General features: G+C 63.8%; 37 protein-coding genes, 2 pseudogenes and 1 riboswitch. Of the genes and pseudogenes, 24 read left to right on the top strand and 15 right to left on the bottom strand.

The window, feature by feature from the left end; translation table 11 throughout:
• A pseudogene (locus O7A60_RS28550) lies at positions 1-107 on the bottom strand (co-chaperone GroES); the annotation flags it as partial.
• 164 nt (positions 108-271) lie between these two features.
• Positions 272-1,069: a class I SAM-dependent methyltransferase gene (locus O7A60_RS28555; RefSeq protein ID WP_337109057.1), complete on the bottom strand. Its 798-nt coding sequence runs from the start codon at positions 1,067-1,069 to the stop codon at positions 272-274.
• Positions 1,070-1,157: 88 nt separating this feature from the next.
• Between O7A60_RS28555 and O7A60_RS28560 the strand changes: the two genes are divergently transcribed.
• The gene (locus O7A60_RS28560; RefSeq protein WP_337109058.1) at positions 1,158-2,009 is read left to right on the top strand and encodes an ATP-grasp domain-containing protein; all 852 of its coding nucleotides are present in this window, start codon (positions 1,158-1,160) and stop codon (positions 2,007-2,009) included.
• Positions 2,010-2,026: 17 nt separating this feature from the next.
• On the opposite strand, the gene O7A60_RS28565 is transcribed toward O7A60_RS28560, so the two are convergent.
• Positions 2,027-2,653: a TetR/AcrR family transcriptional regulator gene (locus tag O7A60_RS28565; protein WP_140714164.1), complete on the bottom strand. Its 627-nt coding sequence runs from the start codon at positions 2,651-2,653 to the stop codon at positions 2,027-2,029.
• Between the two features lie 123 nt (positions 2,654-2,776).
• Here O7A60_RS28565 and O7A60_RS28570 point away from each other — a divergent pair, with 123 nt between their 5' ends.
• From O7A60_RS28570 to O7A60_RS28585, 4 genes are all read left to right on the top strand, one after another.
• Complete coding sequence (locus O7A60_RS28570) at positions 2,777-3,964, top strand: MFS transporter (protein WP_337109059.1); 1,188 nt, start codon at positions 2,777-2,779, stop codon at positions 3,962-3,964.
• A 5-nt stretch (positions 3,965-3,969) separates the two neighbouring features.
• Positions 3,970-5,265, top strand: coding sequence for a D-arabinono-1,4-lactone oxidase (locus O7A60_RS28575; RefSeq protein ID WP_337109087.1), 1,296 nt, complete (start codon positions 3,970-3,972; stop codon positions 5,263-5,265).
• A gap of 2 nt (positions 5,266-5,267) precedes the next feature.
• The gene (locus O7A60_RS28580) at positions 5,268-6,413 is read left to right on the top strand and encodes an alanine racemase (RefSeq protein ID WP_337109060.1); all 1,146 of its coding nucleotides are present in this window, start codon (positions 5,268-5,270) and stop codon (positions 6,411-6,413) included.
• Between the two features lie 73 nt (positions 6,414-6,486).
• Complete coding sequence (locus O7A60_RS28585; protein WP_337109061.1) at positions 6,487-7,437, top strand: bifunctional helix-turn-helix transcriptional regulator/GNAT family N-acetyltransferase; 951 nt, start codon at positions 6,487-6,489, stop codon at positions 7,435-7,437.
• A gap of 7 nt (positions 7,438-7,444) precedes the next feature.
• Here the strand turns inward: O7A60_RS28585 and O7A60_RS28590 are convergent, their stop codons facing one another.
• From O7A60_RS28590 to O7A60_RS28615, 6 genes are all read right to left on the bottom strand, one after another.
• A complete protein-coding gene (locus O7A60_RS28590) occupies positions 7,445-8,278 on the bottom strand; it encodes an AraC family transcriptional regulator (protein ID WP_337109062.1) in 834 nt (277 codons plus the stop codon).
• A gap of 169 nt (positions 8,279-8,447) precedes the next feature.
• Positions 8,448-9,500 carry an ABC transporter permease gene (locus O7A60_RS28595; protein WP_337109063.1) on the bottom strand — a complete coding sequence of 351 codons (1,053 nt, stop codon included), beginning with the start codon at positions 9,498-9,500 and terminating at the stop codon, positions 8,448-8,450.
• Entirely contained in the window at positions 9,497-10,294 is a 798-nt protein-coding gene (locus tag O7A60_RS28600) for an ATP-binding cassette domain-containing protein (RefSeq protein WP_337109064.1), read from the bottom strand. Before O7A60_RS28600 ends, O7A60_RS28595 begins: the two co-directional genes overlap by 4 nt.
• Positions 10,295-10,380: 86 nt before the next feature.
• Positions 10,381-11,394: a substrate-binding domain-containing protein gene (locus O7A60_RS28605; RefSeq protein WP_337109065.1), complete on the bottom strand. Its 1,014-nt coding sequence runs from the start codon at positions 11,392-11,394 to the stop codon at positions 10,381-10,383.
• Between the two features lie 97 nt (positions 11,395-11,491).
• Positions 11,492-12,400, bottom strand: a complete 909-nt coding sequence (locus O7A60_RS28610; RefSeq protein ID WP_337109066.1) for a sugar phosphate isomerase/epimerase family protein — start codon at positions 12,398-12,400, stop codon at positions 11,492-11,494.
• The gene (locus O7A60_RS28615) at positions 12,397-13,428 is read right to left on the bottom strand and encodes a Gfo/Idh/MocA family protein (protein ID WP_337109067.1); all 1,032 of its coding nucleotides are present in this window, start codon (positions 13,426-13,428) and stop codon (positions 12,397-12,399) included. Before O7A60_RS28615 ends, O7A60_RS28610 begins: the two co-directional genes overlap by 4 nt.
• Before the next feature lie 194 nt (positions 13,429-13,622).
• Here O7A60_RS28615 and O7A60_RS28620 point away from each other — a divergent pair, with 194 nt between their 5' ends.
• From O7A60_RS28620 to O7A60_RS28660, 9 genes and pseudogenes are all read left to right on the top strand, one after another.
• Positions 13,623-14,648, top strand: a complete 1,026-nt coding sequence (locus tag O7A60_RS28620) for a LacI family DNA-binding transcriptional regulator (RefSeq protein ID WP_140507354.1) — start codon at positions 13,623-13,625, stop codon at positions 14,646-14,648.
• Between the two features lie 62 nt (positions 14,649-14,710).
• A riboswitch (cobalamin riboswitch) is annotated at positions 14,711-14,918 on the top strand.
• Positions 14,919-15,044: 126 nt separating this feature from the next.
• Positions 15,045-15,422: a DUF1636 family protein gene (locus tag O7A60_RS28625; RefSeq protein WP_337109068.1), complete on the top strand. Its 378-nt coding sequence runs from the start codon at positions 15,045-15,047 to the stop codon at positions 15,420-15,422.
• The gene (locus O7A60_RS28630) at positions 15,419-16,207 is read left to right on the top strand and encodes an ABC transporter ATP-binding protein (RefSeq protein ID WP_337109069.1); all 789 of its coding nucleotides are present in this window, start codon (positions 15,419-15,421) and stop codon (positions 16,205-16,207) included. Before O7A60_RS28625 ends, O7A60_RS28630 begins: the two co-directional genes overlap by 4 nt.
• Before the next feature lie 46 nt (positions 16,208-16,253).
• A complete protein-coding gene (locus O7A60_RS28635; RefSeq protein WP_337109070.1) occupies positions 16,254-17,201 on the top strand; it encodes an ABC transporter substrate-binding protein in 948 nt (315 codons plus the stop codon).
• Positions 17,201-18,249, top strand: a pseudogene (locus tag O7A60_RS28640) (FecCD family ABC transporter permease). Before O7A60_RS28635 ends, O7A60_RS28640 begins: the two are co-directional and overlap by 1 nt.
• A gap of 155 nt (positions 18,250-18,404) precedes the next feature.
• Positions 18,405-18,884, top strand: a complete 480-nt coding sequence (locus O7A60_RS28645) for a MarR family winged helix-turn-helix transcriptional regulator (RefSeq protein ID WP_337109071.1) — start codon at positions 18,405-18,407, stop codon at positions 18,882-18,884.
• Positions 18,881-20,053 (top strand): HlyD family secretion protein, encoded by a 1,173-nt coding sequence (locus O7A60_RS28650; protein WP_337109072.1) that lies wholly within the window; start codon positions 18,881-18,883, stop codon positions 20,051-20,053. The genes O7A60_RS28645 and O7A60_RS28650 overlap by 4 nt, the downstream gene beginning before the upstream one ends.
• Positions 20,054-20,356: 303 nt before the next feature.
• Positions 20,357-21,892 (top strand): DHA2 family efflux MFS transporter permease subunit, encoded by a 1,536-nt coding sequence (locus O7A60_RS28655; protein ID WP_027143226.1) that lies wholly within the window; start codon positions 20,357-20,359, stop codon positions 21,890-21,892.
• A 119-nt stretch (positions 21,893-22,011) separates the two neighbouring features.
• Positions 22,012-22,989, top strand: coding sequence for an isopenicillin N synthase family dioxygenase (locus O7A60_RS28660; protein ID WP_337109073.1), 978 nt, complete (start codon positions 22,012-22,014; stop codon positions 22,987-22,989).
• Between the two features lie 10 nt (positions 22,990-22,999).
• Here O7A60_RS28660 and O7A60_RS28665 read toward each other — a convergent pair whose 3' ends face one another.
• Positions 23,000-23,515, bottom strand: a complete 516-nt coding sequence (locus tag O7A60_RS28665) for a CAP domain-containing protein (protein ID WP_140507346.1) — start codon at positions 23,513-23,515, stop codon at positions 23,000-23,002.
• A gap of 76 nt (positions 23,516-23,591) precedes the next feature.
• The gene (locus O7A60_RS28670; protein WP_140507344.1) at positions 23,592-24,815 is read right to left on the bottom strand and encodes a TadE/TadG family type IV pilus assembly protein; all 1,224 of its coding nucleotides are present in this window, start codon (positions 24,813-24,815) and stop codon (positions 23,592-23,594) included.
• A 228-nt stretch (positions 24,816-25,043) separates the two neighbouring features.
• Here O7A60_RS28670 and O7A60_RS28675 point away from each other — a divergent pair, with 228 nt between their 5' ends.
• Positions 25,044-25,868: a DUF2189 domain-containing protein gene (locus O7A60_RS28675; protein WP_337109074.1), complete on the top strand. Its 825-nt coding sequence runs from the start codon at positions 25,044-25,046 to the stop codon at positions 25,866-25,868.
• 4 nt (positions 25,869-25,872) lie between these two features.
• On the opposite strand, the gene O7A60_RS28680 is transcribed toward O7A60_RS28675, so the two are convergent.
• A complete protein-coding gene (locus tag O7A60_RS28680; protein ID WP_337109075.1) occupies positions 25,873-26,505 on the bottom strand; it encodes a LysE family translocator in 633 nt (210 codons plus the stop codon).
• A 124-nt stretch (positions 26,506-26,629) separates the two neighbouring features.
• The gene (locus tag O7A60_RS28685) at positions 26,630-28,621 is read right to left on the bottom strand and encodes a TadE/TadG family type IV pilus assembly protein (protein ID WP_337109076.1); all 1,992 of its coding nucleotides are present in this window, start codon (positions 28,619-28,621) and stop codon (positions 26,630-26,632) included.
• A 258-nt stretch (positions 28,622-28,879) separates the two neighbouring features.
• Here O7A60_RS28685 and O7A60_RS28690 point away from each other — a divergent pair, with 258 nt between their 5' ends.
• On the top strand, positions 28,880-29,740 hold the full coding sequence (locus O7A60_RS28690) for a TIGR01459 family HAD-type hydrolase (RefSeq protein WP_337109077.1): 861 nt from the start codon (positions 28,880-28,882) through the stop codon (positions 29,738-29,740).
• A 6-nt stretch (positions 29,741-29,746) separates the two neighbouring features.
• Positions 29,747-30,727, top strand: a complete 981-nt coding sequence (locus O7A60_RS28695) for a bifunctional riboflavin kinase/FAD synthetase (protein ID WP_337109088.1) — start codon at positions 29,747-29,749, stop codon at positions 30,725-30,727.
• 30 nt (positions 30,728-30,757) lie between these two features.
• Here the strand turns inward: O7A60_RS28695 and O7A60_RS28700 are convergent, their stop codons facing one another.
• The gene (locus tag O7A60_RS28700; protein WP_337109078.1) at positions 30,758-31,312 is read right to left on the bottom strand and encodes an HdeD family acid-resistance protein; all 555 of its coding nucleotides are present in this window, start codon (positions 31,310-31,312) and stop codon (positions 30,758-30,760) included.
• A gap of 189 nt (positions 31,313-31,501) precedes the next feature.
• Here O7A60_RS28700 and O7A60_RS28705 point away from each other — a divergent pair, with 189 nt between their 5' ends.
• From O7A60_RS28705 to O7A60_RS28715, 3 genes are all read left to right on the top strand, one after another.
• Positions 31,502-32,314 carry a MipA/OmpV family protein gene (locus O7A60_RS28705; RefSeq protein WP_337109079.1) on the top strand — a complete coding sequence of 271 codons (813 nt, stop codon included), beginning with the start codon at positions 31,502-31,504 and terminating at the stop codon, positions 32,312-32,314.
• Between the two features lie 281 nt (positions 32,315-32,595).
• Positions 32,596-35,580, top strand: coding sequence for an isoleucine--tRNA ligase (gene ileS, locus O7A60_RS28710; RefSeq protein ID WP_337109080.1), 2,985 nt, complete (start codon positions 32,596-32,598; stop codon positions 35,578-35,580).
• A 300-nt stretch (positions 35,581-35,880) separates the two neighbouring features.
• The gene (locus tag O7A60_RS28715; RefSeq protein ID WP_337109081.1) at positions 35,881-36,558 is read left to right on the top strand and encodes a metal ABC transporter substrate-binding protein; all 678 of its coding nucleotides are present in this window, start codon (positions 35,881-35,883) and stop codon (positions 36,556-36,558) included.
• Between the two features lie 36 nt (positions 36,559-36,594).
• Here O7A60_RS28715 and O7A60_RS28720 read toward each other — a convergent pair whose 3' ends face one another.
• Entirely contained in the window at positions 36,595-37,044 is a 450-nt protein-coding gene (locus O7A60_RS28720) for a nucleoside deaminase (RefSeq protein ID WP_337109082.1), read from the bottom strand.
• A 180-nt stretch (positions 37,045-37,224) separates the two neighbouring features.
• On the opposite strand from O7A60_RS28720, the gene O7A60_RS28725 reads away from it, so the two are divergent.
• The 4 genes from O7A60_RS28725 to O7A60_RS28740 all read left to right on the top strand — a co-directional run.
• Positions 37,225-39,204, top strand: coding sequence for a pseudouridine synthase (locus tag O7A60_RS28725; protein WP_337109083.1), 1,980 nt, complete (start codon positions 37,225-37,227; stop codon positions 39,202-39,204).
• Positions 39,201-39,755: a 16S rRNA (guanine(966)-N(2))-methyltransferase RsmD gene (gene rsmD / locus O7A60_RS28730; protein ID WP_337109084.1), complete on the top strand. Its 555-nt coding sequence runs from the start codon at positions 39,201-39,203 to the stop codon at positions 39,753-39,755. The genes O7A60_RS28725 and rsmD overlap by 4 nt, the downstream gene beginning before the upstream one ends.
• A gap of 118 nt (positions 39,756-39,873) precedes the next feature.
• Complete coding sequence (locus O7A60_RS28735) at positions 39,874-41,262, top strand: M16 family metallopeptidase (protein WP_337109085.1); 1,389 nt, start codon at positions 39,874-39,876, stop codon at positions 41,260-41,262.
• Between the two features lie 98 nt (positions 41,263-41,360).
• Positions 41,361-41,935 (top strand): M16 family metallopeptidase (locus tag O7A60_RS28740; RefSeq protein ID WP_337109086.1); only part of this gene is annotated, 575 nt, incomplete at its 3' end.

Below are 41,935 nucleotides of genomic sequence, written 5' to 3' on the forward strand. Positions count from 1 at the left end.
TCCTTTGCCGTATCCGGGATGATGATCCCGCCGGCGGTCTTGGATTCGGATTCGACCCGGCGAACGACCACGCGGTCATGAAGCGGGCGGAACTTCGACTTTGCCATTTTTTCTTCCTCGAATGAGAACGGTGAGAGCAGTTCCTCCGTCCGGCGGCGCCGGACACGTGGTTAGCACTCACCAATGGCGAGTGCTAACGTGGCGCTGAAATAGGCCGCCGACCTGCGAGAGTCAAGGCACGCGGGCGCCTCTTGGCACGATGGCGATGAACTTATCGAAGCCTGGCCGAACCGAGCACCAGAAGCGGGCAACGCTCCGCCAGGGGATAGCTGCCGCTTGGCACGACACGCACCTGGTCGAACCAGGCACCTGCCTCGTCCTCCAGCATGGCCAATGTCGCGAAACTGTACCTCGTTTCGGAGCCCGCATAGACGTCGATCGTGTCGATGGATGCCATGCTCCATCCCGTGCGTGCGGCAAGGGCTTCCCGATCCGGAAACAGCTCGTCGAATGCCGCACGGATTGCCTGCACACTGACGGTGTTGTCGCAGTCGTCGGTCGTGCACGCCATTGCGATCCGCCATTTGAGCGCGTGGAAATTCTCGACCCTGCCAACCAGGACCAGAGCTTCGATGCCGCACAGGTCATCCGCTGCTTCCGGCCGTGCGAAAACGCGGATCGCCGCATGTCTGCCAGGCTTGAGCACCCTTGCGATTTCGCCGAACAGCGAACCGCGCGCGACTTTGGAATCGACGGCCGACAGGCATCCGTCGCCGATGACGGCGTCGAAACTTGCCCGCTCGACGGGCAGGTCAAGCCAGTTGCCGGCCATCGCCCTTCGCGAGATGCTGTCGCCGGCCCATACGCCGGAAATCATGGTTGCCGATTTATCGATCGCCAACATCGACCTGCCCAGGATTGCCAGTTCGGGGGTTACGCCGAGGAGGAGGACATCGGCGTTCCCGAGATCAAGTTCGCGATCGAATATGCCGACGGTTTCCGGAGTTGGCCGCAGCGGGGCGTCCAGAAGCTTCCAGTGCCGATAATAATTGTCCCAATGATTCGTCATTCAAACCCGTCGGAGCTCAGGAAAGTCTGGCATCGCCTGATTAGAGCCGCTTAATAGAAGCGGGCATGGAAGCCAAGGGGGGATAGCCGTGGCGCGGGTCACTGTCATAACGCATGAGCATGACCGGTTTCTTGGCAAGCGCAACCTTATGTTGCGCAGGGGCAGCCCCTATTTGCTTTTCGATGTTCTGGAGAACCTGAAAAGGCGCGGCCATTCGGTGCGGATTCAACAAGGCCTGTCGAAAACATACAATGCCGATATCGCGGTTCTGCATGTCGATGCGACGATAATACCGGCAGACTATCTCTCTTATGCCAGGAGTTTCCCATTCTGCCTCAATGTAGAGGCGGGAGACATATCGAAACGACGGATCAGCGGAGCGCTGATAGGCGAGGGCGACACCTGGCAAGGCCCCGTCATCGTCAAGAGCAACCTCAACAATCGAGGCATTCCGGAGACGCTCCTCAATCGGCGATCAGCGCGTGCCGGCAAGTCGCTGCCTTTTCCGCATCTGCCGGCCCTGCGGTCCTATGAAGTCCATGGAACTCTCGGCGACGTTCCAGATGGCGTCTTCGACTGCGATGATCTCGTCGTGGAAAAGTTCATTCCGGAACCGGAGCCCGACGGCTTTGCCGTTCGTTTCTGGGTGTTTTGCGGAGAGCGCGAACGCTGCACCCGCTACGTCTCGCCCAACAGCCTGGTCAAGGCATCGGAAACGATCCGACGCGAACCTGTCCCGGTTCCCGACGAACTGCGCGAGCGGCGGCGTGAACTCGGCTTCGACTACGGGAAATTCGATTTCGTCATGCATGAAGGCAGGGCCATCCTCCTCGATGCCAACAAGACTCCCGGCCGTCCCCAAAATCTGGTGAAGATGTTCGCGGCCGGCGCTGCCGATCTGGCCGACGGTTTCGAAGGCCTCATCCGCCGGGCGAGATAATCTCCGGTCGGCATTGGTTACAGGAACAACCGCAACTGGGTGTGGATGATCGACCGGTAATCTTCGATGGTCCGGCGGCTTTCGGCTTCGCCCTGCGCAAGCGCCAGGCGCACGACGCCGCCGGCGAGCTGGAAGATCAGCAGGACCATGCGTTCGAACTGCTCGTGCTTCTCCGGCTCGAGCAAGGCGATGACATGGTCGCAGAACATCTTGGCCTGATGCCGGGTTTCGGCGATGTCGAGATTCTTGAGCGCCTTGTCGGCCTGGATGGCGTTCTGCAGATCCTGGATGGCCGGATCGCCGGCGACACGGCTGAGATAGTCGTCAAGCAGCCGGTCGGCAGCGACGATGACGTCCTTCGCTTCACGGACATCGGCGATGATCGCCGCCAGGCGCGCCCGGCTGACCTCGGAAAACCGCTCATAAAGCATCGCCAGGATCGCCGACTTGTTGGGGAAGTAGTGATAGACGGTGGCGATCGGCCCGCCCGCCAGCATGCCGACCTCCTTCATGGTGACGGCATCGATGCCCTTCTCGCCGATGAGCCGCATGGTCGTCGACAGGATGGCGTCGATGCGCTCGCGGCTGCGCTCCTGCTTGGGCCTGCGCCTGGGCTCGGTAGCCGTTCGACTTGCTTCCGTCATGCACCGATCTTTCGCACGGGTTCCCAAATTCCGGTTGACAAGAAATATGATCAAGTATCAGGTTCTGAATGCTGACAGAGTGTCAGCTTTTCTGCCGCGCGGCAAGGACGTTGGGAGGCGCCTTTGACTTCGACAAGCACCGGTCTTCAGGGCGATGGCGACTGGCTGGTTGGCAATCCGACCGGCGGGCAGCTTGCCTCGGCCTTGTGGATCGGGTCGGTCGGCCTGCTCATCCTCGGCCTGCAGCCCGTCCTGCTTGGTGCCCTCTACACCGAGGGCCATGTCAGCGGCGACGAACTCGCACTGGTCGCCACAGCCGAGATGATCGCCATCGCGATTGGCTCGGCGACCGTCGCGATGCTGCTTTCCGCCCGCAATATGCGCTGGAAAAGCGCGGTCCTCCTGCTGCTGCTGGCGGTGGCCAATGTCTGGACGGCCTATGCCGCCGGGGCCAACACGCTGATGGCGGCGCGCGCGCTGGCCGGTCTTGCCGAAGGCGGCCTTGTCGCGGTCGCCACCGAACTGATCGCCCGTTCGCGGCGCGCCGAACGCATCGGCGGCTATTTCGTCACCATGCAGACGCTGGCGCAATGCGCTCTTGCCCTGCTGCTGGCGCTCTATGTCATCCCCGCCGCCGGATCGGCGGGTGGCTTCCTCGTTCTCGCGATCGTCTGCGTCCTGTCGCTCGTCGTCGCCTTTATTGTCCCCGCCGACTATGCCGACCTGCCGAAGGAAGAGAACCTCGCCAATGTGCTGACGGTTCCTTCGGTCACCGCGCTCTTGTCGGTCTTCTGCTACTTCATGTTCTTCGGCGCCGTCTGGGCCTTTCTGGAGCCGCTCGGCGCCCAATTCGGCATCGATGGCCGCACCATCGGCCTGATCGTCTCGGCCAGCCTCGCGGCACAGGTGCTGGGCGCGATGACGGCGACCGTGTTCGAGGCGCGCATCGACTATCGCGTTGCCATCGTGGCGATCGGCATCGTCGCGCTCGTCGCCTCGCTCGTGCTTGCCAGCGGACCTGGCCTCACGACATTCTGGGTCGCCGCCCTGGTCATGGGTTTTATCCTGCTCTTCATCGTGCCCTACCAGATCCGGCTGGCGATCACCGCCGACGAGACACGCACCGCCGTGCTGCTGATACCGGCCGCCCAGCTTTTCGGCCTTGCGATCGGGCCGGTCGCGGCGTCGCTACTCATCGACGGCAAGGATTTTCGCCCGGTTCCGGAATTCGCCGCCGCAAGCGCTGTCGCCAGCGTGGCGCTGCTCGGTCTGTTTGTCCTCGTGGCGCGGCGTCGCCGGGTTGTTGCGTGAGCACCATGTCGAACAGCTGGAGCAACTGGTCGGGCTTTGTCACCGCCGAGCCGCGGCTGCTTGCCAGCCCCGCCGACCCCGGCGAACTCTGCGATCTCATTCGCACCGCACCCGGCCCGGTCCGCGTCGTCGGCGCCGGTCACTCCTTCACGCCGCTGGTGAAATCGCAAGGCACCATCCTGTCGCTGGAGAAGCTGCAAGGGCTGGTCTCGCATAATGCGAAAAAACATCAGGCGCGCGTGCGGGCAGGGACGCGGCTTGATTCGCTCATGCACATCCTGCAAGGCATCGGCCAAGGCCTGCCCAACATGGGCGACATAGACCGCCAGGCCATAGGCGGCGCGCTGGGCACGGCTACCCATGGCTCGGGGCCGACGCTCGGTGCCTATCACACGCAGCTGGAAACGGTGCAGATCGTCGACGGGCTTGGCAAGGTCCGCGAATTCAAGCGGGAAGGGGATCAGGAGACGATCCATGCCATCGGCGTCGCCCTTGGTGCCTTCGGTGTGCTCAGCGAAGTGACGCTGAACAACATCGCGAGCTACCGGCTGCGCCGCCGCAAATGGGTGCTGCCGATCGGCGACATGCTGCGCGATTTCGAGACGATGATGGCCGCGCATCGTTCGGCTGAATTCTATTACATTCCCTTCTCCGGCTACGCCCAGTTCATCGCCAGCGACTTCAGCGCCGAAGCCACGACGGTGCGCCCGACCGACGATGATGAAGGCTCGTTGCGCACGCTGCGTCGCTTGCGCACCGGGCTTGCCTGGCTGCCGGCGCTGCGCCGCCGGCTGATCCTCGGCGCCGTCGCCAAGGTGCCGGCCGAGGATTATGTGCAGGACTGGCTCAACGTCTATGCCAGCGACCGGCAGACCAGGTTCAACGAAATGGAATATCACCTTCCCTTCGAGGAGGGGCCGAAGGCGCTGGCCGAGATCATCGAACTGGCCGAGAAGCATTTTCCGGAAGTCTATTTCCCGATGGAGGTGCGGTCGGTGGCCTCAGACGAATTCTGGCTCTCGCCCTTTCACAAAAGGCTCACCTGTTCCATCGCCATCCATCATGACGCGGCGAACGATCCGCTGCCGTTCATGCGTGCGGTCGAGCCGATCTTCCGCAGACATGGCGGCAGGCCGCACTGGGGCAAGATGCACAGCCTGAAAGCGGCCGACCTGAAAAAGCTCTATCCGCGCTGGGACGATGCGATGGCGGTGCGCCGCGACATCGATCCGCAGAACCGTTTCGTCTCGCCCTACATGGCCGACCTGTTCGGCATCGAACCCAGTCCTCTTGGCATCTAGCGATGAAGGCTTATTTCGCCACGCTTTCGGATGCGCTGAAGCAGGCGGGCATCCTCCAACCCTGCCTGCTGCTCGACCTCGACCGGCTGGATGGCAACATCGCCCTGGTGAAGGAGAGGCTTGATGCCAGCCTTGCCATACGGCTGGTCGACAAGTCGCTCGCTTGCCTGCCGCTGCTCTCCCATGTCGGCAAGGCGCTTGGAACCCAACGGTTCATGACCTTCCATCCGCCGATCAGCAAGGCGGTGCTGAGCGCGTTTCCGGATGCGGATCTGCTGTACGGCAAGCCGATGCCGGTTGGCGCGGCAAAGGCCGCGCTTTCCAGAGGCGATGCAGTCTGGTCGCGAGTATCTTGGCTGATCGACACACAGGAGAGATTGGCTGAGTACGGCGCGCTCGCTGACGAACTCGGCGTCGAGCTGCGCATTGCTTTCGAAATCGATGTCGGACTGCATCGCGGCGGCTTTGCCGAACCGGAGGCTCTGTCGCGGGCGCTGAAGGCGCTGCCGGCCCACAAAGGGCTGCGCTGCGAAGGCGTCATGGCCTATGAGGCGCATGCGCCGCACATACCCGCCCTGTTCGGCGGGCCGGCCAAGGCGTTGGCGCAAGCCTCGCAACGGGCCGCCGCTTTCGTCGCGCGCCTCGGCATGGACCAGCGCCACATCTTGAACATCGGTGGCAGCAAGACCGCGCTGCTTCATCATGGCGGCGCTGCCAATGAAGTGTCGATCGGGTCGGCCTTCGTGCTGCCCGGCGATTTCGACACGCCAGGCCTCGATGGCTTCCGGCCGGCGGCCTTCATCGCGACGCCGATCCTGAAAGTGGTCGAGCCAATGCTGCCCGGCCCGCCGGCGGTCTCGCGTCTGCTTCAGGCGCTCGGCCGGTTTCCGCGCAAGGGCTGCTATCTCTATGGCGGCAAATGGATGGCCGAACCGGTGTTTCCCGAAGGCCTGACGACGAACGGCCTGCTAGGCCTGTCCTCCAACCAGCAATTCATGGGCCTGCCCGCCGGGGCCGTCGTCAGGCCAGGCGACTACGCGTTCCTGCGACCGACGCAGAGCGAAGCCGTGCTGCAGCAGCTGGGGCCGATCGCGGTGCTTTCCGGTGGCAGGATCATCGACCGCTGGCCGGTGCTGCCGATGATGTAAGTGTCCGGGTCATCTCCTGATAGTTGACTTAGTCAAGTAAATGATTGATCCTGTGCCAGCAGGAGATGACTCGATGACAATCCACCATCAACCCGACAAGGCTGCACCCAGCAAAAACCTGATCGATGCGGTGCGGGCCTTCAACCGCTTCTATACCCGTCAGATCGGACTGCTCGACGAAGGGCTGCTGAAGAGCGCCTTCTCGCTGACCGAGGCGCGCGTGCTCTACGAGTTGGCGCATCGTGACGGACTGACCGCGACCGACCTCGGGCGCGATCTCGGCCTCGACACCGGCTATGTCAGCCGTTTGCTGAAGAAGTTCGAGCGCCTTCATCTCATCTCCAGGGTCACCCTGGTTTCGGACGCGCGGCAATCGTCGATCGCGCTGACGCCGGCGGGCAGGAACGCGTTCGCACCGCTGAACAAGGATTCGCACGACCAGGTCGCGGCGCTGCTCGATCGGCTGCCCGCGTCGGAGCAGGACCGGCTGGTCAATTCCATGCGCACGGTGCAGCGTCTGCTGGATGACAGTGCCGAGCCGAAAATCCCTTATCTGCTGCGGCCGTTGCAGGTCGGCGACATTGGCTGGATCACCCGCCGGCAAGGGATGCTCTACGCGCAGGACTATGGCTGGGACGAAACCTATGAGGCGCTGGTCGCCGAAATCCTCGCAAATTTCGTAAAATCCTTCGATCCGAAATGGGAGCGAGGCTGGATCGCCGAGCGGGAAGGCGAGGTCGTCGGCTCGGTCTTCGTCGTGCGCAAGTCGGATCAGGTGGCCAAGCTGCGGCTGCTCTATGTCGAACCTTCGGCGCGCGGCCTCGGCATCGGCAAGCGCCTGGTCGACGAGTGCATCGGCTTTGCCCGCGCCAGGGGATACAAGACGCTGACCCTATGGACCAACGACATTTTGACCGCGGCCCGGCACATCTACCAGGCGGCCGGTTTCAAGCTGATCGAGGAAGAGCCTCACCATTCCTTCGGCAAGGATCTGGTTGGACAGAACTGGGATCTGGAGCTGTAGCGGCGCGTTATGCCTTGACCGGCACCCAGATCTCCAGCCCGCCATTACCTGTGCGTGCATCGAATTCGGGCCCATAGCGCTCGAATTCCGGCGCGTCGGCGATTTCGTGGCCGGAGGCCGGCAGCCAGCTGTTCCAGATCGTGTTGATCGCACGCCGGATGGTCGAGATGTGCTCGCGATGCGTGAAAACGGCGTATTTCCGCGCAGGAACCCGCACCCGGTAGAATTCCTTCGGCAGATCCGCGAAGTCGCGCACTTCGACGCCGACGACATAGTCGAAATTGCCGGCATCGTCGCCATTGAGGCAGACACCATAGAAAACGCCGGCGACTTCGCCGGGTATGTTGCCGATGTAAGGGCTGAAACGCTGCCACTGCATCGGAATGCCGGCGCTCGATTCGCAGCTGTAGCGCTCGCCGAAGCCGGCGATGAGGAAGGGGCGGCTGGTCTCGAAGCGCGGTGGTTCGAGGCTGGCGAGCAGGGTGTGGTCCATCAGGATAGGCTCCACGAGATCAAGGGTCTTGGTCGAACCTTGCGCGCGCACCAGTTCCGGCGTGGTGCCGAACTGGTCGCGGAAGGCACGGGTGAAAGCCTCATGCGAGTTGTAGCCGGCGTCGAGCGCGACGCACAGGATGTCGGGCGCCCCGCCGGCGAGTCTGCGCGCCGCCTCGGTCAGCCGGCGCGAGCGCATATAACCCATGACAGAGCGGCCAGTGGCGGCGCCGAAGGCGCGCGTCACATGAAAGCGCGACACGCCGCTGCTTTGGGCGACGTCGTCCAGCGTAACAGCTTCCGGCAGATGGCTTTCGACAAACCATAGCGCTTTCTCGATCGGGTCCATGTGTTCCTCGCATGTGGCGTCCTCACTCTGGCGCCTCGTTGCCCGGCCAGTTTGATCGAAATTGCGCATGGCGCAAATGGGCGATCGGGCCGCGCGGTCTCGTCCGCGCGGCCTGTCGTCTGTTGGTGGCTCGGATGGGCCGAAAATTGCTGTTAAAGGGCCGACTGGTTCAGCGGTAGCGCGCCTGGTTCCATTTGTGGCCAAGCAGCGAAAGGATGATGATCAACCCGTTGAAGAACTGGACGTAGAAGCCGCTCAGGCCAGCCGCCACGACACCGGTTTGGATAAACGACACCGTGACGGCGCCGATCGCGCCGCCGGCCACGGTGCCGATGCCACCCCAGGTCGGCGTGCCGCCGACGAACACCGAAGCCAGCACCGGCAAGAGATAACCGTCGCCGGCGGTTGGCCACCAGGTGAAGTTGATCATTACGGAGAACGTGCCAGCGATCGCGGCCCCGATGCCGACGAAGACGAACACTTTCACCCGCACGCGCTTGACGTCGATGCCCATCTGCTGGGCACTGTCGGGATTGTCACCGACCACCTTCACCTGCGCGCCGAAGCGGTGGCGGTTGTAGAGCATCGCCGACAGCACGACAAAGGCGATGGCCCAGAAGATCTGCACCGGGATGCCCAGGAACTGGCTGGAGAAGATCCTGTAGGCCCAGCTGTCGGCAAGGCTGGTCAGCGAGGTCGATCTGCCCTCATTGATGATCTGGATCAGTCCGCGCAGCAGGAAATTCATGCCAAGCGTGGCGATCAGCGACGACAGCCCGCCATACACTACCAGCGACCCGACGAGGAAGCCGAGCAGCGTGCCGGTGACCAGCGCTGCCGCAATGCCGAGGAACGGATCGTAGCCGGCCTGCACCACCAGCGCGAAGACCCAGGAGGCAAAACCCATCGTCGCGGGAAACGACAGGTCGATTTCGCCGCAGGTGACGACGAAGACCAGCGGCACGACCACGAACAGCGCCACGGGAAGCGTGGTGAGCACGGCGCTGTAGAGATACCAGGTTGTGAAGACCGTCGGGTTGGCGATCATGAAGACCGCCATCATGACGATGAACACGGCGAGCGTACCAAGCGACGCCCGATTGTCGAGGACGAAGCCGCGCAGCCAATGATCGGATGGGTGCTTCCACTCGTTTTGGGAACTGCCTTGGCGGGAAATGCCGGCCGACGGCTCGTGCAGATCGGGCTCCATGGTCTTGCTCATCGTGCTCTCTGCTCCGCGTCGCCGGTGTCGTGCAGTCCGGCCAACCCGCCCGGATGCGCGACGTCTTCCATGAAGTTGATGAGGTCTTCGGCCGACTTGATTTCGCTGCGGTCGGCGGTGAGCGCAACCTTGCCGCGGTCGAGCACCACGAAACGGTCGGCGATGTCGAAAACGTGGTGGATGTTGTGGCCGATGAACAGGATCGAGCGGCCGCTCGCCCGCACCTGGCGCACGAAGTGGAAGACCTTGGCGGTCTCGGTCAGCGACAGCGCCGTCGTCGGCTCGTCGAGGACGATCAATTCCGCCTGCTTGTAGATGGCGCGCGCGATCGCCACGCCCTGGCGTTCGCCGCCCGACAGCTGGCCGACGATCGAGTGCGGCGTGAATACTTTCGAGGTGAAGCCGATCTCGCGCATCAGCCGACTCGCCTCCTCGATTTCCTTGCTGACCTTCAGCCAACCGAGAAAACCGGTGAGTTCACGGCCCATGAAGATGTTGCGCACGATCGTCTGCTGCACGGCCAGCGCCCGGTCCTGGAACACTGTCTCGATGCCGGCCTCTCGCGAACGTGCCGCATTCCATCCGGTCACCGGCTTGCCGCGGATGAGGATCTCCCCGCTGGTCGGCTTGACCACGCCGGATAGGATCTTGATCAGCGTCGACTTGCCGGCGCCGTTATCGCCGATGAGGCCAACCACCTCGCCGCGGTCGACGCTGAGATTGACCCCGCCAAGTGCATAGACGTGGCCGTAGGACTTGGCGATATCGCGCAGTTCTATGAGACGTTCTGCCATCGGATCCTCGCTCGATTGTCTCGCACCGGCCTTCTCGCCAGCGGTCCCGCCGGCCGGGGCCTGATCCCGGCCGGCGGCTTGGGAGGTCAGCGCAGCGCCTGCTTGGCGAGTTCTGCGACGATCTCGTAATTTTCGGGCGTGACGAAACCGGCGCCGGTGTCGACATTCATCGGCGCCAGACCCAGCACCACTTGCTGGCACAGGCTGAGGATCGGCAGATAGCCCTGCAGGAATGGCTGCTGGTCGGCCGTCAGCTGCACCCAGCCGGCCTTGAAGCCCTCGACGATCTGCGGGCTGGTGTCGAAACCGAAGTTGAAGATATCGCCGGGCTTGCGCCCCGCCGCCTGCATATAGGTGGGGACATTGCCGAGCATCTGTCCGCCGGGATAGCCCACCGCCTTGATATCCGGGTGATTGAGAAGCGCCGCCGTGATCACCGGAATGGCGAGGTTGGGGTCGGAAGCCCATTCGCCGCTTGGCGGCGAGGACAGCTGGATGACCTCGACGCCCGCTTCCTTCAGCGCCGCCACGGTGGCGCGCTCGCGCGCGCCGCGGTTCTCGTTCTCGAACGGGCCGATCATGATTGCCTTGTCGCCGGCCTTGAGCTTGCCGAGCTTGAGCGCTTCGGCGCCGAGCGCGCGGCCCTGCTGTTCCTGCTGCGCGCCGACATAGCCGCCACCGAACGCCGCCGTCACCTTCGGCACCGGGACGTTCTGGTACATCATCTTGATACCGTCCTTATGCGCCTCTTCGGCGAGCGGCATGATCGCGGCGTCGCCCGGATGGCCCATCATGGCGATGCCCTGGGGCTTGACCGCGACCGCTTCGCGCAATTGCTGCACCATCTTCTCCGCGTCCCACTGGGAGAAGATGTAGTCGACCTTGGGCCCGAGATCGGCCGCGGCCTGCTTGGCGCCATTGTAGACGATGGTGCCGAAGGCGTCGCCCTCGGCGCCGCCGACGAAGAAGCGGATGTGGACGTCCTTGCACCATTGGCCGTCGAGCGCCTGCGCCGGCAAGGTGGAGATTGCGGCGGTAAGCGCCGTGGCGGCCGCCACCACGGTCGTCCGCAGAAGTGTCGTTCTGATCGCGATGCTCATGCACGTTCCTCCCATTGTTTCCCTCGTCAGCCGAGGGGCCTTTGAACGATTGCTTTGGCAGTACCACTTGCGGCCGGCTCCTCCCGCCGGCCGGTCCTCACGCCGGATTTGGCAGGTAGCTCGCACCTCCCCGGCATAGCTTGAGATACTCCAGCGCGCGTGCCTGCCCCGTGATCTCGAGGTCGCCGCGATAGACCGGGTCGTGCCAGCCTTCGACGTCGATGGCGCCCTTGTATCCGGCCAGCCGCAATTCGCTGATCACCCGCGTCCAGTCACTGTCGCCGAAGCCTGGCGTGCGCATCTGTACGAACGGCAGCCGGCCGAACACGCCGTGCTCGCGAATGACGTCCCAGCGCACCGTCGCGTCCTTGCCATGGACGTGGAAGATGCGCGGCGCCCATTTGCGGATCTGCGGCATCGGATCGATCAGATAGACGAGCTGGTGGCAAGGCTCCCATTCGAGGCCGAGATTGTCGTCAGGCAACTCGTTGAACATCAGCTCCCAGGCGTCCGGATTGTGGGCGATGTTCCAGTCACCAGCAACCCAGTTGCCGTCCATCGCACAATTCTCGAAGGCGATGCGAACGCCCTTGTCGGCGGCGCGCCTGGCCAGCGGCCCCCACACCTCGCGAAAGCGCGGCAGGCTGTCTGTCAGCGGCTTGCCGCGGAGCCGGCCGGTAAAGCCGCAGACCATCGAGGCGCCGAACAAATGCGCATTGTCGATGACCGTCTCCCAGGCCTGGAGCACGCCACGGTCGACATCGCCGCCCTCCAGCGGATTGCCGAACACGCCGAGCGACGACACCGTGACATCGGCATCGCCGATCGCCTCGCGGATCTGGCCCGCCAACCGGGGCAGGTCCTTGCCGCCCAGTGTCTGCCAGAAGAAGGGCTGGATGCTCTCGAAGCCGAGCGGCAGGATTGCCTTGATATAGGCGGCCGGGTCGTCGAGGTTGGCCCGCACCATGGTACCGATCCTGATGTCGAGGAGCGGGTTTGGCATCATTGTGCTTCCTTTGCGATCATCACGCGGCGTCCGGTTTCGGCGCTCTCGATGGCGCCAAAGACCATGGCCAGGCTCTTGATGTTGTCGGCGCCGCGCGTTTCCGGCTCGGTGCCGGTCTCGATGGCGCGCATGAAATCCCTGATGATACCGAGATGGCCGTCGACGCGGTCGGCGGGATCGAGCGCGGGCACCTCGATTGGCTGAATTTTCTCGAACATGCCGTCGCGGCCCGGCACCACCATTTCCGCCTTCAACCCTTCATGGCCGTCCCAGATCAGGCTGCCGCGCTCGGCGACGATGCGCCAGCTGCCCTCCCAACTGGTGCGGAAGCCGGCCGCGCACCAACTGCCCGCATAGGTGAAGATCTTGCCGCCGCCGAGATCGAAGACCGCGCTGGCCGACGAGCCCTGTCGGTACCAGGAATTGGCCGGTTCCCATTCCTGGCAATGGACGCCGGCCGGCTCGCCATTGACCATGTAACGGGCGGCGTCGAATGTGTGGATCGCCATGTCGAGCAGCAGCACATGGGCCATCTCCTCGCGAAAACCGCCGAAATGTGGCGCGACGAAAAAGTCGGCGTGGATGCTGGTCGGCTTGCCGATGGCGCCGGAGTCCAGAAATCTCCGGATGCGCCTGACATTGGCGACATAGCGGCGGTTCTGGACGACGGCATGGATGCGCCCGGCCTGGCGGGCGGCCTCGACGATGGCGCGGGCATTCTCCGGGCTATCGGCGAGCGGCTTTTCCGTCAGCAGATGGCAATGATGGGCAAAGGCGGAAAACGCAACGTCGCGCCGGGCGGCGGGAACCACCACATCGAAGACCGCTTGCGGTCGGGTCTGTTCGAGCACAGCGTCGAGACTGGTGCCGATGACGGCACCACCAAGGTCGTATTCGCGAGCCCTGGCCTTCGCCCTGTCGGCATCGAGATCGACAAGGCCGACAATGGCGAGCCCGTCGATTTGCCGCGCGGCATCGAGCCAGGCCTTGCTCATCGCTCCGCAGCCGACCAGAACGGCGTCGATCATCCAGCGCTCCTCCTCTCGGCCCCTCCAGGCCGATCGTCCCGGCGTTCACGACGTGACCGTAAACGTTTTTCCGTAAACGTTTACGAGAACACACCCGAAGGCGTAGAATGTCAATCGGCCGCCCATGAAAATCGTCGTTGCGCCTTGGCCCGGGCGGCCACCGGTGCTAGCCAAGCAAGGGGGAGAACAGTCACTTGGCGTCCAGCATTCACGACCTTGCCCGTCACCTGAACATTTCGATCGGCACGGTGTCGCGCGCCCTCAATGGCCGCGCCGACGTCAATGCCGACACACGCCAGCGCGTTCTCGAGGCGGCCAGGGCTCTCAACTATTCGCCAAACCAGTCCGGCCGCAGTCTCAGGCAAGGCGCTACCCACTCGATTGCCTTCATGCTGCAGCCGCATCCGGGCGACCAGGAATACGGCGAGCCTTTCTTCATTCCGTTCCTGACTGGATTGCAGGGCCGGCTCGCCGAAAGCGGGCTGGATCTCATCGTGGTGATGGGCGCGCCGGGCGACTATCAGCAGGAGCGCCTGCGGCGTGTCGTCGAGACGCGCCGTGCCGACGCGGTGGTGCTGGCCTGGACGCGGCGCGAGGACGAGCGCATCGACTATCTGACCCAGGCCGGCTTCCCCTTCGCCACGCTCGGCCGCAGCCGCTCCGGCGACAAGGCCTACCCCTCGCTCGATCTTGATTTCGAAAAAGCAGGCGCCGACGCGGTCGATCGGCTGGTGGCGCGTGGCCATCGCCGGATCGCCGCCATTCGCCCATCGCTCGATCTGAATTTCGGCTATCTGTTCCTCGACGGCTACCGCAAGGCCTTGCGCCGGCATGGCATCGCCGTCGATCCCGGCCTGATTGCCGACGGCTTCATCAACGAGGCCGGTGGCTACGAAGTGACACCGCAGGTGATGCGGCGCAAGGACCCGCCGACCGCCATCATCTTCAACAATGACGCAATGGCGCTTGGCGGCTGCAAGGCGCTGGCCGAGATGGGCATCAAGCCGGGTCACGACATGGCGGTGACCGTCATCGTCGATACGCCGCTCTGCCGCTATTTCTCGCCAGCGTTGACTGCTTTCCGCCCGGCGCTGCAGCCCATGGGACGGCGGCTCGCCGAAATGCTGCTGGCGTCGCTGCCGGCTTTTGCGGGGGCCGCCGGGCCAGAGACCATCAGGGAGGTCTGGCCGCTGGAACTGATCGCCCGCGACAGCGATTGACCATTGGTTGGTTCTGTTATAACAAAACAAACGACTACCTTGCCTCGCCGCCGCGCGCGGCCTAGGCTGCGACTCGTGATGGTCCCCGAGCCGAAAGGCGAGGGGTGAAAAGGGAACGCGGTGAGATCCGATTTTGGGTCGAGGCCGCGGCTGCCCCCGCAACTGTAAGCGGCGAGCAAGATCCGGAACGCCACTGGCCGGCAAGGCTGGGAAGGCAGGATTGCGCAGAGACCCGTGAGCCAGGAGACCTGCCATCACTGAGTTGACCGGACGGGGTGTGCCGAGAGGAAACGTGGACATCGGTCTTGTCGGCCGGTCGACCAACATCCTTCCGTCGCCAGTTTTGAAAGTGACGGGAAGTTGGACGGCGCAATCGATCGTATTCACCCTGGGCCCATGCACCAGATCATCGTGTGCACCCTTTGCCGCGACGTGCCGACCGGCGTCAGGTCGGGCGAAGGTTTGTGCACCGAGTTGCGCTCCCGCCTCTCGGCCCAGCCTGACGTGGCGCTTGGTTTCACGGTCGAGAGCGTGGCTTGCATGGCGGGTTGCGCGCGTCCCCTGGCGGTGGCTTTCCAGGCGCCTGGCAAGGCCGCCTATCTCTTCCGGTCGGTCGATGCGCAGGCCGACGCTGCCGATCTCGTGCGGTTTGCCAGGCTTTACGCCTCGCTTCCCGACGGCTGGTGCAATTCCGGACAACGGCCGCCGCGCCTGGCCGGCAAGACGCTGGCTCGCATCCCGAGACCCGGCAAGCTGGTGGATGGCAATCGGTGACAGCGCCGCTTCTCGATGCGCGCGACTTGGGCGCGATGGCGAATGGCCGGCATCTGGTCCATGCGGTCAGCCTGTCGGTGACGTCAGGCGACCGCCTCGCCATCATTGGCCCCAACGGCGCCGGCAAGACCACGCTGCTGCGCATGTTGTCCGGCATGCTCAGGCCAAGCTCGGGGGAGGTGAAGCTTGGCGGGCGACGCCTGGACAGGATTTCACCCGCCGAGCGGGCCCTGCATATAGCCGTCGTGGGCCAGACAGACCAGCCGGACCCACGGCTGGCGGTGATCGATTATGTCGAGCTTGGCCGCGTCCCGCATGCCGGCCTGAGGCGCCGCGACGAGGAACGCGACATTGTCGTGGATGCGCTGCGGCGGACCGGCCTGTTGCCGCTGCTCGGCCGGACTATCGGCTCGCTGTCTGGTGGCGAACGCCAACGCGCCCAGCTTGCACGCGCCATCGCGCAGAAGCCCAAAATCCTGTTCCTCGACGAGCCGACCAACCACCTCGATCCGCGCGCCCGCGCGGAACTGCTCGAACTGGTGGCCGGCTTCGGCATGACCGTGATCGCGGTGCTGCACGATCTGACGCTGGTGGCACCCTTCGCCACCAAAGTGGCGGTGATGAACGAGGCCCGGCTGCATGCGCTGGCGCCGCCGCACGAGGCGCTGACGCAACAGCTTATCCGCGAGATTTTCGGCATCGACGTGTTTCGCCTGCGCCATCCCACCGAGGACCGCGAACTGACGGTGTTCGAGCTTCCGAACCGCGCCGCACCGCCGTCCTGATCAAATCCATCCTTATCCGACACGGTTCAACCAAGGAGCAAAGTCCGTGAAACGCCTCGCCCTGTCCCTCGTCTTCTCGCTGCTGGCCTCGACGGCCTTTGCCTTCCCCGTGACCGTCGACAGCTGCGGCAAGCCGCTGACCTTCGACGCGCCGCCAAAGCGCGCCGTCATCCATGATCTCAACATGGCCGAGATGGTCTTCGCGCTGAAGCTGCAGCCGTCCATTGTCGGCCTGACCGGTATCACCGGATGGTATAAAGTCGGCCCCGACTTCAAGGCAGAGCAGGGTTCCATTCCCGAACTGGCACCGAAATATCCGACGCTGGAGAATCTCCTCGCCGTCGAGCCCGAGTTCTTCTTCGCCGGCTGGTACTACGGCATGAAGCCTGGCGGCGACGTGACCCCCGACACGCTCGCTCCGCACGGCATCAAGACGCTGGTGCTGACCGAAAGCTGCGTCCATCTCGACAGGAGCCGCCCGGACGCCTCCATGGACCTGCTCTATGGCGACATCGAAAAGCTGGGCAAGATCTTCGGCAAGGAAGCAGAAGCGGAGAAGCTCGTCTCCGGCTGGAAGGCGCAACTCGCCGATATCATCGCCAGGGTCGGCAGCGCCAAGGGAACACGCGTGTTCCTTTACGATTCCGGCGAGGACAAGCCGTTTACCGCGGGAAAGTTTGCCATCCCCAGCGCCATGATATCGGCGGCCGGCGGCGACAACATCATGGCCGACATGGACACGAGCTGGGGTAACACGGACTGGGAGACGGTGGCGGCGCGCAATCCGCAATTCCTCATCCTGCTCGATTATCAGGACGGCGGCGGTTACAGGAAGCTGCTCGATTTCCTGAAGGCGCACCCGGTGATGAAAGAGACGGACGCGGTCAGGAACGAGCGCTTCGTGGCGCTTCGTTACGCCGAGCTGACGCCAGGACCGGCGAACATCGACGCCATCGGCAAGATCGCCAGGGCGATGCATCCGGAAGCGTTCTGATGGCTCTCGCCCGGGAGCACAAATCCGGCGCGCTTTCAGGGCACAAGGGCTTCATGCTGGCCATGACGGCGGGCGCGGTGGCGCTCGTCGCGCTGGCGCTGCTGTCGATCGCCTACGGCTCGACGCTGATACCTCTAGCCGATGTCGTCGCCGCACTGGGCCGTTCCATCGGGCTGGATGAACCTCAGATATCGGGTCCGGTCGGCAGGATCGTCGTCGACCTGCGGCTGCCGCGCACGATCCTGGCGATCTGTGTCGGCGGCGGGCTGGGCATCGTCGGCGCGCTTTTGCAGACGGTGACCCGCAACGACCTTGCCGACCCCTTCCTGTTCGGCCTGTCGTCGGGAGCCGCTGCCGGCGCGGTTTCCGTCATCACCGTCCTCGGCGACAGTTTCGGCATCTGGACCTTGCCTGTGGCTGCGTTCACCGGCGGCATACTCGCCGCTTCCATCGTGCTTTTGCTGGTGGCGCGGGTGAGGGGGCAAGGTCCGGAGCGGCTGATCCTCGCCGGCCTTGCCGTCTCCTTCATGTTCACGGCCTTGACCAATTATCTGGTTTTTGCCGGCGACCAGCGCGCGGCCCATTCGGTGCTGTTCTGGACCATGGGCGGGCTCGGGCTGGCGCGCTGGGACAATGTGTGGCTGGGTGCGGTGGGCGCTGGCACGATCGCGGCCTACGGGCTGTGGAACCACCGCAAGCTGGACGCTTTCCTGGCCGGCGAAAGCGCTGCCGAAAGCCTCGGCGTGCCGGTGGCCCGCATGCGCAGAACGACATTTCTCGTGGCCGCCTTCTCGACGGCAATCCTCGTCTCGGTCGCCGGTGTCATCGGCTTTGTCGGATTGATGATCCCGCATCTGTCGCGGCCGCTGGCCGGTTCCCTGCATCTGCGCTTGATCGCAAGCTGCGCGCTGTTCGGGCGGTGCTCCTGCTGGCAAGCGATCTTCTGGCCCGGACCCTGCTGCCGCCGCAGGAACTGCCGATCGGCATCATCACCAGCTCGCTCGGCGCATTCTTCGTTGTCACCATGGTTGTCCGAAACCGCCTTTGAAGACGGCGCCTTGTTGCCTTTCGGGCGTTGTTGCGCACGGGCACGCGTTCACCTGTCGCTAACCAGGATCGGGTTGCAAGCCTGCCATGCGCATTTTGCCACTTCATGCGATCTGGCATCTTGAATAGTAAGCACGCTTATTATATATACCGCTCATGGTTTCAGATGGCATCGACAGATTGGGATTTTTGATCCACGACGTGCAGCGCCTGATGCGCAAGCGCTTTGAGGCGCGCGCCAGCGGGCTCGGCCTCTCTTCGGCGCAATGGCGGCTTCTGGTCCGCGTTGCCAAGGAGGCGGGCGTTGCACAGGCGCGGCTCGCCGAACTGCTCGAAATCGAGCCGATCAGCGTCTCACGCCTGGTCGACCGGATGGAGGAGGGCGGCTGGATCGAACGCCGCTCCGATGCGGCCGACCGGCGCGTGCGCATGATATTCCCAACCGAGAAGGCGAACGCGGCCTATGCGGACGTCAAGAGCCTTGCTGGCGAAGTCTATGAGGAATCGCTCAGCGGCGTTTCGCCGGAAGACCGACGCGTCCTGATCCGGGCGCTGGATGTAATCATACAAAATCTGACGGACAGCGAAGCTTCGTCGCTTGAAAAGATCAAGAGTGCGGAAGGTGCGACAGCATGAACGCGGTAGCTAAAGTAGAAGAAAACGCTCCCAAGGTGGAGATGGAAGCGCCGGCCCAGCCGGCTGCCGCCCCTATCGCGGTCGCTCCTCTCGTGCAGTCGGCGCCGAAGAAGAAGCGCCGCATCGGTCGCTTCTTCTTGATGTTCGCCTTGCCGGCGGCATTGATCGTCGGCGGCGGCTATGTCTGGGTGACGGGCGGGCGCTACCAGGAAACGGAAAACGCCAATCTGCAGCAGGCCAAGGTGTCGATCGCCTCCGACACGGCTGGTCGTATCGTCCAGGTCGCCATATCGGACAATCAGACGGTGAAGCAGGGCGATCTCCTGTTCGCCATCGATCCAGAGCCCTACCGGATCGCGCTTGCCCAGGCCGATGCCGCTGTGGCTGCCGCGCGCCTCAATGTCGAGCAGTTGCGCGCCGCCTACGGCCAGGCGATGGCGCAGGAGAAATCCGCCAGCAGCGAAGTTGCCTACGCGCAGTCGCAATATGACCGCGCCGCCGATCTTGCCCAGAAAGGGATCAATGCCAAGTCTTCGCTGGATGAAGCCAGGAATGATCTCGACAAGGCCAAGCAGCAGCTTGCCGTTGCCGAACAGGGCATCGTCAGCGCCAAGGCGGCGCTTGGCGGCAATCCCGATATCGAGACAGACAAGCATCCGACCGTGATGTCGGCACTCGCCGCGCGCGACAAGGCTGCCTATGACCTGGCGCAGACCACGGTGAAGGCGCCTGCCGATGGTCTTGTCTATCAAGCCGCGTCCTTCAAGGTCGGCCAGTATGTCGGCTCCGGCACACCGTTGTTTGCGCTGGTCGAGACCGGCGATACCTGGATCGACGCCAATTTCAAGGAAACCCAACTGACCAACATGAAGCCGGGTCAGAAGGCGGAGATCGTGGTCGATACCTATCCGGGCAGGACCTTCGAGGCGACCGTCAAGGCTATCGGTGCCGGCACCGGCGCGGACTTCTCGCTGCTGCCGGCCCAGAACGCCACGGGCAACTGGGTCAAGGTCACCCAGCGTATTCCGGTACGCCTGGAACTGACCGATCCCGATGCCAAGATGGCGCTGCGTACCGGCATGAGCGCCTCCGTCACCGTCGACACCGGCGTGGCACGTGGCTGGCCGTCGATCTTCGGTCACGCCACGGCGGGCGAGCCCGCGCGGTAAGTCAGCGGAAGCTCGCGGGGACCAGGGTGGAAGCGAGTTGCAGGATTGGACTGATGGGAGGGGTGGGAAGGATCAGCGTTTGGGCAGAGCCGCGTCGCGGTCAGGCCGAAGCTGAAATCTTCGACACGGACCCGTCGGTCCTCAGGTTTCCGGGCGGCAGGCATCCGCTCATCAGAGACTTTCAGTCGATGTAACCCCCACATCGATAATCGCGTCCCACCGCGATGAAGGCCTCTCAACGGCAGGCTTTGCCGCCCGGAAACTCGTTGTACATGTTTCAGTACCTTCTGGAAGTTCTACGCCATGAGCACGTCCGAACCATTCAAAGAAGTGCCGCATCGTGGCTTGATCACCGTCGCGCTCATGCTGGCGACGATCATGCAGGCGCTCGACACCACGATCGCCAACGTCGCGCTGCCGACCATGACCGGCGACCTCGGCGCCTCGCCCGACAACATCAACTGGGTGCTGACCTCCTACATCGTCGCCGCCGCCATCATGACGCCTGTCACCGGCTGGCTCGCCGACCGTTTCGGCCGCAAGGAACTGTTCCTGACGGCGGTGGTCGGCTTCACCATCTTCTCGATGTTGTGCGGCCTGGCGTGGAGCCTGGAAACCATCGTGCTTTTCCGGCTGATGCAAGGTGTGTTCGGCGCCGCGATCGTGCCGCTGTCGCAGACTTTCCTGCTCGACATCAATCCCAAGGAACGCCATGGCCAGGCGATGGCCATATGGGGCGCCGGCATCATGCTGGGACCGATCCTCGGCCCCACGCTTGGCGGCTGGCTGACCGAGAATTTCAACTGGCGCTGGGTGTTCTTTATCAACCTGCCGGTCGGCATCCTCGCCTTCCTCGGCATGGCCGCGTATCTGCCGGCCGTTGCCCGGCGGGTGCGCAGCTTCGATTTCTTCGGCTTTGCCATGATATCGCTCGGCGTTGGCGCCCTGCAGCTGATGCTCGATCGCGGCGGCGAGGTCGACTGGTTTTCCTCGGTCGAGATCTGGATCGAGCTTGGCCTTTCGATCACCGGCTTCTGGGTGTTCATCATTCACACCGTGACGTCGGAACATCCCTTCATCGATCCGAAGATTTTCCTCGATCGCAATTTCGTCACGGGGCTGGCGTTCATCTTCGTCATGGGCGTGCTGATCCTGGCCTCGATGTCGCTGCTGCCGCCGATGCTGTCGACCATCTTCGGCTATCCGACCGTCACCATCGGCATCGTCATCGGGCCGCGCGGCGTCGGCACCATGATTTCCATGCTCGTCGTCGGGCGCATCATGGGCAAGATCGATGCCAGGATTCTCGTCGTCATCGGTTTCCTCCTGACCGCGCATTCGCTCTACACCATGGCCAGCTTCTCGCCGCAGATGGATAACTGGTTGATCATCAGCTCCGGCGTGATCCAGGGCCTGGGCATGGGAATGGTGTTCGTGCCGCTGTCGACGGTTGCCTTCGCCACGCTCGACGCCCGTTACCGCACCGATGCAACCTCGTTGTTCAGCTTGGTGCGCAACCTTGGCTCGTCGATCGGTGTGTCGGTCGTGACGGTGCTGCTGGTGCGCAACACGCAGGTCAATCATGCCGAGCTCTCAGCCTTCATCAACCCGTTCAATCCCAATCTCTGGGCGGTCTCGCCGGCCGCCGCCGGCGGCGATCCGACGGCGCTGTCGCAGGTCGACCGCATGGTCAATCTCCAGGCGATGATGATCTCCTACGTCAACGACTTCAAAATCCTGATGGTGATGACGCTGGTCGCCATCCCGTTCGTCTTCCTGCTGCGCAAGCCGAAGACGGCGCCGGCCGGCGGCGGCGCGCCTGCCGCCCATATGGACTAGGCCGACGGCAGGCACATCGCCTGCCTTCGATATGGACTACACTGCCGCATCGGTTGGTCCTAGCCGGTTGCCGGGCAAACCGGCATCGTTTCGCAAGTTGACGGACGAGTGCAAAGACGATGCAGAACCCGACATTTCCGGTATTCGATCTCGGGCAATTCGAGAAAGCGAGCCCTGAGGAGAAGGCCGCGCGCGGCGCCGAGGTCGATCGCATCTGCCGCGGTACGGGCTTCCTGGCGGTCAAGAACCACGGCATTTCGCAGGCGGTGATCGACGCCGCCTGGTCGAAGGCCCGCGCCTTCTTCGACCTGCCGCCGGAACAGAAGCAGCGCTCCAAGGCGCCCTATAAGGGCTATCCCTACGGCTATCTCGGCCCCGAACTCGAAGCGCTGGCCAAGTCCCGCAACGTCGACACGCCGCCGGACCTCAAGGAGAGCTTCAACGGCGGACCGCTCAGTGTGCCACCGGGCATGTCTGATCCTGAGGCACTCGCCTTCTGCTATGCCGAGACGATCTGGCCTGAAGCACCGGACGGTTTCATCCATGCCTGGAAAGCCTACTACGCCGCACTGGAGGATTTGGCGCTGCGGATCATGCGCGTCTTCGCCACCGCGCTCGGCTTGCCCGAGACTTATTTCGACACTTATCTCGATGCGCCGATCAGCGCGCTGAGGGCGCTCAATTATCCCGAACAGCATGTCGCGCCGAAGCCCGGCCAGATCCGAGCCGGCGCCCACACGGACTATGGCAGCCTGACCATTCTGCTGCCGCAGGCCGGGTCGCGCGGCCTTCAGATCGTCACGCCGGGCGGAGAATGGACGGAGGTGCCGCCGATCGCGGGAGCCTTCGTCATCAACATCGGCGACCTGATGGCGCGCTGGACCAATGACCGCTGGGTGTCCACCGTGCATCGTGTCGTCAATCCAGCAGCAGGCGGCCGGGACAGGCGCCAGTCCATGGCCTTCTTCCACCAGCCGAACTGGGATGCCGAGATCAAGGTGCTGGATGCCTGCCTTGCAGACGGCGAGCCGCCGAAATACGGCCCGGTGCGCTCCGGTCCCTACCTGATGGCGAAATTCAAGGCGACGACGAAATAGGCTGGAGCCCTTATTTCCCGAGCACCAGCGACCAGTAGCGCAGGTTGGGGTCGCGGCCGTCACGGACATAGGCAAGCCCGAAGCGGCTGAAGTCCGGATCGAGCATGTTGCGCCGGTGTCCCTGCGAATGCATCCAGATATCGAACAGCTTCTGTTGGTCGAAGCGGCCGGCCGCGATGTTCTCGGCCGCCGCACCGTGTACACCATTGTCCCTCATGCGCGAGGCGAAATCCTTGCCCCAGCCGGTCGTGTGGCTCATGTTTTCACGCCGCGCCATATAGCCGGCCTGCTGCAGTGCTGCTTGCTCCAGCTGTGTATCGGGGACCAGCGGTCCGAGCCCAGCCGTGACACGCAGGCTCGCCAGCGTGCCGGTTGCCGAAGAGGAAACCCCGGCGCCTTGCCCGGTCGGCAGCGAGACGGTGCTGCAGGCGGCAAGCCCGAGCAATGCCGCTAGGCCGGCCGCCTTGAGCCAGGTGCGCCTGTTCAAGTCCGCGGTCCGGTCGCAATCGATTCTCGAAATGGTCATGCAGGCCTGACTCGATCGCGATCATGGCTTTTGCCGGGCAGGCGGTGAAATTTCGAATTGAAGCGGCAGTTAGCGGCTATCTCACAAGCGTGATGCGGCGGCTGGCGTACATCTCGCGATTTCCGAATACGGCCGTGCAGTCGGTCTTGATGGATGAGTTGCCTGTCATCTGCACGGTCAAGCCAACAAGCCTCAGGCAATCGCCCTGACCGCTCATATCCGAGTTGCCGGCGAACGAAACGGCCGCGTCAGGCGCATAGACGAATCCGCTTATCACGGAATTTGCGCCGCCATTAAGGGTCAATGCTGAAATGTTCCCACGGCTCTGGAAGATGGTGATGCCGGCGTAAGGCCCGCTGGTTGGCGGAGAAAGGTTCACCGTTTCATTGGCATTTATGATGATCTGTGCTCCCTCCACGAGGAATATGGTCACGCCCTGGCCGCTCAGGCTGCCGTTCCCGCCCGGCTTCAGGGTGACGCCGCGCAAGATGTAGACGCCCGGGCTGAGCGTGATGTTTCCCGACAATGTCTTGTCGCAATAGGTGCCGGGCGACAGCGTGTAGGTTTTGCCGTTCGGGACCGGCATGCAGAACGTATAGGGGGGAGGCACGATATCGGCCAGGGGATCGAAGGACGCATATTGATGTTCGAGCGGCGCGCCGCAGGTGAGATTGGCACTGGGCGGTGAAAGCCCGGAAGTGCCGCCGACGGTCGAGACGCAGCCCGCCGAAACCTGCGCGGAACCGCCTCTGCTGACGGCATCGGACGCGTCCGAGTTTGCCGCGATCACGCAGTTGCTCATGGCGACATCGGTCGAGCCTTGCAGGCTTACCGCGGACGACGCATGCGGATCGAGCGCCAGCACGCAGGCCTGCGCGCCCGGGTGCATCTTGACCGTCGCCGACCGGTGAGCCGGCCAGGGGGCAGCGCCATTGATGAAGCTCGGACGGTTGATGCCTGACGAAAGCGAGATGTAATAGGCGCTCGGGTCGCCGCTGGCGGTGGCCGAAAAGGCGGTGATGCTGTCTGAATATTCCTGCTGGTCGGCGACGTTCATATTGGCCGCAAAGAATGTCAGCCCAAGCCCCTGGACATCGCTCGCGCTCATGCTGGGCAGGTACTTTGTGCCGACGGCAAGCCCAGCCGCGTCCAGCGAGTTCTGCAATTGCGCCGCATCGTCGCTCGTGCCCGTCAGATCGAGGGTGCCGGCGACGACAGCCATTATCGGCAGCATCGCTATGGCAGTCGCCATGGCAAAATTTCCGCGCTCCGAAGACCAGAAGCCCTTCAATGTGAACATCGTCCCCGCCAGGTTTGTAAAGCTCAGGTGATACGCCCGGGGGTCTCTACGAGTAATTTAAGCAATAACTAAAATGCATAGATTCTAAAATGAAGTCGGTGGTTCTCCAAACGAAGGACGCGGCGACAATGCCGGGAAGATCGGATATGATGCCAGCGTTGTTGAAGTGGCAGCTACGGGCGGCCACCCTAGGCGGTGACCGCCCCCCGAGAAAAACGGAGGTAGGTTATGGCCGGCTTTCATGTCATGGCGGACGCGCGCGGAATGCATGTGCAACCCGCGGTCCGCCGCATTTCCACGACAGACCTCTGGGACGCGCTCAGGCTTGGCGCCGAGGACTTCTGGGCCAAGCCCTCGCATTACGTGTTCCTGTGCCTGATCTATCCGATCGTCGGCCTGGTCCTGACGCGGTGGACGTCCGGCTCCAATGCCATCCAGCTCGTCTACCCCTTGATGTCGGGCTTTGCCCTGGTCGGCCCGTTCGCCGCACTCGGACTCTATGAGATCAGCCGCCGACGCGAGCTCGGCATGAACACCAACTGGCGGCACGCACTCGATGTCCGCCGCTCATCGGCGCTACCCTCGATAGCGGTCATCGGCGTCATGCTGGTCGCCCTGTTCCTGTTGTGGCTGTTCACGGCGCAGTCGATTTACACCAGCCTTTTTGGCGGCGAGCCGCCCGCTTCGGTCGGGGCCTTCCTGCGCGATGTGCTGACGACCAGCAAGGGCTGGACGCTGATCCTTCTCGGCAATGCGGCCGGCTTGGTTTTCGCGGTGGTTGTGCTGGCGACCACGGTCGTTGCCTTCCCGCTTTTGCTTGATCGCGATGTCGGCGCCGTTTCGGCAATAGAGACCTCGGCGCGCGCGGTCATGACAAATCCGCTGCAGATGGCGCTCTGGGGTCTGATCGTCGCGGTGCTGCTGGTGATCGGCTCTATCCCGCTGTTCGCCGGATTGGCCGTCGTCATGCCGATCCTCGGCCACGCGACCTGGCACCTCTATCGAAAGGTGGTCGAACCGGCCCATATCCTCCCCCCGCGCCGTCCGATGTGAGCACTCAGCGCTGCGCGTCGGTCGCCATCTTCAGCGCGAGTGCCGTCAGCACGGTTCCCATCATCCAGCGCTGGATCACCAGCCACAGCGGGCGTCCGGCGAGGAAGGTGGCGATCGAGCCGGCCGTCAGCGCGATGACGGCATTGACGCTGAGGCTGATCGATATCTGCGTCGCGCCCAGCACCAGAAGCTGTGACAGGACATGGCCCTTGCCGGGGCTGATGAACTGAGGCAGCAGCGACAGGTAGAGAACGGCCACCTTGGGATTGAGCAGATTGGTCATCAATCCCATGGCGAACAGCTTGCGCGGCCGGTCCTTCGGCAGGTCGCGCACCTGGAACGGCGAGCGTCCGCCCGGTTTCACCGCCTGCCAGGCCAACCACAGGAGATAAAGCACGCCGGCAAAGCGCAAAACGTCATAGGCATAGGGCACGGCGAGCAGCAGCGCCGTGATGCCGAACGCGGCCGACAGCACGTAGAACAAGAAGCCGACCGCAACGCCGCCAAGCGAGATCAGTCCGGCCTTCGGCCCTTGCGACAGCGAGCGGGAGATCAGGTAGATCATGTTCGGGCCTGGCGTCAGCACCATGCCGAGGCAGACCAGCGCGAAGGCGAGGTGGTTGGCGGTATCGGGCATTGTTCGTTCCCCAGCATGCCGCGATGGATTCGCGATCTCGCGAGCGGCCAATCCGTGCCTATCCCGACAGGTAGCTGCAAGAGCTTGACGGCGCCAGGCGTTGCGCCAGAGGGATGATCCCGGGTTAGCCGACCACGCGCAGGTTCGACAGCTCGTTGCCGATTTCCTTGAAATCGTTTGCCAGGCTGGCGCCGGTCGCATTCCAGAACAGCTTCGCCGGTTTGCTCGGATCCGTGGCATCCTTGCGAAAGCGCGACTCCGACGAGCAGGATTTCAGCGCATCGATGGCCAGCTTGTCACTGGCCTTGGTCATCGACAAGTCGAGCGCCACCGTCATCACCATGATGTTGGCTGCCTTGGCGTTGTTGCACAGCGTGGCCATCTGCTCGTTGAGCGCGTTGGTGTAGTTGCCGTTCGAATAGTCTAGCTGACCGATGGCGCTCGATGTGCCCATGAACAGGCGGCCGACCGAGGTGCCGTTGTATCCGGGGTTGAGATAGCCGTAGGACGCATAGGTCGATTTCGAATTGGCGGGATCCGAGTAGCCCAGCGACGAAGGCGTATAATAGGTGTTGGCGCCGTCGGTCAGCACGATCACCACCTTGTCGTTGCCTCTTTCCGTTTCCGGGCGCCCTTGCGTGAACGGCTCTCCGCTCGAAACCACCCGCCAGCCCCAGGCCATGCCCTCGGGAACATTGGTGCCGCCATTCGGCTGCATCAGGTCGATCGCCGCCTTGATCGAGGTGACCCCTTCGGCGACGCTGACATCCGTCAGCGGCGTGATCGGATTGGTGGTGCAGCTGTAATTCGGCCCGTTGCCGGCGGGCAGCGCCGGCGCATCGATCGGCCGCGGCTGGAAGTACTTGGCCATGTTGCGCAGCCGGGATTGGCCGCTGCTGCTCGACGGATCGTCGTTCCACCAGCTGTTGACGGCACCATAAGTTACCGGCGCGGCCTCGTCGGGGTCTTGAGTGAGCTTCCAGTGATTGCCCGGTTCGTCGGGGGCGAACATGGGCACGAACATCGTTGCCGGATCGCCGACACCGATGCCGGTGTTGGCCGAGCCGCCGGACGGCGTGGCGTCGTTTATATTGTAAGGGTAGGGCCGGGCCTCGACGCAGCCCTGCCAACTGGCGAACGGACCGTAGGAATCGATATAGTCATATTCGTCGTGGCTGCTTCTGCAGGTGTTGTTCGAATTGTATTGGTCGCACACGACCCGTTTGCTGTTGACGACACGCTCGTGGTTGGTGACGACCTTCATGTCGCGGTAGAGCGAGAACCGGGTCAGCATCTGGCCGTCCTCGGTTCCCCAGCCAGTGCCGCGCTTGTACCAGATGCCGTTGGTCCGCTGGGCGTATTTGTTGGCGGCGTTCAGCGTCGACCAGTCGAAATTCTCATTCGACACCGGCGAAAGCCCCTCGGTGTCCATCCACGAAGCATTGCCATTCCCGGGGCCGACATTGACCGAGGCGACAAAAGGCACGAGGCCGAATTGCACCGGCTTGTCGACCTGCTTGATCATGACCGCCTGCTGGGCCAGTGTGTCGACCAGCTGCTTGGAAGCAGCCTTGAGAAGATCGATGCGCTTTTGCCCCGAGCCCGTGCCGAGCGTGGTCATCGATCCGGAATTGTCGAGCACCAGGGCAACTTCCAGCGTGTTCTTCAACCGCACCTGCGAGGTGACGTTGAAGCTGAGCCTCTGGTTCGCATCGGTCGCCGATTTGCCGACGAGTTGGGCGAAGGCGGGGTAGAAATAGGGTTTGTAGTTGAGCTGGGCGGTCATCGTCAGCAGGCCGCCGCCGCCGCTGCTGCTGTTGCTCGGCAATATGACGTTGAGCGTCGTGCTCGCGGGATCGATATCGTTCAAATTGGCATTGAAGAAGTCGAGCGCATAGGCTCTCAACTGATCGTCGGTCGCGCCTTCCGTCAGCCGGCGGGCGGTGGCGAAGTTGGCGGCGTCGAGCGCGTTCATCAGCATCTGCTTTTCACGGTTCATTTCCGTGTAGTCGACCGCGATTGCCAGGCCGCCCATCAGCGGCACCATCGCCACAGCCGTCATAAGAGCATAATTGCCACGCCTGTCGCGGCGGAACTGACGCCAGATTTCAAACATGCTTGGAGCGGCCCCCGCCGACGGATTCTCGGTCGGCGCCAGCTTTCCACAAAACGCTGAAGGACGGGTTTGGGAAACCGCTCTATTGCTTGGTCGGCGCTTCACCAACCGCTAACCAATCAAAGCCGCCGGTTGCGCGGCAATTCGTGCCGATGCGGGCGAAAGCTGGTGACAGCATGGGCCGGTTCGGATAATTCGAACCGGCTGCGGCGAACCGTCGGCCGCCGCACCCGCAACGATCATACTGAAGGAAACGGCATGGCGGATTCGCCTGAAATCGTCGGCTCGCTGGAAGACGTCTCGAAAGCCTATTCGGCAATTCTCTGCGACGTCTGGGGCGTGGTGCACAATGGCGAATGGCATTTTCCGGCGGCCGCGGCCGCGCTGGCGGCGGCAAGGGCGGCCGGCACTCCTGTCGTTCTGATCACCAATTCGCCGCGCCGCAGCGCCGACGTCGTGGCGCAGATGAGCGTGATCGGCGTTCCGCCGTCGGCCTATGACCGTGTGGTGACCTCGGGTGACGTGACCCGTGATCTGATCGCGGAGGGCCCTCGCAAAGTCTTCCACATCGGCGCCGACCGCGATTTGACCCTTTATGATGGTCTCGATGTCGAACTCGTCGAGGAATTCGAGGCCGCCGGCGTCGTGTGCACCGGGTTGTTCGACGACGAGATCGAAAAACCCGAGGACTATACGGAACTGCTGCGCCGGTTGCGGGCCAGGAACCTGCCGTTCATCTGCGCCAATCCCGATATCATGGTTGAACGCGGCGAACGGATCATCTGGTGCGCCGGTGCGCTCGCGCGTGACTACGCGCAGCTCGGCGGTCGCACGCTGATCGCCGGAAAACCCTATGCGCCAATCTACGAGGTCGCGATGAAGGAGGTGACCGAGATCCTCGGCCGGCCGGTCGGGCGTCCGCAAATACTGGCTATCGGCGACGGGATGTTTACCGACGTCAAGGGCGCGGCCGACAATGGTTTCGACGTCCTCTATGTCTCCGGCGGCATTCATGCCCGCGACTATGGCGATCCCTCCCGGCCGGATCCGGCCAGGCTCGGGCTCTTCCTGGAGCGGCACGGCTATCGTCCGGTGGCCGTCATCGCAAGACTGCAGTAGGTGACAATGGTCGCGTTCCGGCATCTTACGACAAATACGCCGCTGCCCGCCGATCTGCGAGGCGGCGTCGTGGCGATCGGCAATTTCGATGGCGTCCATCGCGGCCACCAGGCCGTGCTCGAACGGGCATTGGCGGAGGCCACGCGGCGCGGCGTGCCGGCCCTGGTGCTGACCTTCGAACCGCATCCCCGAACGGTTTTCAGGCCCGATTTGCCGCTTTTCGTGCTGACGCCGCCGCCGATGAAGGCGCGGCTCCTGTCGCTTCTGGGCTTTGCCGCGCTCGCCGAGCAGCCTTTCACGCACGATTTCGCCTCGCTGTCGGCGGAAGCCTTCGTCACCGACGTGCTGGAGAGGACGCTGGGCATCAGCCACGCCGTGACCGGTTTCGATTTCCATTTCGGCAAGGACCGCCAGGGCGGGCCGGCCTATCTGATGGCTGCCGGCGAGCGCCATGGCTTCGGTGTCACCCTCGTCGACGCCTTTCGCGACGAAGGCGCCGAGGTGGTTTCGTCGAGCCGCATCCGTGCCTTGCTTTGCGAAGGCGGGGTGACCGGGGCAGCCGGTCTGCTTGGCTATCGCTTCACGGTGGAAAGCGAGGTCGTCGGCGGCCAACAGCTCGGGCGAACGCTCGGCTTTCCCACAGCCAACATGAGGCTTCCGGCGGAAGCCACGCTCAAGGAAGGTATCTACGCCGTTCGCTTCCGGCGCGAGGACGGCACGCTGCACGACGGCGTCGCCAGTTTTGGCCGCCGCCCGACCGTCGACGACAACGGCGCGCCGCTCCTGGAAACGTTCGTCTTCGATTTTTCCGGCGATCTCTATGGCGAGATCTGCGGAGTGTCGTTCTTCGGCTTCCTGCGCAGCGAGATCAAGTTCGACGGGCTCGATGCACTGGTGGTGCAGATGAAGCGCGATGAAGCCGAGGCACGCGCGTTGCTTGGCGGCGTCAAGCCGCTGTCCGGTCTGGACGCCGCTGTGGCGTTCTGAAGCGTGATCCCGAAAAGGGGAACGAGTTTTCTATTTCTTTAGCGCAAGACCGACGGCGATGAAGGTCCAGCCCTGGAAGATCAGGTCGATCGCCAGGAACAGTCCGAGCACCCACAGGCTGTTGACCGGCCACCCCATGGCGATGATCAGGCCGGCAAGCACGCTGATGACGCCCGCCGCGACAATCCAGCCCCAGCCCCGCTCCGGACGGTGGCTATAGCCGACCCAGGCCCGCAGGGCGCCCGAAGCGACGAGCGCGACGGCCAGCAGGAAGGTCAGCACCGCTGAGGCCAGCAGCGGATTGTCGAAGGCGAAGAATCCGGCGACCGCATAGAGCAGTCCGCTGAGCAGCCAATACAAGAAGCGGCCCCAGGTCTTGACCCCGAAAGCGTGCATGATCTCGATGATGCCGGCCACCAGCATCAGCCATCCCACGACATAGACGGAAGCCACCGTGGCGATGAACAGATTGCCGAAGGCAATGCCGCCGAGGACCAGCAGCACCACGCCCAGCCCGACAAACCACCCCCATTTGTCGCGCGTCTGGCCGATCGCGTTCTTCAACGTATCGCCGTCCAAGGTCATGTCGCCACCTCCATTGAAGACCGCCAGAATGCAAGGGAGGTTACCCTCGGCGCCGACCCGCGTCCAGCCGATGGCGGGCGCGATGGCGCAAGCAACACGCGCTGGATGTCTCGTCCTTAAATCAAATTTTACCAAAGCCTCGTCAAAGCTGTCGCGGCAGGACAGCTTTGACGTGTTAGTGGAGTGACCATGAGTCAGGTCGGGAAGATTTCTATAGCCTTGGCTACCGTCGTGCTGGCGACGTCAGGCGCGGCCGAAGCCGGTGATGGCGCTTTCGGCTGGCTGTCCGGCGACTGGTATCTGACGGTCGGCGCGACCGGCCTGGTGGCGCCCAATTTCGAGAGCGGCAAGAAGTACATGCTGAGCGCCCAGCCCATCATTTCGCTGGGCAAGGCCGGCCCTGCTGCTCGCTTCACCTCGCGCAACGACAACATTTCGCTGGCGCTTGTCGACGATGGCAGCGTCCGTGCCGGCCTGACCGGCAAGTTCCTGTTCTCGCGCGACGACGGCGATGCCGACGAACTTAGGGGCTTGGACCCGGTCCGCTGGGGTGGCGAGGTCGGCGGCTTCTTCGAATTCTATCCGACGGACTGGATGCGCGCGCGTGCCGAATTGCGGCATGGCATTCGTGCCCATAACGGCTTTGTCGCCGACATCGCCGCCGATGCTTTCTACGACGTGACGCCAACCGTCAGGATTTCGGGCGGCCCGCGCGTGTCTTTTGCCTCGGCGAACTATTTCGATGCCTATTATGGCGTCAACGCACAGGAAGCCGTGGCCTCGGGGCTGAGCCAGTACAATCCCGGCGGCGGCTTGAAATCCGTCGGCCTCGGCGGCGCCGTGACCTGGAAGGTGACCGATCCGATGACCGCCAGCCTGTTTGGCGAATATTCGCGCCTCGAGGGTCCGGCGGCCGATTCCAGCCTGGTCAAGGAGCGCGGCGACCGCAACCAGTTCATGGTCGGCGTGTCGACCACCTATCGCTTCGACTTCAAGATGTAAGTGAATCGAAGGAGACGCTTTATTCCTGCGCTCTTCTCCGCTAAAAGCCCAGCAATGACGAGCTTTTCGCGCCTTCACGCGCCGACGATACGAATTACCAGCCCGGTGTTCCCAGCAGCCTGAAGGCTGTAGGAGCCGCCGGGAATATTGCGCGCGGCCTCTCGCGCTTTTCCAGATCATCAAAGCATGTCGCCCACAAGTGGTCCGGTTTGGGAAAACGGCATGCGTATAAAGTAGAATTCGCCGCAAGCCACGTGGCCCGGCATGCACATGGCAGACCAATGAACGACGAAAACCAATCAACGATCGACTATTCGAAGACCCTTTACCTGCCGCAGACGGAATTTCCGATGCGCGCCGGCTTGCCCGAGAAGGAGCCGGTGCTGGTCAAGCGCTGGCAGGACATGGACCTCTACCGCAAGCTGCGCGAGAGCGCGGCGGGCCGCACGAAATACGTGCTGCATGACGGTCCGCCCTACGCCAACGGCAACATCCACATCGGCCACGCGCTGAACAAGATCCTCAAGGATGTCATCACCCGCTCGTTCCAGATGCGCGGCTTTGACTCGAACTATGTGCCCGGCTGGGATTGTCACGGCCTGCCGATCGAATGGAAGATCGAGGAGCAGTACCGCGCCAAGGGCAAGAACAAGGACGAGGTGCCGGTCAACGAATTCCGCAAGGAATGCCGTGAATTCGCCGCGCACTGGATCTCCGTGCAAGGTGGCGAGTTCCAGCGGCTTGGCGTCGTCGGCGACTTCAAGAACCCGTATACGACGATGGCCTTCCACGCCGAGTCGCGCATCGCAGGCGAATTGCTGAAATTCGCCATGTCCGGCCAGCTCTACCGCGGTTCGAAGCCGGTGATGTGGAGCGTCGTTGAGCGCACGGCGCTCGCCGAGGCCGAGATCGAGTACCAGGATTACGAGTCCGACACGATCTGGGCGAAGTTTCCGGTGGCCAATCTCGTCGTCGCCAGTGTCGTGGACGGGCTGCCGGCGGAGCTCGATCCGGACCTGAGCGGGCGGTCGCTTGACCTGCTGGATGCCCATGTCGTCATCTGGACGACGACGCCATGGACCATCCCTGGCAATCGCGCCGTCAGCTATTCGCCGCGCGTCGGCTACGGCCTCTACGAGGTGACGGCGGCCGAGAATGCATTTGGCCCGCAGCCAGGCGAGAAGCTGATCTTTGCCGATGCGCTGGCCGAGGAAAGCCAGGCCAAAGCCAAGGTCATCTTGAAGCGCCTTCACGGCATCAGCGCCGAACAGCTTGGAAATCTTGTGCTTTCGCATCCCTTCAAGGGTCTCGGCGGCGGCTACGAATTCCCGGTTCCGATGATTGCCGGCGACCATGTCACCGACGACGCCGGCACCGGTTTCGTGCACACGGCTCCTGGTCATGGTCGGGAGGACTTTGATGCCTGGATGGATGCCGCGCCCGCGCTGCGCCAGCGCGGCATCGATACTGAAATCCCGTTTACCGTCGACGATGCCGGCTTCTTCACAAAGGACGCGCCGGGCTTCGGGCCGGACCGCGAAGGCGGACCGGCGCGCGTCATCGACGACAACGGCAAGAAGGGCAACGCCAACCAGGCGGTCATCGACGAGCTGATCAAGCGCAACGCGCTGTTCGCGCGCGGCCGGCTGAAGCACAGCTACCCGCATTCATGGCGTTCGAAGAAGCCGGTCATCTTCCGCAACACGCCGCAATGGTTCGTCTACATGGACAAGGACCTCGGCGATGGCACCACGCTGCGTGGCCGCGCGCTGAAGGCGATCGACGAGACGCGCTTTGTCCCGGCCGCGGGCCAGAACCGCATCCGCGCCATGATCGAGGAACGCCCCGACTGGGTGCTGTCGCGCCAGCGTGCCTGGGGCGTGCCGATCGCCGTCTTCGCCGACGAGGATGGCAATGTGCTGAAGGACGAGGCGGTCAACCAGCGCATCATGGACGCCTTCGAGGCGGAGGGCGCCGACGCCTGGTTCGCGCCCGGTGCCAGCGAGCGCTTCCTCGGCAATCACGATGCCTCTAAATGGCGGCAGGTGATGGACATTCTCGACGTCTGGTTCGATTCGGGCTCGACACATGTCTTCACCCTGGAGGACCGGCCCGACCTGAAGTGGCCGGCCGACGTCTATCTCGAAGGCTCCGACCAGCATCGCGGCTGGTTCCACTCCTCGCTGCTCGAAAGCTGCGGCACCAGGGGCAGAGCGCCTTACGACACCGTCGTCACCCATGGCTTCACCATGGACGAGGATGGCCGCAAGATGTCGAAATCGCTCGGCAACACGGTCGTGCCGCAGGATGTGATCAAGCAGTCCGGTGCCGACATCCTGCGGCTCTGGGTGGTGACGACGGACTATTGGGAAGACCAGCGGCTCGGCAAGAACGTGCTGCAGACCAACATCGACGCCTATCGCAAGCTGCGCAACACCATCCGCTGGATGCTGGGCACGCTCGCCCATGACGATGGTGAGGTCGTTCCCCTGGAGACGATGCCGGAGCTGGAGCGGCTGATGCTGCACCGGTTGGCAGAGCTCGACGAGGTGGTGCGCCAGGGCTACGACGCCTTCGAGTTCAAGCGCATCACGCGAGCTCTGCTCGACTTCATGGTGGTCGAGCTGTCGGCCTTCTATTTCGATATCCGCAAGGACGCGCTCTACTGCGACGGCCCGTCGAGCGTGAAGCGCAAGGCCTCGGTCCAGGTGGTACGCCATCTCTTCGACTGCCTGGTGAAATGGCTGGCGCCGATGCTGCCCTTCACCATGGAAGAGGCCTGGCTCGACCGTCATCCCGACGCGGTCTCGGTGCATCTCGACCAGTTCCCGCAAATCCCGGCGAATTGGAAGAACGAGGCGCTGGCGGAGAAATGGCGCAAGGTCAGGCAGGTGCGCCGCGTCGTCACCGGCGCACTCGAGATCGCCCGTGCCCAGAAGGTGATAGGCTCCTCGCTGGAGGCTATACCGGTGGTCACGATCAACGACGCGGCGCTTGAGGCGGCGATATCGGACGTCGACATGGCTGAAATGGCGATCACCAGCGATCTCGTCATTGCCCATGGCCAGGCGCCGCAAACCGCCTTTGCCCTCGACGATGTCAAGGGCGTCGCCGTGGTGGTCGAGAAAGCCGAGGACCGAGGGCTGGTCAAATGCGCGCGTTCCTGGCGCTACACGGCCGATGTCGGGCAGGATCCTGCGTTTCCCGACGTCTCGGCGCGCGACGCCGCCGTGCTGCACGAGTTGAAGGCGCTGGGAAGGCTTTAGTTCCTGTCGCCCAAAAGTGCGTAGCGGTTTTGGGACAAACGACAGGGACCAGGTCAAGCCGGTTCCTGTCGCCCGAAATTGGCGGTTTTAAACGACCGGCATCAGATCGAAGAAGTGCGCAAATAAAACGCCGGACGGTACAAATCCGCCCGTGCGTTGCCCTTAACGACTGGTTGAGGTAAACACGCGAAACTCCGGAAGACAAATTGTCGCCGGATTTCCGTCGCAAGTGCTTGCACGATGGGGACCGGACACAAAGCCGGTGCGATCGAGAGGCTGTCTAGAGTGGGACTTTTTGGCATGACCGAGAGATATAACGCGCGCCTTGCGCTGTTGGCGCCGCTTGTCGCTTCGGGCCTCGCTCTATCCGGCTGCATGGGCTCTCCGACCTATGGCACCGACAAGACCGCAGCCGAACAGCTGGCCGGCGATCTTACAGGCGCCGTTTCCTTCGCGCCGAAGCGCAAGGACCCGATCGACTACAAGCCGCGTCCCACGCTGGTGAAGCCGGCACCCGGCCAGAAGGAAGCGCTGCCTGCCCCGCAGGAAAGCATCCAGACGGCAAACGCCGGGTGGCCCGAATCGCCCGAGCAGCGCCGCGCGCGTCTGCGCGCCGACGCCACCGCGCACCAGAACGACCCGGCCTACCAGTCGGAGATCGTCGATGATGTGCAGACGGATCCGGCTTCGGTGAAGAGGGCGATGGAAGAGTCCGGCTCAAGCCATCCGCCGGCGTGGAAACCCGCCGATTCCGACAAGGGCCGCGCCGCCGAGATCCAGCGCCGCCTTGCCGATAGCAAGCAGGGCGATCCGAACACGCGCAAATACCTCAGCGAGCCGCCATTGGCCTACCGCACCGCCTCCGGTGCCGCGCCGCAGAACGAACTCGGCGAAGACGAGTACAAGAAGGAGCGCCGCCTCAAGGCAAAGGCCGAGGGCAAGAAGGGCGGCTGGTTCGACTGGTTGCCGTCGCTGTAGGAACAGTCGCGCCGCTGATCTTGCGGCGGCCTTGGCTCAGTCTCGACGTCCCCTGAAAAAATCCTTCAGCAGCAGGCCTGCTTCGGTCTCGGCCATGCCCGGATAGATGTCGGGCGTGTGGTGGCAGGTCGGTGCAGCGAAGAAGCGCACACCGTTGACCACGGCGCCGCCCTTTTCGTCTGCGGCACCGAAATAGAGACGGCGCAGCCTGGCGAATGAGATTGCCCCGGCGCACATGGCGCAGGGCTCCAGCGTCACATAGAGATCGTGGCCGGTGAGCCGCTCGCTCGAGAGTTTGCCGCAGGCTTCACGGATCACCAGCATTTCGGCGTGCGCCGTCGGGTCGGCAAGCTCGCGCGTGCGGTTGCCGGCACTGGAAATGACCGTGCCGCCATTGGCGATGACCGCGCCGACCGGCACTTCGCCGCGCAAGGCTGCCGCTTCGGCCTCTTTTAGCGCCAGCGCCATGAAATCCGGCCTCTTCAAGCGGTTTGTCTTCCCATTATATCCTCGCCACCCGGCGGTGATCCTGTTATGGAGCGCATCAACCTGAAAATCGGACTCGATTTTCGGGAATGATCATGCGCCAAATCAAAAATGCTACAGCGTTCGTTGCGCGCCGAACGGATGCGCCACGCTGTAGCAGCGCAAACGGACAAAGGCCACATGGACGACAGCGACAAGAAATCTCCGCGCAAAGGCGGCCCGGGCAGGAGTGGCCCGAAATCGGCAGGTGCACGTGGCCGCGACGCCAGCAAGGGCGGGAAGCCGTCCTTTGGTGCGAAAAAGCCCTATGCCCCACGCGGCGACCGGCCGGCCGCCGCTGAAGGCGAGCGCCCGAAGCGCGACTTCAAGAGCGGCGACAAGCCGTTCCGCAAGGGACCGCGCCCCGAAGGCAAGCCCTACGCCCCGCGTGGCGACCGGCCGATGGCGGCGGAAGGCGAGCGCAAGCCGTATGAGAAGCGCGAAGGCCCACGCAAGCCCTACGCCCCGCGCGGCGACCGTCCGATGGCCGCCGAGGGCGAGCGCAAGCCGTATGATAAGCGCGAAGGGCCGCGCAAGCCCTACGCGCCACGTGGCGACCGTCCGGTTTCTGCCTCGGCGGAGGGCGGCGAAAAGCGCTTCGACCGCCCCAAGCGTGATTTCGCAGATCGTCCGAAGCGGGATTTTGCCGACCGTCCAAAGCGAGACTTTGGAGGCGACAGACCCAAACGTGATTTCGGAGAGCGGCCACAGGGCGCATCGGGCGGCGGCTTCAAGCCACGTCCGCGCACAACCGAAGCAACGGAAGAAGCCGGCGAGCGCATCGCCAAGCGTCTGGCACGTGCCGGGCTCGCCTCGCGCCGCGACGCCGAGGAGTTGATCGCCGCCGGCCGCGTCAAGGTCAATGGTCGGGTGCTGGCCTCGCCGGCGTTCAACGTCATGCCCAATGACATCATCCATCTCGACGGAATGGAAATTCCGCCGATCGAACGCACGCGCCTGTTCCTGTTCCACAAGCCGGCCGGCGTCGTCACCACCAACCGCGACCCCGAAGGCCGCAAGACCGTCTTCGACGTGCTGCCGGCCGAACTGCCGCGGCTGATGACCATCGGCCGGCTCGATATCAACACCGAAGGCCTGCTGCTGCTGACCAATGATGGCGGCCTGTCGCGCGTACTAGAACTGCCGGCCACCGGCTGGCTGCGCCGCTACCGTGTGCGTGTCCACGGCAAGGTCGAGGAAAGCGCGCTTGCCGGCCTGCGCGAAGGCATTGCCGTCGACGGCGTCTTCTACGGCGCCATCGAAGCCAGCCTTGATCGCGAGCAGGGCTCCAATGCCTGGCTGACGATCGGCCTGCGCGAGGGCAAGAACCGTGAGGTCAAGAACATCCTCGGCGCGCTCGGCCTCGACGTCACGCGGCTGATCCGCATCTCCTATGGTCCGTTCCAGCTCGAGGACCTCGCCGAAGGTCACGTGCTGGAAATCAAGGGCCGGGTGCTGCGCGACCAGCTTGGCGAGCGCCTGGTCGAGGAATCCGGTGCCAATTTCGATGCCGAGATAACAAAACCGTTTTCCAACCAGCCGGTCCGGCGTACCGAAGTCCGTGAGGCCGAGCCGAAACGGCCGAAATTTACGAGAGACGGCGAGCGGCGGCCGATCGGCGAGGGCGGGCTGATCAAGAACCGCAAACGCCGGGAAGGCAGCCGCGACGAGGCGCTCGGCAAACTGTCGACAAGTCCTGACAGGGGCGAGAGGCCAGAAAAGAGCTTCGGCGAACGCGGTCCGCGACCGGAGCGTGGCGGCTTCGGCGACAAGCCGCGTGGAAGTTTCGGCGACAAGCCGCGCGGCGGTTTCGGTGACAAGCCTCGTGGCGGCGGCAAGAAATCCGAACGCGAGCAGCGGCCGATCGAGCCGCCAGGCCAGCGCAAGGCCAATGTCTGGATGGCGCCGGGAGCCCGGCCGATCGGCAAGGGCAGGGCGGAGGCCGATGCGGCCAAGGCGGCCGAGGCCAAGGCGCGCAAGGCCTCGTTCAAGCCGTCTTATGGCAAGCCCGCCGGCAAACCAGGCGACGCAAGGCCATTCGGCAAGCCGCGTGGCGAGCGTCCAGGAGGCGCCGGTGGCGGTGAGCGGCCGCGCGGCCCCAAGGGTCCTCGGACAAGATGAGAATCGTCGGCGGTGAGTTTCGCGGGCGTCCGTTGGCGACGCCCCGCAGCAGCGCCATCCGCCCGACGACCGACCGCACCCGCGAGGCCGTCTTCAACGTTCTGGCGCATCGCTTTGCCGGGCAACTGGAGCGCGCGCGCGTGCTCGACCTGTTCGCCGGCACCGGCGCGCTTGGTCTGGAGGCCCTGTCGCGCGGAGCATCCTATGGCGTCTTCATCGAGGAATCGGCCGAAGGCCGGGGTCTGATCCGCGACAACGTCGAGGCCTTCGGCCTGACCGGACGCACCAAGATCTTCCGACGCGATGCAACGGGCCTTGGCGAGGCGGGCACGCTGGCGCCGTTCGGTCTCGTCTTTGCCGATCCGCCCTATGGCAAGGGCCTTGGCGAGCGCGCTCTGCGGTCGGCCATGGCCGGCGGCTGGCTGCGCCCCGGGGCGCTCTGCGTGGTCGAGGAGACGGCGTCGGTTCCCTTCGAGCCAGGCCCGGGCTTTTCCGTGCTTGATGAGCGCAACTACGGCGAGACTGTCATCCGCTTCATCGAAGCTGCCTGACAGGCCTCTTTCAGCAGTGGCCTCTTTGCCGCCGCCTTTGCCGGCAACATGACCAACAAATCACTTTGCTTGTCGCCAGCGCCTTGCCTATCGTCGCTGCATGAAACCGGAGCCATCGATGACATCCAGGACTGAGTGGCTGAGGCCAACGCTGCTGGCGACGTCGCTGGCTTTGTTCATGACCGACCCTGTCCTGGCGGACAACGCCGCATTGCCAGACACTGTGCCGGCCGAGTTCAAGGTCACGGACTTCCTGCTCGACAACGGCATGGAAGTGGTCGTGATTCCCGACCATCGCGCGCCGATCGTCACCCATATGGTCTGGTACAAGATCGGCAGCGCCGACGAGCCGCCGGGCAAATCCGGCATCGCTCATTTCTTCGAGCATCTGATGTTCAAGGCGACGGCCCATCACGCAGCCGGCGAGTTCGACCGCGCCGTCTCCGACATTGGCGGCTCCAACAACGCCTTCACTTCCTACGACTACACCGCTTTCCACGAGACGGTGGCGCCGTCGGATCTTGAGCTGATGATGAGCTTCGAGGCTGACCGCATGCGCAACCTCATCCTCACCGACGACGTCATCAAGACCGAGCGCGATGTGATCCTGGAGGAGCGCCGCTCGCGCATCGACAACAATCCGCAGGCGGTGCTCGACGAGGAGGTCGATGCCGCACTGTGGCAGAACCAGCCCTATCGCATTCCGGTTATTGGCTGGATGCAGGAGATGGAACAGCTGAACCGCACCGACGCGGTCGCCTTCTACAACAAATATTACCGGCCCAACAACGTCGTGCTGATCGTGGCCGGCGACGTCCAACCGGAAACGGTGAAGGCACTGGCCGAAAAGACCTATGGCAAGGTTGCCCGCGGGCCGGATCTGCCGCCGCGCGTCCGCCCGGTCGAGCCGGAGCAGAACACCAAGCGCACCGTGACGCTCTCCGACGCCCGCGTCAGCGTGCCGAGTTTCTCGACACAATGGGTCGTGCCCTCCTATCACACCGCCAAGCCTGGCGAGGCCGAAGCGCTCGATCTGCTCGCCGAGATCCTTGGCGGCGGCAACCGCAGCCGGCTTTACCAGGCGCTCGTCATCAAGCAGGGCATCGCTTCCAGCGCCGGCGCGTATTTCCAGGGCACCATGCTCGACGACACCAATTTCACCGTCTACGGCGCGCCGCGCGGCGACGCCAAGCTGGCCGACGTCGAAGCCGCGGTCGATGCCGAGGTGGCGCGCATCGCCAGCGACGGCGTGACCCCGGATGAGCTCGAAAAAGCCAAGGACCGCTATGTCAGGTCAATGATCTTTGCCCGCGACAAGCAGGACTCCATGGCCAATATCTATGGCTCGACACTCGCCACCGGCGGCAATGTCCAGGACGTGCAGCAATGGCCGGACCGCATCCGCAAGGTCACCACCGACGAGGTCAAGGCCGTTGCCGCGCGCTATCTGGTGCTGGCCCGCTCGACCACCGGTTATCTCTTGCCGCAGCAACAGGCGGGGAATTGATGATGATGAACGAGTTTAGGGGCGCGTTGACTTCTCCCCGCGAGGCTCCCCCTTCTCCCCTTGTTGTGGAAGAAGGTGGCCTCGCGAAGCGAGGTCGGATGAGGGGTGCTCCAGCTTGGCGCCACTCCGTCACCCACCCCTCAACGGTCTCGGCGCTGCGCGCCGATCCACCTTCTCCCACAACAAGGGGAGAAGGGAAGGCCCTGCATGCCATCGCAACCCTATTCCTCTCCATCCTCTTCCTGATCCTGCCGGCGCTTGCCGCCCACGCCATGGAGATCCAGTCTGTCACCTCGCAGAAGGGCGTCACGGCCTGGCTGGTGGAAGATTATTCCGTGCCGGTCGTCGCCATCCGTTTCGTCTTCGGCGGCGGCTCGACGCAGGACCCGGTGGGGAAGGAAGGCCTGGCCAATCTGATGACCGGCCTGTTCGATGAGGGCGCCGGCCCGCTCGATTCGGAAGCCTTCCAGATCAAGCTCGACGATGCCGGCGCCGAAATGAGCTTCGACGCGACCCGCGACGGCATTTACGGCTCAATGCGCATGCTGGCCGAACAGCGCGACGAAGCCTTCGACCTGTTGCGGCTGGCGGTCAACGAGCCTCGCTTCGACCAGGCGCCGATCGACCGCATCCGCGCCCAGGTCCTGTCCGGCATCATCGCCAACGAGAACGA

Origin of the sequence: Mesorhizobium salmacidum (SeqCode) (genome assembly GCF_037179605.1) — a bacterium.
GTDB classification, from domain to species: Bacteria; Pseudomonadota; Alphaproteobacteria; order Rhizobiales; family Rhizobiaceae; genus Mesorhizobium; species Mesorhizobium salmacidum.

Coding starts and splice junctions, on each gene's coding strand:
- O7A60_RS28555 (WP_337109057.1), bottom strand. CDS start 1,069: ATGACGAATCATTGGGACAATTATTATCGGCACTGGAAGCTTCTGGAC.
- O7A60_RS28565 (WP_140714164.1), bottom strand. CDS start 2,653: ATGACGGAAGCAAGTCGAACGGCTACCGAGCCCAGGCGCAGGCCCAAG.
- O7A60_RS28575 (WP_337109087.1), top strand. CDS start 3,970: ATGTCGAACAGCTGGAGCAACTGGTCGGGCTTTGTCACCGCCGAGCCG.
- O7A60_RS28580 (WP_337109060.1), top strand. CDS start 5,268: ATGAAGGCTTATTTCGCCACGCTTTCGGATGCGCTGAAGCAGGCGGGC.
- O7A60_RS28585 (WP_337109061.1), top strand. CDS start 6,487: ATGACAATCCACCATCAACCCGACAAGGCTGCACCCAGCAAAAACCTG.
- O7A60_RS28590 (WP_337109062.1), bottom strand. CDS start 8,278: ATGGACCCGATCGAGAAAGCGCTATGGTTTGTCGAAAGCCATCTGCCG.
- O7A60_RS28595 (WP_337109063.1), bottom strand. CDS start 9,500: ATGAGCAAGACCATGGAGCCCGATCTGCACGAGCCGTCGGCCGGCATT.
- O7A60_RS28600 (WP_337109064.1), bottom strand. CDS start 10,294: ATGGCAGAACGTCTCATAGAACTGCGCGATATCGCCAAGTCCTACGGC.
- O7A60_RS28605 (WP_337109065.1), bottom strand. CDS start 11,394: ATGAGCATCGCGATCAGAACGACACTTCTGCGGACGACCGTGGTGGCG.
- O7A60_RS28610 (WP_337109066.1), bottom strand. CDS start 12,400: ATGATGCCAAACCCGCTCCTCGACATCAGGATCGGTACCATGGTGCGG.
- O7A60_RS28615 (WP_337109067.1), bottom strand. CDS start 13,428: ATGATCGACGCCGTTCTGGTCGGCTGCGGAGCGATGAGCAAGGCCTGG.
- O7A60_RS28625 (WP_337109068.1), top strand. CDS start 15,045: ATGCACCAGATCATCGTGTGCACCCTTTGCCGCGACGTGCCGACCGGC.
- O7A60_RS28645 (WP_337109071.1), top strand. CDS start 18,405: ATGGTTTCAGATGGCATCGACAGATTGGGATTTTTGATCCACGACGTG.
- O7A60_RS28650 (WP_337109072.1), top strand. CDS start 18,881: ATGAACGCGGTAGCTAAAGTAGAAGAAAACGCTCCCAAGGTGGAGATG.
- O7A60_RS28655 (WP_027143226.1), top strand. CDS start 20,357: ATGAGCACGTCCGAACCATTCAAAGAAGTGCCGCATCGTGGCTTGATC.
- O7A60_RS28660 (WP_337109073.1), top strand. CDS start 22,012: ATGCAGAACCCGACATTTCCGGTATTCGATCTCGGGCAATTCGAGAAA.
- O7A60_RS28665 (WP_140507346.1), bottom strand. CDS start 23,515: ATGACCATTTCGAGAATCGATTGCGACCGGACCGCGGACTTGAACAGG.
- O7A60_RS28670 (WP_140507344.1), bottom strand. CDS start 24,815: ATGTTCACATTGAAGGGCTTCTGGTCTTCGGAGCGCGGAAATTTTGCC.
- O7A60_RS28675 (WP_337109074.1), top strand. CDS start 25,044: ATGGCCGGCTTTCATGTCATGGCGGACGCGCGCGGAATGCATGTGCAA.
- O7A60_RS28680 (WP_337109075.1), bottom strand. CDS start 26,505: ATGCCCGATACCGCCAACCACCTCGCCTTCGCGCTGGTCTGCCTCGGC.
- O7A60_RS28685 (WP_337109076.1), bottom strand. CDS start 28,621: ATGTTTGAAATCTGGCGTCAGTTCCGCCGCGACAGGCGTGGCAATTAT.
- O7A60_RS28690 (WP_337109077.1), top strand. CDS start 28,880: ATGGCGGATTCGCCTGAAATCGTCGGCTCGCTGGAAGACGTCTCGAAA.
- O7A60_RS28695 (WP_337109088.1), top strand. CDS start 29,747: ATGGTCGCGTTCCGGCATCTTACGACAAATACGCCGCTGCCCGCCGAT.
- O7A60_RS28700 (WP_337109078.1), bottom strand. CDS start 31,312: ATGACCTTGGACGGCGATACGTTGAAGAACGCGATCGGCCAGACGCGC.
- O7A60_RS28705 (WP_337109079.1), top strand. CDS start 31,502: ATGAGTCAGGTCGGGAAGATTTCTATAGCCTTGGCTACCGTCGTGCTG.
- ileS (WP_337109080.1), top strand. CDS start 32,596: ATGAACGACGAAAACCAATCAACGATCGACTATTCGAAGACCCTTTAC.
- O7A60_RS28715 (WP_337109081.1), top strand. CDS start 35,881: ATGACCGAGAGATATAACGCGCGCCTTGCGCTGTTGGCGCCGCTTGTC.
- O7A60_RS28725 (WP_337109083.1), top strand. CDS start 37,225: ATGGACGACAGCGACAAGAAATCTCCGCGCAAAGGCGGCCCGGGCAGG.
- rsmD (WP_337109084.1), top strand. CDS start 39,201: ATGAGAATCGTCGGCGGTGAGTTTCGCGGGCGTCCGTTGGCGACGCCC.
- O7A60_RS28735 (WP_337109085.1), top strand. CDS start 39,874: ATGACATCCAGGACTGAGTGGCTGAGGCCAACGCTGCTGGCGACGTCG.